We start from the raw sequence: 57671 nt of genomic DNA on the forward strand, positions 1-57671 counted from the left end.
TATTCAAGCAAAAGAAGGAGATGTAAGAGCTCAAGAATACATGATAAATAAATATGAAAATTTTGTTAAATCCAAAGCAAAATCCTATTTTTTAATTGGAGCAGACAAAGAAGATATTTATCAAGAAGGTATGATAGGGCTTTATAAAGCAATAAGGGATTTTAAAACAGATAAATTATCGTCCTTTAAAGCTTTTGCTGAACTCTGTGTGACACGTCAAATAATAACAGCCATAAAAACTGCTACCAGACAAAAGCATATTCCATTGAATACGTATGTTTCTTTAAACAAACCTATATATGATGAAGAATCTGATAGAACCTTATTGGATGTTTTATCGGAAGCTAAAGTTGCAGATCCAGAAGAATTAATAATTAGTAGAGAAGAGTTAAAGCATATACATAATGAAATAGGTGAAGTGCTGTCCAGTTTGGAAATGGAAGTTCTTATGTCTTATTTAGATGGTAAATCTTATCAGGAAATTGCTTGTGATTTGGATAGACATGCTAAATCCATAGATAATGCTTTGCAAAGGGTTAAAAGAAAGTTAGAAAAATGCTTAATTAATAAATAGGCAGGATAAACGCATGTTAAAGAATAAGTGTTGATTTTTTAATATATTTATTAAATTTTAAAATAGTCTAGAATCAAAGGGTAATGAATTTCATGTGTTTGTCCTGAATAAATAGAAAATACATATTGACAAAAAAATATACTTGTATTAAAATTGATAATCGGTATGTAGCGTTTATTAGTATTAAAGACAAAGGTTTTAGGCGGGAGTAGTTCAGTGGTAGAACACCAGCTTCCCAAGCTGGCTGTCGCGGGTTCGAGTCCCGTCTTCCGCTCCAATTAAAATTGCCCATGTAGCTCAGTAGGCAGAGCGTCACCTTGGTAAGGTGGAGGTCACCAGTTCAATCCTGGTCATGGGCTCCAATTTATATGGTAATTTTATGAAGTTCTTACAACACACCAGGATGAGTTTACTTAAATAAAATGTGTAACAAACAAGGAGGAAGAAGTAATGTCAAAAGAAAAGTTTGAGAGAACAAAACCACATGTAAACATAGGAACAATAGGACACGTAGACCACGGTAAGACAACATTGACAGCAGCAATAACAATGGTATTAGCAAAAGAAGGTAAGGCATCAGCAACAAAGTATGATGAAATAGATAAGGCACCGGAAGAAAAAGAAAGAGGAATAACAATAAATACAGCACACGTAGAATATGAGACAGAAAGCAGACATTATGCACATGTAGATTGTCCAGGACATGCAGACTATGTAAAGAACATGATAACAGGGGCAGCACAAATGGACGGAGCAATACTTGTAGTAAGTGCAGCAGATGGTCCAATGCCTCAGACAAGAGAACACATACTGCTGGCAAGTAGGGTAGGGGTACAGTATATAGTAGTGTTTTTAAATAAATCAGACCAGGTAGATGATCCTGAATTAATAGAATTAGTAGAAATGGAAGTAAGAGAACTATTAAGTGAATATGGATTCCCAGGAGACGATGTTCCAATAGTAGTAGGAAGTGCATTGAAGGTAATTGAGAACCCAGATGATGCAGAAGCAACTAAATGTATATATGAATTAATGGAAGCAGTAGATACTTATATACCAACACCAGAGAGACCAGTAGATAAGCCATTCTTAATGCCAATAGAAGATGTATTCACAATAACAGGAAGAGGAACAGTAGCTACAGGAAGAGTAGAAAGTGGAGTGCTTAAGGTAGGAGACGAAGTAGAGATAGTAGGATTAAAGGAAGAGAAGAAGAAGACAGTATGTACGGGAGTAGAAATGTTTAGAAAGCTTCTAGATCAGGCTATGGCAGGAGATAATATAGGAGCATTATTAAGAGGAATACAGAGAGAAGAAATAGAGAGAGGACAGGTATTATCAAAGCCTGGTTCAGTAAAGCCACATAAGAAATTTGTAGGTCAGGTGTATGTATTAAAGAAAGAAGAAGGCGGAAGACACACACCATTTTTTAATGGATATAGACCACAGTTTTATTTTAGAACAACAGATGTAACAGGTTCAATATCATTACCAGAGGGAGTAGAAATGGTAATGCCAGGAGATCATATAGATATGAATGTAGAACTTATAACACCTGTTGCAATGCATGAAGGATTGAGATTTGCAATAAGAGAAGGTGGCAGAACAGTTGGTTCAGGTGTTGTTACTACAGTGTCTGAATAAGTGTGTTAAGGACTGGGTTCTAGACCTAGTCCTTTTGAAAGTGTAGAGTAGTATTTCTTCACCCGAACCCAAGAATCACTTGATAATTTTCAATAGCATTGACATAAAAACTAAGTTGTGATAAATTGTTTAAGTAATGTATTAAGTTAAAGGTGAATTTTTAGTTGAACATAGAGTATATATGAACTTATATTTACACTTTACCTGGGAGGTGTTAAAGAAATGAGAGTAAAAGTGATATTAGCATGTACAGAATGTAAACAGAGGAACTATAACACAATGAAGAATAAAAAGAATAATCCCAATAGATTAGAAATAAAGAAATATTGTCCGTTTTGTAATAAGCATACAGTTCATAAACAGACTAAATAATATTTAAGATGCACAGGTTAAAAATTTTGAGGATGTGAACGAAATGTCTGCACGTGATAACGCCAAAAAAGTTGATAGGCAAGTTACGCCTGAAGGGGGATTCTTTAATTTTTTTAAAGGATTAGTGGTGGAATTTAAAAGGATAACTTGGGCCTCTAAAGAAGATGTAAAGAAAGCAACAATAGCTGTTATTGCATTCTGTAGTATTTATGTAGTGATTGTTGCGGTGATAGATTTTGGATTGAACTCTTTAGTTAAAACTATTTTAAAATAAGAAAGAATAAGGAGGTAAGGGATAAGATACTATTCTGTCCCTAAAGTTATGGCAGATAAAGCTAAGTGGTATGTAGTTCATACATATTCTGGTTATGAAAATAAAGTTAAGATGAATCTTGAGAAAACTATAGAAAACAGAGAACTATATGATTGTATAGACGATGTTCAAGTGCCTATGGAAGAACAAGTTGAAATTAAAGATGGAAAAAAGAAAATAACGTTAAAAAAAATATTTCCAGGATATGTTTTAGTGCACATGATAATGACTGATGATTCTTGGTATGTAGTTAGAAATACTAGGGGAGTTACAGGGTTTGTTGGACCCGGATCTAAACCTGTACCGCTTACTGATGAAGAAGTAAAAGATATGGGCATTAATGAAAAACTTGTAAATGTAGATATATTAGTAGGAGAAAATGTAAAGGTAAGGTCTGGACCACTAGAGAACTTCTTAGCTGTCATTCAAGAGATAAATATTGAAAAAAGAAAAGTTAAAGCTTTAGTTAATATGTTTGGCAGGGAAACTCCTGTTGAGCTTGATTTTAATCAAATAGAAAAAATAGAATAATTTATAAAATTTAAACTTTAAAAATAAGTGGTATAAAATAGATTTCTTATATAACCACATTATAGGAGGTGTATATATTTATGGCTAAAAAAGTAGTGGGAATGATAAAACTTCAGCTTCCAGCAGGAAAAGCGACTCCAGCTCCACCGGTAGGTCCGGCCCTTGGGCAACATGGAGTAAATATTATGGGCTTCTGTAAGGAATTTAATGCTAAAACTGTCAAACAAGAAGGATTAATAATTCCAGTAGTGATTACTGTATATCAAGATAGATCATTTAGTTTTGTATTAAAAACTCCACCTGCAGCAGTATTACTTAAAAAAGCAGCAGGAATAGAAAGTGGTTCTGGTGTACCAAATAAAACTAAGGTTGCTAAGGTTACTGAAGAACAAGTTAAACAAATTGCTGAAACTAAAATGGTAGATTTAAATGCTTCATCTGTTGAAACTGCTATGAAAATGATAGCAGGAACTGCAAGAAGTATGGGAATAACTATAGAAGGATAATTAATTGAAGTGTAGTGGAAGGTGTAATACCGTTATTACCACAAGGGAGGAATTAGAATTGGGAAAAAAATACAAAGAAAGTACTAAGCTTATTGACAGAAAAACACTCTATACACCTTTAGAAGCAATGGAGCTTGCATTAAAAACAGCAAAAGCTAATTTTGATGAAACTATAGAGTTATCGATAAAGCTTGGAGTAGATCCAAGACATGCAGATCAACAGGTGAGAGGAGCCGTAGTTCTTCCTCATGGAACTGGTAAAAAAGTTAGGGTTTTGGTGTTAGCTAAAGGAGATAGAATTAAGGAAGCAGAGGATGCTGGAGCTGACTATGTAGGGGCAGAAGAATATGTTGAAAAGATTCAGAAGGAAAATTGGTTTGATTTTGATGTAGTAGTGGCAACTCCAGACATGATGGGAGTGGTAGGAAGATTAGGTAGAATATTGGGACCTAAAGGATTAATGCCAAATCCAAAATCAGGTACGGTTACTTTTGATGTGGCAAAAGCTATTCAAGAAATTAAAGCTGGTAAGGTTGAATATAGAGTAGATAAAACATCTATTGTTCATGTACCTATAGGGAAAAAATCTTTTGAAGTACAAAAGCTTTTAGATAATTTTCGTGTGCTAATGGAAGCTATAATAAAAGCCAAACCATCAGCTGCTAAGGGACAATATTTAAAGTCTGTGGCAGTTTCAAGTACTATGGGACCTGGCATAAAAATAAATTCAGTTAAGGTTTTGGAATAATATTGACATAAATAGTCAGTTTATATATAATGTTAAAAGTCGAATAAGTATATTTTCCTTAGACAATAGGTGCAAAATGCGTAACGGTAAAACCAACCTATCCAGGATTCCAATATAAAGTAAAGGTGGTCTCTCTGTGTCTATAGGGAGGCTTTTGATTTTTATATATGTTTAAAATTAATATATTCTAGACCGTTAGGAGGTGGGTATAAAGTGAGCAAAAATAAAGAGTTGAAGCAAGCTAAAGTTGAAGAAATTAAAGATAAAATGGAGAAAGCAGAGAGTATAATATTTGCTAAATATCAAGGGTTAACTGTGGAAGAAGACACTAGCCTTAGAAAAGAGTTAAGAGAATCAGGTATAGAGTATAAAGTTTATAAAAATACATTATCTATAAGAGCTGCAAAAGAATTAGGCTTTGATAAACTAGAAGATATTTTTGTGGGGCCAGTGTCAATAGCTTTTGGATATGATGAACCTACTACACCAGCAAGAATTCTTAATGACTTCTCAAAAAAATATAAAGCATTAGAATTAAAGGGTGGAGTTGTACAGGGAGAAATATTTGATGTAGATAAGGTTAAACAACTTGCTACTATACCATCAAAAGAAGTTCTTATTGGAAAATTACTTGGAAGTTTCAAGGCTCCATTGTCAAACTTCGTATACTTATTGAGTGCAATTGAAGAAAAGAAAAAATCAGAAGAAGCTTAATTTTAGAAAAATTTTGGAGGTGTCTATAATATGAGTAAAGAAGAAATCATTCAAGCTATAAAAGGAATGAGTGTTCTAGAGTTAAATGAATTGGTAAAAGCATGTGAGGAAGAATTTGGTGTAAGTGCTGCTGCTCCAGTAGCAGTAGCTGGCGGTGCAGTAGCTGGCGGTGGGGATGCAGCAGAAGAAAAGACAGAATTTGACGTAGTTCTTAAGGCCTCAGGTTCAGAAAAAATAAAAGTTATAAAAGCAGTTAGAGAAGTAACAGGATTAGGATTAAAAGAAGCTAAGGCTTTAGTTGATGGAGCACCTAAACCGTTAAAGGAAGCTGTAAGTAAAGAAGATGCTGAAGCTATAAAGACTAAATTTGAAGAAATTGGCGCTGAAATAGAATTAAAGTAAAAATTAATAACATGTTATAAAGGAGGTGCTTTAATACAAAGTACCTCTTTAATAGTTTTAATAAATTTTGGAATTTTATCATTGACAATACTTTTATACTGTGATAAAATAATAAATCGCATTGATTAGTTATGAATTTAAATTCTAATGCTTTAAAATTTAACATAATTTGAATTAATTATAATAAATAGGGTATAATATTTTGATGGCAGTTAATAAATCCATAAACATACATATGAGAGAAGTATCGGTGTTTTTGGTTATTTTTAGTTTATACGAGGGGTGAAAAATCAATGGTACATCCTGTCCGAGTTGGTAAAAGAACGCGAATGAGTTTTTCTAGGCTTAAGGAAATAGGCCATATGCCTAATCTAATTGAAGTTCAATTAGATTCCTATAACTGGTTTTTGAAAGAGGGACTTCAAGAAGTATTTGAAGACATTAATCCTATTCAAGATTATACGGCAAATCTTAATTTAGAGTTTGTAGGGTATAAGCTGGATATGGATAATATTAAGTATTCTGTGGAAGAATGTAAAGAAAGAGATTCTACTTATGCAGCACCTTTAAAGGTAAAGGTGAGATTACTTAATAAGGAAACTGGTGAAGTTAAAGAACAAGAAGTTTTTATGGGAGATTTTCCTCTTATGACAGAGCAAGGGACTTTTATAATCAATGGGGCTGAAAGGGTTATAGTTAGCCAACTTGTTAGATCACCAGGGGTATATTATGATGTGTCAGTTGATAAAACTGGTAAAAATCTTTTTTCTTCAACTGTAATACCTAATAGGGGCGCCTGGTTAGAATATGAAACTGACTCTAATAATATAATATATGTCAGAATAGATAAAACAAGAAAATTACCTATAACTATTCTTGTTAGAGCCATGGGCTATGGAACGGATACAGAAATTACTAATTTTTTTGGAGAGGATGAAAGATTAAAGGCTACAATTGAGAAGGACAATACTAAAACCCATGAGGAAGCCTTACTTGAAATATACAAAAGATTAAGACCAGGAGAACCGCCTACAGTAGATAGTGCACGTTCACTCATTGAATCTTTATTTTTTGATCCAAAAAGATATGATCTTTCAAGAGTAGGAAGATACAAATTTAACAAGAAACTATCACTTCATCTTAGAATTGTGAATCAAATATCCGCTGAAGATGTGGTGAACCCAGAAACAGGGGAAATACTTGTTCAAAAAGGTGAGAAGATAGATAGAGAGAAGGCAGTTCAGATTCAACAGTGTGGAATAAATTCAGTAGATATTGAAATTGAAGATACCACATTGAGGGTTATAGGTAATAATTTTGTAAATATAAGTAATTTTATTGATTTTAATATAGATGATTTAAACATAAAAGAAAGTGTATACTATCCTGCCCTAAAACAAATTTTAGATAATTACAGCAGCGAAGAAAGCATTAGGGAACAAATAAAGAAAAATATTCATAATTTGATTCCCAAACATATAATTAGAGACGATATATATGCTACTGTCAGTTATGAATTAGGATTGGCTTATGGGGGAGTAGGACACACGGATGATATAGATCATCTTGGAAATAGAAGGCTTAGATCTGTAGGAGAATTACTACAAAATCAATTTAGGATAGGTCTTTCAAGAATGGAAAGAGTAGTTAAAGAGAGGATGACTATACAAGATCAAGAGGTAATAACACCTCAAGCTTTAATAAATATAAGACCAGTAGCTGCATCTATAAAAGAATTTTTTGGCAGTTCTCAACTTTCTCAATTTATGGATCAAACTAATCCCTTATCAGAACTCACACATAAGAGAAGATTATCAGCTCTGGGACCTGGGGGACTTTCCAGGGAAAGGGCTGGCTTTGAAGTTAGGGATGTTCATCACTCTCATTATGGAAGAATGTGTCCTATAGAAACACCAGAAGGACCTAATATAGGACTTATTAATTCTTTGGCTACTTATGCTAAAGTCAACGAATATGGTTTTATAGAGACACCATACAGAAAAGTAAATAAAAAAGAGAAAATAGTTACAAATGAAATTGTATATATGACTGCAGATGAAGAAGATGAGTATTTAATAGGGAGGGCAAATGAACCTATTGACGAAAATGGCAAATTTATAGATAGTAAAATTACAGTTAGAGATAAAGAAGATGTTATTGTAGTACCTGCTGAAGATGTTGATTATATGGATTTATCTCCAAGACAATTGGTTTCTGTTGCTACTGCTATGATACCATTCCTTGAAAATGATGATGCTAGCCGTGCTCTCATGGGATCAAACATGCAAAGGCAAGCAGTTCCACTTTTGAAGCCTCAAGCTCCTGTGGTAGGAACAGGGATTGAATATAAAGCAGCGGTGGACTCAGGAGTGCTTCCTAAAGCTAGAAATGCAGGGGTAGTATCTTATGTGTGTGCCAATGAAATACGAGTTAGAAGGGATTCAGATGGGGAAACTGATATTTACAGGCTTCTTAAATTTCAGAGATCTAACCAGGGTACATGTATAAATCAGAGGCCTATAGTTGAAAAAGGGGAAATAGTTCAACAAGGAACAGTTCTTGCTGATGGACCTTCTACTGATTTAGGAGAAATAGCGCTTGGAAAAAATATCAGAATGGGTTTTACAACATGGGAAGGATATAATTATGAAGATGCCATGCTTATATCAGAGGAACTTGTAAAAAAAGATGTATTTACATCAATTCACATAGAGGAATATGAATCAGAAGCTAGAGATACAAAGTTAGGTCCAGAAGAAATTACAAGGGATATACCTAATGTAGGAGAAGATGCATTAAAAGATATAGATGATAGGGGAATTATAAAAATAGGAGCTGAGGTTAGAGCAGGGGATATACTAGTGGGTAAAGTAACACCTAAGGGAGAAACCGAACTCACAGCAGAAGAGAGGCTTTTAAGAGCTATATTTGGAGAGAAGGCTAGGGAAGTTAGAGATACTTCACTTAGAGTACCTCATGGAGAAGCAGGTATAATTGTAGATGTAAAAGTATTTACAAGAAAAAATGGAGATGAACTTTCACCAGGAGTTAATAAACTAGTTAGATGTTATATAGCTCAAAAAAGAAAAATATCAGTAGGAGATAAAATGGCAGGAAGGCATGGTAACAAAGGTGTTATATCAAGAGTATTGCCAGAGGAAGATATGCCTTTTTTACCAGACGGCAGACCTCTTGAAATATGTTTAAATCCGCTTGGAGTACCTTCCCGTATGAATATAGGTCAAGTACTTGAAGTTCATTTAGGATGGGCTGCTAGTGAATTGGGGTGGCATATAGCAACTCCTGTATTTGATGGAGCCACAGAAGAAGATATTATAGAATGTTTGAAGAAAGCAGGATATAGGGAAGATGGAAAAACCATCCTATATGATGGAAGAACGGGGGAACCTTTTAATAGACCTGTAACAGTAGGATATATGTATATTTTAAAACTAGCTCATTTAGTTGATGATAAAATTCATGCCCGATCTACAGGACCTTACTCTTTAGTAACTCAACAACCACTAGGTGGTAAAGCTCAGTTTGGAGGTCAAAGATTTGGTGAAATGGAAGTTTGGGCATTAGAAGCCTATGGGGCTGCTCACACCCTCCAAGAAATACTAACGGTTAAATCAGATGATGTAGTTGGAAGAGTGAAGACCTATGAAGCAATTGTAAAAGGTGAGAATATACCTGAACCAGGTGTTCCAGAATCTTTTAAAGTACTTATAAAAGAGCTTCAAGCTTTGTGTTTGGATGTGAAGGTATTAAACGATGATAATCAGGAAATTAAATTAAAAGAGTCTGTAGATGAAGAAATAGAAAATTTAGATGTAAATATAGAAGGAAATGAAGACTTTGTTTTATCATCTCAAGATAACGATTATGAAGAGCCAGAAGAAAGTGATGAGGATGATGAATTAAATCTGGATTATGATGATTTGACTTTGGATGATTTGAAAGATGATCTAAAAATAGAAGATTTTAATGATGAACATTAGGAAGGGAGGATGTACCCTTGTTTGAATTAAATAACTTTGATGCACTTCAAATAGGCTTAGCTTCACCAGAAAAAATAAGAGAATGGTCGAGAGGTGAGGTAAAGAAACCTGAAACAATAAATTATAGGACTCTAAAGCCAGAGAGAGATGGTTTATTTTGTGAAAGGATCTTTGGACCTCAAAAGGATTGGGAATGTCACTGTGGCAAGTATAAAAGGATTAGATATAAAGGTATAGTTTGTGATAGGTGCGGAGTAGAAGTAACTAAGGCAAAAGTAAGGCGTGAGAGAATGGGTCATATTGAACTGGCGGCTCCAGTATCTCATATATGGTATTTTAAGGGCATACCATCCCGTATGGGACTTATTTTAGATATGTCTCCAAGGGCTTTAGAAAAGGTGTTGTATTTTGCGTCTTATGTTGTTTTAGATCCAAAGGAAACTCAACTATTAAAAAAGCAATTGCTAACTGAAAAAGAATATAGGGAAGCCGTAGATAAATACGGAGAACAAAACTTTGTAGCTAGTATGGGAGCAGAATCTGTTAAAAAGCTTTTAGAGGAAATAGATCTTGAACAATTATCTTTGACATTAAAGGAAGATTTAAAAAATAGCACAGGACAAAAGAAAATAAGAATAATAAGAAGATTAGAAGTTGTTGAATCTTTTAGAAAATCCGGAAATAGGCCTGAATGGATGGTTATAGATGTAATTCCTGTTATACCACCAGATTTAAGACCTATGGTTCAATTAGACGGAGGAAGATTCGCCACTTCAGATTTAAATGATCTTTATAGAAGAGTTATAAATAGAAATAATAGACTTAAAAAATTATTGGATTTAGGAGCACCAGACATAATAGTAAGAAATGAAAAAAGAATGCTTCAGGAAGCAGTGGATGCTCTTATAGATAATGGGAGAAGGGGAAGGCCAGTAACTGGACCTGGAAATAGGCCATTAAAATCCTTATCAGATATGTTAAAGGGTAAGCAGGGAAGGTTTAGGCAAAATCTACTTGGAAAACGTGTTGACTACTCGGGACGTTCTGTTATAGTAGTTGGTCCTGAGCTCAAAATGTATCAATGTGGATTACCTAAAGAAATGGCACTTGAACTTTTTAAACCTTTTGTGATGAAAAAGTTGGTTGAAAGAGGATTAGCTCATAATATTAAAAGTGCAAAAAGAATGGTAGAACGGGTTCAAGCTCAAGTTTGGGATGTATTAGAGGAAGTAATATCTGATCATCCGGTGCTTTTAAATCGTGCTCCTACACTTCACAGATTGGGGATACAGGCATTTCAACCTGTACTTGTAGAAGGCAGGGCTATAAAACTTCATCCACTATCTTGTACAGCATATAATGCTGATTTTGATGGAGACCAGATGGCAGTTCATGTTCCGCTTTCAGTAGAAGCTCAATCAGAGGCTAGATTTTTAATGCTTGCTGCCCATAATATACTGAAACCTTCAGATGGTAAACCAGTAGTTGTACCAACACAGGATATGGTGTTGGGGTCATATTATCTAACTGTAGAAAGAGAAGGAGCCAAAGGAGAGGGAAGATACTTTTCTTTCCCAGATGAAGTAATAATGGCATATCAATTAAAACAAATTGATATAAATGCTAAAATAAAAGTGAAAATGACAAAAATTACAGATGGAAAATATATAAGTGGTATAATTGATGCTACGGCAGGAAAAATAATATTTAATGAATGTGTACCACAGGATCTGGGATTTGTAGATAGAAGTAAACCTGAGAATGAATTTAAACTAGAGATTGATTTTCTTGTAGCTAAGAAAAATTTAGGCAAAATAATAAATAAATGTTATATGAAACATGGAGCTACAAAAACATCTATAATGCTGGATAAAATAAAAGCACGAGGATATCACTATTCAACTATAAGTGGAATAACAGTTTCTACTTCGGATATGGAAGTACCTGAAGCTAAGAAAAGACTTCTAACTGAATCAGATGCAGCAGTTGATAAAATAGAAAAAATGTATAGAAGAGGTTTTATATCAGAAGATGAAAGATATCAAAGAGTTATAGAAAGATGGACTAAAACTACAGAGGATGTAGCAGATGAACTTATGAACAACCTAAATAAATTTAATCCTATATTTATGATGGCAGATTCAGGAGCTAGAGGTTCTAAAAGTCAAATTAAACAGTTGGCAGGGATGAGAGGACTTATGGCTAATCCATCAGGAAAAATAATAGAACTTCCAATAAGGGCATCTTTTAGGGAAGGATTAGATGTATTAGAATATTTTATATCAACTCATGGAGCAAGAAAAGGAAATGCAGACACTGCCTTAAAAACTGCAGATTCGGGATATCTGACTAGAAGACTTGTTGATGTAAGTCAGGATGTTATAGTTAGAGAAGAGGATTGTGGCACTTATGAAGGATATGATGTTTCAGAAATAAAAGAGGGCAATGAAGTAATAGAGAGTTTGTCAGAAAGGCTCACAGGAAGATATTCTGCAGAAGATATTATAGATCCTAATAATCACGAAATAATAGTACAAAAAGATACTTATATGGATTCAAAATTAGCAGATAGGATAGAAGCTTCAGGAATTAAAAAAGTAAAAATAAGATCTGTTTTTACCTGTAAATCAAGACATGGGGTATGCTCAAAATGTTATGGAATGAATATGGCTACTGCCCAGAAGATTGATATAGGTGAATCCGTAGGTATAATAGCAGCGCAAAGTATAGGAGAGCCTGGCACTCAGCTTACTATGAGGACTTTTCATACTGGAGGAGTTGCAGGGTCAGATATAACACAAGGTCTTCCAAGAGTTGAAGAATTATTTGAAGCTAGGAAACCTAAAGGGCTTGCTATAGTAAGTGAAGTTTCAGGTACTGTAAAAATGGAAGAGACTAAGAAAAAAAGAAGTGTTTCTGTAATTACAGAGGGTGGAGAAGAAGTAACTTATGATATACCGTTTGGATCAAGAATCAAAGTGTCAAATGGAGATTTAATAAGTGCAGGTGATGAAGTAACAGAAGGATCTGTAAATCCACATGATATATTAAGAATAAAAGGGGTTCAAGGAGTTAAAAATTATCTTCTATCTGAAGTTCAGAAAGTTTATAGACTTCAAGGTGTTGATATAAATGATAAACATCTTGAAGTGGTAATAAGACAAATGACAAGAAAAATTAAAATAGAAGAATCAGGAGATACGGAGCTATTGCCAGGAACAATGATTGATATATTTGATTTTGAAGAAGAAAATGCAAGAGTAGAAGCTAGTGGAGGAAGTGCAGCTCAAGGCAGAGTTGCTCTACTTGGAATAACTAAAGCAGCACTTGCCACTGAGTCTTTCCTTTCTGCAGCATCTTTCCAGGAAACTACAAGGGTACTTACAGATGCAGCTATAAAGGGGAAAATAGATCCTCTTCTAGGTTTAAAGGAGAATGTAATTATTGGTAAACTTATACCGGCAGGAACAGGTATGACTAGGTATAGATCAATAAAAATTAATACAGAAAATGAAGTGCAGGAAAATCAATTAGAAGCTTAATGTATAATTATTGACATAGTAATACTAAAATGATAAAATACATCTGTATGTTTTTTAAGAGACAAAGCATTACATACTTTGTCTCTATAGTATTGTAGGAGGGAATAAATAATGATTTATAGACTTACAGGAAATAAAGTTGTTGGTTTGAAGCAAACGGTTAAAGCTATAAAAAATAATAATGCCAAAACTGTTTATATAGCTAAGGATGCCGATGATAAGATAATACAGTCCGTAAAAACATTAATTACTCAGGATTCCCCGGCATTAGTTTATGTAGATACTATGAAAGAATTAGGTAAATTATGTGGTATAGATGTGGGAGCTGCTACAGCTGCTATATTAAAATAGTAATTTTTATCAAGTGATTCTTGGACTCAGGTGAAGTTTGCTATAGAGAAATATTATCTCCGCCTGAACCTCAGAAGAACTTATCCAGGCGCGTTATCTGTGCTTATCTCCTATTTTAAAGAAGATAGGAGTATTAGCTAATTTGGCGTTTGGATAAATTAAATGGCGTTTAACAATAAATTATTATAAATTTTTAAGTTATTATAAATCTATTTTAAAGGAGGTGTGAATATGCCAACAATAAGTCAATTAATAAGAAAAGGCAGGAAGACAGTAGCTTCAAAATCAACAGCACCAGCACTAAAAGAATGTCCTCAAAAAAGGGGAGTTTGTACAGTGGTAAAAACTACTACGCCTAAAAAACCAAATTCAGCTTTAAGAAAAATTGCTAGAGTTAGATTAACAAATGGATATGAGGTTAGTGCATATATTCCAGGTATAGGACATAACTTACAAGAACATAGTGTTGTTCTTATAAGGGGAGGAAGAGTTAAAGACCTCCCAGGTGTTAGATACCATATAGTAAGAGGAGCATTGGATTCAGCAGGAGTTGCTGACAGGCTACAGGGAAGATCAAAATACGGTGCTAAAAGACCTAAGCAGAAATAGTTTGGCTTAAGAAAATGTTGATAAAGGTGCTATGTCTTCAGCGTTTATATATATTTATTTTGCAGAAGTACTAAGCACTTTGCGGCTTTTTAAAAGTCGAGTACCGATGAACTTAAATTAAATTTTGTTAAGGAGGGAAGTAAAGTGGCGAGAAAAGGACATATAGGAAAAAGGGATGTGCTGCCAGATCCAGTATACAACAGTAAAGTTGTTACTAAATTGATAAACAATATAATGAAAGATGGCAAAAAAGGAGTAGCTCAAAAGATTTGTTATGGGGCTTTTGATATAATCGAACAAAAAACAAGTAAAGAACCAATAGAAGTTTTTGAGGAAGCAATGAATAATATAATGCCTCTTCTAGAGGTAAAGGCTAGAAGAATTGGTGGTGCAACATATCAAGTTCCAATAGAAGTTAGACCAGAAAGAAGACAGACATTAGGAATAAGATGGCTCCTTGTGGCATCGAGGAAACGAGGAGAAAAGTATATGAGAGAAAGGCTTGCAGCAGAGCTTATGGATGCAGCAAATAATACAGGTACAGCTGTTAAGAAAAGAGAAGATACTCATAAGATGGCTGAAGCTAATAAAGCCTTTGCACATTATAGGTATTAATATTCGAAACTGTTTTGGTAATTTTACTAAAGCAGTTTTATCAAATTTTAAATTTACACTTGCGAGGAGGAAAATTAAGTGGGAAGAGAATATCCGCTAGAAAAGTTCCGTAACATAGGAATAATGGCACATATTGATGCCGGAAAGACCACTACTACGGAACGTATACTTTTCTATACAGGAAGAACTCATAAAATAGGAGAAGTACATGAGGGGCAGGCTACTATGGACTGGATGGCCCAAGAACAGGAAAGAGGAATAACAATAACTTCAGCTGCCACTTTTTGTAAATGGAAAGGTTATGCTATAAATATAATAGATACACCAGGACACGTGGATTTTACTGTAGAGGTTGAGAGGTCTTTAAGAGTTCTTGATGGAGCTGTTACCGTCCTAGATGCTAAAAGTGGAGTAGAGCCGCAAACAGAAACTGTATGGAGGCAGGCAGACAACTATGGGGTTCCAAGATTGGTTTATGTAAATAAAATGGATTCAACTGGGGCAGACTTTTATATGTGTGTAAATACTTTAAGAGATAGACTTCACTGTAATGCCATACCTATTCAAATTCCAATAGGCTCAGAAAGTGAATTTAAAGGGATAGTTAATCTTGTAAAAAATGAAGCTATAATATATGAAGATGACTTGGGAACTGTTATGGACGAAGTTGAGATACCAGATAATTTAAAAGATGAAGCTGAAAAATATAGAACCGAATTAATTGAAGCAATATCTGAGTTAGATGAAGATATAATGATGAAGTATCTAGAAGGAGAAGAACTTACAGAGGAAGAAATAGTATCTGCAATTAGAAAAGGCGTTATTTCAAACAAGATAGTACCAGTTTTATGTGGCTCTTCTTATAAGAATAAAGGTGTACAGCCAATGATAGATGCAGTAGTTGATTTTATGCCTTCACCACTTGATATACCTCCTATAAAGGGCACTAATCCTGAAACAGGAGAAGAAACTGATAGACCGGCAGATGATAACCAACCATTATCAGCATTAGCGTTTAAAATTGCAACAGATCCATTTGTAGGTAAGTTGGCATTTACAAGAATTTATTCAGGAATTATGAAGAGCGGCACTTATGTGTATAACTCAACAAAGGGGAAAAAGGAAAGAATAGCAAGACTTGTAAAAATGCACTCAAACCGAAGAGAAGAAGTTGATGAACTTCGTGCAGGTGATTTAGGAGCTATAGTAGGATTAAAAGATACTACAACAGGGAATACACTTTGTGATGAGCAGAATGCTGTAGTACTTGAAAGTATGGAATTTCCAGAACCTGTTATACATGTTGCCATAGAACCTAAGACAAAAGCTGGTCAAGAGAAAATGGGTATTGCACTTTCAAAACTCGCAGAAGAAGATCCGACATTTAAGACTCATACAGACCAAGAAACAGGACAGACAATTATATCTGGAATGGGTGAACTTCATTTGGAGATAATTGTAGATAGACTTCAAAGAGAATTTAAGGTGGAGTGCAATGTTGGTAAACCACAGGTTGCTTATAAGGAAACTATTAGAAAAACCGTTAAAGCAGAAGGTAAATTTGTTAGACAGTCTGGTGGACATGGTCAATATGGTCATTGTTGGATAGAGATGTCACCTTCCGAAGAAGGATATTCATTTGAAAATGCTATAGTGGGAGGAACTATTCCAAGGGAATATATTTCACCAATTGATGAAGGAATAAAGCAGGCTTCTGAAACTGGAACAGTAGCGGGGTATCCTGCTATAAACTTCAAGGTAAAATTATATGATGGTTCTTATCATGATGTGGATTCTTCAGAAATGGCATTTAAAATTGCTGCATCTATGGCATTTAAAAATGCTATGTCAAAAGCAGATCCAGTTTTACTTGAACCAATGATGAGAGTTGAAGTTACAGTACCAGAGGAATATATGGGAGATGTAATAGGCGACATAAATTCAAGAAGAGGAAGAATTGAAGGAATGGATCCAAGAGCAGGAGCACAAGTTATAAGATCTTTTGTTCCGCTTTCTGAAATGTTTGGATATGCAACTGTACTTAGATCAAGAACACAAGGTAGAGGAGTATATTCTATGACATTTGATCATTATGAAGAGGTTCCAAAGAGTATTCAAGAAAAGATTACAGGAGAAAAGAAATAATTAATTTTAAATAATATACTGATCTATTTAAGGAGGAAGAAGTAATGTCAAAAGAAAAGTTTGAGAGAACAAAACCACATGTAAACATAGGAACAATAGGACACGTAGACCACGGTAAGACAACATTGACAGCAGCAATAACAATGGTATTAGCAAAAGAAGGTAAGGCATCAGCAACAAAGTATGATGAAATAGATAAGGCACCGGAAGAAAAAGAAAGAGGAATAACAATAAATACAGCACACGTAGAATATGAGACAGAAAGCAGACATTATGCACATGTAGATTGTCCAGGACATGCAGACTATGTAAAGAACATGATAACAGGGGCAGCACAAATGGACGGAGCAATACTTGTAGTAAGTGCAGCAGATGGTCCAATGCCTCAGACAAGAGAACACATACTGCTGGCAAGTAGGGTAGGGGTACAGTATATAGTAGTGTTTTTAAATAAATCAGACCAGGTAGATGATCCTGAATTAATAGAATTAGTAGAAATGGAAGTAAGAGAACTATTAAGTGAATATGGATTCCCAGGAGACGATGTTCCAATAGTAGTAGGAAGTGCATTGAAGGTAATTGAGAACCCAGATGATGCAGAAGCAACTAAATGTATATATGAATTAATGGAAGCAGTAGATACTTATATACCAACACCAGAGAGACCAGTAGATAAGCCATTCTTAATGCCAATAGAAGATGTATTCACAATAACAGGAAGAGGAACAGTAGCTACAGGAAGAGTAGAAAGTGGAGTGCTTAAGGTAGGAGACGAAGTAGAGATAGTAGGATTAAAGGAAGAGAAGAAGAAGACAGTATGTACGGGAGTAGAAATGTTTAGAAAGCTTCTAGATCAGGCTATGGCAGGAGATAATATAGGAGCATTATTAAGAGGAATACAGAGAGAAGAAATAGAGAGAGGACAGGTATTATCAAAGCCTGGTTCAGTAAAGCCACATAAGAAATTTGTAGGTCAGGTGTATGTATTAAAGAAAGAAGAAGGCGGAAGACACACACCATTTTTTAATGGATATAGACCACAGTTTTATTTTAGAACAACAGATGTAACAGGTTCAATATCATTACCAGAGGGAGTAGAAATGGTAATGCCAGGAGATCATATAGATATGAATGTAGAACTTATAACACCTGTTGCAATGCATGAAGGATTGAGATTTGCAATAAGAGAAGGTGGCAGAACAGTTGGTTCAGGTGTTGTTACTACAGTGTCTGAATAAGTGTGTTAAGGGAAATTTCAAGGTAATAGCATTTTGATGAAAAGGAAAGAGGCAGCTCTTTCCTTAATTTAAGCAGTTATTAATGCACCTTATGTTGCTTATTTAAAAGTATAAATTTTTACTTGTCAGAAGTAAGAATTTAGTGTATACTTAAGAGGTTGTGAGGTTATAACAGCGATGAGGCAAGAGGTTGCCGGGCTTCCGGGTAATTCTTGACTGAGTATGCCAAGGTCTTGAACTAGGCGACGGTTATTTTATAAGGTGTTCTTTACGTTAAAATATATGAAACGCCTGGAACAGTTTATAGAATATATCCGCTGTTGTACGTAAGAAGTATAGCGTGCATGAAAAGGAGGGAAAAAATAATGGCAAAACAAAAAATAAGAATAAGGCTGAAAGCTTTCGATCACACCATACTTGATCAATCATCTGAAAAGATAGTAGAAACTGCCAAGTCTACAGGAGCAAAGGTAGCAGGACCTGTACCGTTACCTACAGAAAAAGATGTGGTTACAATTCTAAGAGCCCCACATAAATATAAAGATTCAAGAGAACAATTTGAGATAAGAACTCATAAAAGACTTATAGATATAATAAGTCCATCCCCAAAAACTGTTGATGCTTTAATGAGACTTGATTTACCGGCGGGTGTCGATATTGAGATAAAATTATAAAAATGCGATTGTAATAAAGTATTATTACTAACTATTATGACCGTTTATTTTAAACGATCCGCTAATATGTTTAGGAGGTGTATATAAATGAAAAAAGCCATATTGGGTAAAAAATTAGGTATGACCCAGATATTTAATGAAAATGGTAGAGTAGTTCCTGTTACAGTAATTGAAGCAGGACCTTGTGTAGTTGTACAAAAGAAGACTGAGGAAAAGGACGGTTATAAATCTATACAGATTGGTTTTGGGGATATAAGAGAGAAGCTTGTAAACAAACCATTAAAAGGTCATTTTGCAAAGTCAGGAGTTTCATTAAAAAGATTCTTAAAAGAATTTAAAGTTGATAATATAGATGAATATGAAATAGGGCAAGAAATAAAGGCAGATATTTTTGCAGAAGGAGACAGGATTGATGTATCCGGTGTCTCAAAGGGTAAGGGGTTCCAGGGAGTAATAAGAAGATGGAATGCTCAAAGAGGACCTATGTCTCATGGTTCGAAATTCCATAGGGCTGTTGGTTCAATGGGGGCTTCTTCTGATCCATCCAGGACTTTTAAGAACAAGAAAATGCCAGGACATATGGGAAATAAGAATACTACTGTATTAAATCTACAAGTCGCAAAAGTCATTCCTGAAAAAAATATTATTTTGATAAAAGGTGGAGTACCAGGTCCTAACAAGAGTTTTGTGTCAATAAAAGATACAGTTAAGGCTTAATTTTATTAGAAAGGAGGATGCAGAATGCCTATAGTAGGATTATTTAATAAAGAAGGTCAAAAAATTACGGATTTTGAGTTGTCAGATAAAGTATTTGGAGTTGAAGTAAATCAATACGTTATGCACCAAGTAGTTGTAGCGTTACTTGCCAATAAAAGACAGGGAACACAGTCAGCAAAGACTAGAGCTGAAGTTTCCGGAGGTGGAATTAAGCCTTGGAGACAAAAGGGAACTGGTAGAGCAAGACAGGGTTCTATAAGATCACCTCAATGGATTCATGGTGGTATAGTTTTCGCAGTGAAACCTAGAAGTTATAGAATTTCGGTTCCTAAGTCAGCAAGAAGGTTAGCTATGAAATCTGCTCTATCAAGTAAAGTTGAAGAGAATCAGATAGTGGTACTTGAAAGTTTAGAGATGGATGCTCCAAAAACAAAAGAAGTGATAAAAATGTTAGATGCTTTTGAAGCTAAAAAGACATTAATTGTTACGGCAGAATCAAATCAAAATGTATATAAGTCAGCAAGAAATATACAGGGAGTATCGGTAATTCCTGTTAATAATTTGAATGTATATGACTTGTTAAAGTTTGAGAAGCTTATAATAACTAAGGATGCTGTATCAAAAATTGAGGAGGTGTATGCATAATGAAATATACCAATTATGATATCATAAGAAGGCCTGTTATAACTGAAAAAAGCATGGGCGCTATGAATGAAAAAAAATACACCTTTATAGTTGATATACGTGCTAATAAGTCAATGATAAAGAGAGCTATTGAGGATGTTTTTGGAGTGACCGTTGAAACTGTAAATACATCAAGATATAAAGGAAAGAAAAAAAGAGTAGGTGTCCATATAGGAAAAAGACCAGACTATAAAAAAGCCATTGTTAAACTCACAGAAGAAAGTAAAACAATAGAATTTTTTGAAGGAATACAATAATAGATAAAGCAGTTATTGGAGAAATCCAGATAAGCGAAAAAAGGAGGGAATACCGGTTATGGCAGTTAAGGGATTTAGACCTACCACACCTTCAAGAAGGCATATGACTGTAAACACATTTGAAGAAATAACTACAGATATACCAGAAAAATCACTTCTTGTGGCACTGAAAAGAAGTGGTGGTAGGAATGCTCACGGTAAAATAACAGTTCGTCATATAGGTGGCGGGGCAAAACGGAAATATAGAATAATAGATTTTAAAAGAAACAAAGATGGAATACCAGCAAAGGTATCAACTATAGAATATGATCCTAACAGATCAGCATTTATAGCTCTTGTGACTTATGCAGATGGTGAAAAAAGATATATAATAGCTCCGGTTGGATTAAAAGTTGGTAATGTTATAGTATCAGGTGCAGATTCAGATATAAAGGTAGGAAATTGTCTTCCAATTGTTAACATACCTGTAGGTACAACAATTCATAACATAGAATTGCAGGCAGGAAAAGGAGCACAACTTGTAAGATCAGCAGGAACTTCAGCTCAGCTTATGGCTAAAGAGGGGAAATATGCTACTTTGAGACTTCCAAGTGGTGAGGTAAGATATGTAAGAATAGAATGTAGGGCAACAATAGGTACAGTTTCAAATTTAACACATGAAATAATTAACATAGGTAAAGCAGGTAGAAAAAGACATATGGGAATAAGACCCACAGTTAGAGGTTCTGTAATGAATCCTAATGACCATCCACATGGTGGTGGAGAAGGAAAATCGCCAGTAGGACATCCGGGACCGCTCACTCCATGGGGTAAACCTGCATTAGGATTGAAGACTAGAAAAAACAAGAAATATTCAGATAAATTTATAATTAAAAGAAAGAATAAAAAGTAATTTGAAGAGAATACACATTCTCTTCGTTGATTTAAGTAAAAAGATTGAATTTATAAGATATAATAAAAATAAGTTGTTTTTATATGAATTTAGTAAAGTTTTATTTGGATAGATTGTATGAAGGGAGGCTAAAAAGTGAGCAGATCAGTAAAAAAAGGACCGTTTGTCCAGGAATCACTTTTAAAAAAGATAAATGAATTGAATAAAAAAGGCGAGAAAAAAGTTATAAAAACTTGGTCACGAAGTTCAACTATATTTCCTCAGATGATAGGTCATACTATAGCAGTACATGATGGAAGAAAGCATGTTCCTGTATATATATCAGAAGATATGGTAGGACATAAATTAGGAGAATTTGCATTAACTAGAACATACAGGGGACACGTTAATAAAACTGAAAAAACAACTCGTGTTTCTAGATAGTTTGAAAGGAGGGAATAGGTAAGATGGAAGCTAAGGCTATAGCTAAATATGTAAGAATGTCCTCAATGAAAGTAAGAGTTGTACTTAATTTGGTGAGAGGCAAAAATGTAAATGAAGCTTTTGCCATATTAAAATATACTCCAAGAGATGCGGCTGTAGTGGTTAATAAACTTTTAAAATCAGCAGTTGCTAATGCAGAGAATAATTTAGATTTAAATAGAGATACTTTATATATTTCAGAGGCATATGCTTGTGAAGGGCCTACATTAAAAAGATTTCAACCACATGCTCAAGGAAGGGCTTTTAGAATCAATAAAAGAAGTAGTCATATAACTTTAATAGTTAAGGAAAGAGAGTAAGAAGGAGGGAAACAGATGGGACAAAAAGTACATCCGCACGGCTTAAGGGTTGGTATAATTAAAGAATGGGATGCCAAATGGTATGCAGATAAGAAAAATTTCGCAGATAATCTAGTTGAAGATAATAAAATTAGAAAATTTGTAAAGAAAAAAGGCGCCATAGCAGGAATTTCAAAGATCCAAATTGAAAGAGCAGCTAAAAGAATTAAGTTAAATATATTTACAGCTAAGCCTGGAATGATAATAGGAAAAGGCGGTCAGGGAATTGAAGCTTTGAAAACAGAATTGAAGAAGATAGTTCCAGATAAAGTTATACTTATAAATATAGTTGAGGTAAAGGTAGCGGAGGCTGATGCTCAACTTATGGCGGAAAATATAGCACTGCAGCTTGAAAAAAGAATTTCTTTTAGGAGAGCAATGAAGCAGACAATACAAAGAGCAATGAAATCAGGAGTTAAAGGAGTTAAGACTACATGTTCAGGAAGACTTGGTGGTGCTGAAATAGCAAGATCAGAATCCTATCATGAAGGAACAATTCCATTACAGACTTTAAGGGCCGATATAGGCTATGGGTTTGCAGAAGCAGATACTACATACGGTAAAATAGGAGTAAAGGTATGGGTATATAAAGGAGAAGTGCTTCCTGCTAAAAAACCTATTGAGAACAAGGAAGAAGCTAAAGCATAGGGAAGGAGGAATAACGTATGTTAATGCCTAAGAAAGTGAAGCATCGTAAGGTACAGCGAGGTAGAATGAAAGGCAAAGCTACAAGGGGTAATTCTATAGCATATGGAGATTACGCTATACAGGCTACGGAATGTGCTTGGATAACAAATAATCAGATAGAATCAGCTAGAATAGCTATAAATAGATATATTAGAAGAGGAGGAAAACTTTGGATAAAAATTTTCCCTGATAAACCTGTTACAGAAAAACCTGCAGAAACACGTATGGGTTCTGGTAAGGGTTCACCAGAATACTGGGTAGCAGTTGTTAAACCAGGCAGAATATTGTTTGAATTATCAGGTGTTCCAGAGGAGACAGCCAGAGAAGCAATGAGACTTGCATCACACAAATTACCTATAAAAACTAAATTCGTGACAAAGAGAGATTTTGAAGAAGTGGGTGGTGAAAGCGATGAAGGCTAGAGAATTACAGGAACTAAGACAAGGCAGTAGCCCTCAAGACTTACAGGAAAAGGTACAGGATCTTAAATCAGAATTATTTAATTTAAGGTTTCAATTGGCAACAGGTCAATTGGAGAATCCTATGAGAATAAGGGAAGTTAAAAAATCTATAGCCCAAATTAAGACCATCCTTAGAGAAAAAGAGCTAAGGGCGTTTGAACAATAGGTTGAAAGGAGGTTTATTCGTGGAAAGAGGATATAGAAAAACAAGAATAGGAACAGTTACTTCTGATAAAATGAATAAGACTATAGTGGTGGCAGTTGAGAACAAAGTTCGTCATCCATTATATGGTAAAATAATTAAAAAGACTAGTAAATTTAAAGCTCATGATGAAAATAATGAGGCAAAGAATAATGATAAAGTATTAATAATGGAAACTAGACCTTTATCAAAAGATAAAAGATGGAGGCTTGTAGAAATAGTAGAAAAAGCTAAATAGTATAGCTGAAAGGAGGGTGTTTTTAATGATTCAGCAACAGACATTATTGAAGGTTGCAGATAATTCTGGCGCCAAGGAAATTATGTGCATAAGAGTTTTAGGTGGATCCAAAAGAAAATGGGGAAACATTGGTGATATAATAGTTGCTAGCGTTAAAAGTGCAACACCAGGCGGTGTTGTTAAAAAAGGAGAAGTTGTTAAGGCTGTTATTGTTAGATCTGCAAGAGGCCTAAGGAGAACAGATGGTTCATATATAAAATTTGATGAGAATGCTGCTGTTATAATAAAAGAAGATAAACAACCGAGAGGAACTCGTATCTTTGGACCGGTTGCAAGAGAGCTAAGGGATAAAGATTTTACAAAAATATTATCATTAGCACCTGAAGTTCTATAAAGTAAGGAGGTGGCTGAAATGACAAAAGTACATGTTAGAAAAAAAGATACGGTAATGGTTATTTCTGGAAAAGATAAAGGGAAAACAGGTGAAGTTTTAGCTGTAATGCCTAAAGTAAGTAAAGTCCTTGTTAGTGGTATTAACATAGTTTCAAAACATCAAAAACCTAATAAGCAAAATATGGAAGGCGGCATAATTCGTAAGGAAGCTCCTATATATAGCTCAAAAGTAATGCTGTATTGCGAAAAATGCAAAAGTGTAACTAGAATAAGTCATAAAATATTAGAGGATGGAACAAAAGTTAGGGTATGTAAAAAGTGCGGAGAAACACTATAAATCTTTGAAAGGAGGCCCAAAGCATGAGTTTAAGGTTACAGGAAAAATATAAAAAAGAAGTAGTTCCAGCATTAATGGACAAATTTGGTTATAAAAATATAATGCAGGCACCAAAACTTGAAAAGATAGTTATAAATATGGGTGTGGGAGAAGCTAAAGATAATCCAAAAGTCTTAGAATCAGCAGTTAATGATTTAACTATAATTACGGGACAGAAACCAGTGCTCACCAGGGCAAAAAAATCAATAGCGAATTTTAAATTAAGAGAAAACATGGCCATAGGGTGTAAAGTTACTTTAAGAAAGCAATATATGTATGAATTTGCAGATAAACTGATGAATGTTGCATTACCAAGAGTTAGAGATTTTTCTGGAATATCTGATAAATCTTTTGATGGTAGAGGAAATTATTCATTAGGAATTAAAGAACAATTAATATTTCCAGAGATAGAATATGATAAAATAGACAAAGTTAGAGGTATGGATATAGTTTTTGTTACTACTGCCAATACTGATGAGGAAGCAAAAGAATTATTAAGATTATTTGGAATGCCATTTGCTCAAAAATAAGGAGGGAGAAATGTGGCGCGTAAAGCTTTAATAGAAAAATGGAAAAAGACGCCTAAGTATGCGACTAAAGCTTATACAAGATGTAGAATATGCGGAAGACCTCATGCTGTGTTAAAAAAGTATGGTATATGTCGTATATGTTTTAGAGAATTAGCATATAAAGGTGAAATACCAGGTTGTAAAAAAGCAAGTTGGTAATTATTAGTTATTGATGAAAGGAGGCACAATCAATGGTAATGACTGATCCTATAGCAGATTTACTTACACGTATAAGAAATGCCAATGTTGTTAGACATGAAATAGTGGAAGTACCTTCTTCAACTATTAAAAAGGCAGTATTAAACATAATGCTTCAGGAAGGGTATATAAAAAATTTAGAGGAATATGCAGATGGTTCTGTTAATATGATAAGACTTTCAATGAAATATGGTAAGAATAAAGAGAGAGTTATAACTGGACTCAAGAGGATATCTAAACCGGGATTAAGAGTTTATTGTAGAAAAGAAGAAATTCCTAAAGTTTTAAATGGACTAGGAGTTGCAATAATATCTACTTCTAAAGGAATTGTTACAGATAGAGAGGCAAGAAAATTAGGTGTAGGTGGAGAAGTACTTTGCTACATATGGTAGTTCTGGGTGTAATATAAAATTTGTGAAAGATATAAATGATTATTTATTGCTAAACAAGGAGTACAGGAGGTGTAATTATGTCAAGAATAGGAAAACTTCCAATAGCTATTCCAGCTGGCGTGACTTTTACCGTAACACCAGATAATGTGGTTACGGTAAAAGGAAGTAAAGGCCAACTTGTGAAAGCTATGACAAAAGATATTAATATTACTGTTGAAAATGATTCAGTAGTAGTTACAAGAAATAATGATGAAAAGAAATCGAGATCCCTTCATGGATTAACTAGAGCATTGATAAATAATATGGTTGTGGGCGTAACTGAGGGATATTCAAAAACATTGGAACTAATCGGTGTAGGATATAGAGCTCAATTGCAAGGAAAAAAATTAGTTATGAATTTAGGATTTTCACATCCAGTTGAGATAGAAGCAGTTGAAGGAGTAACTTTTGAAACACCAGCTGCCACAAAAGTTGTAATAAAAGGTATTGATAAAGAACTGGTTGGGAATGTTGCGGCAGACATAAGGTCTTGGAGAAAACCTGAACCTTATAAGGGAAAAGGAATTAAGTATGATAATGAAGTTATAAGACGTAAAGAAGGAAAAACAGGTAAGAAGTAGTAGAAAGGAGTGAGTTTCATGTTTAAAAAATATGATAAGAAAAAGCTGAGAAAAAAACGTCATCTAAGAGTTCGTAAAAAAATTTTTGGAACCAGTGAGGTACCAAGACTTTCAGTATATAGAAGTGAAAAAAATATATATGCTCAAATAATAGATGATATAAAAGGAACAACTCTAGTTTCTGCTTCAAGTGTAGATAAAGATTTCGAAGGTAATGGAAGTAATAAAGAAGCAGCAAAAGTTGTTGGTAAAAGTATAGCTAATAAGGCTATCGAAAAAGGAATTAAAGAAGTAGTTTTTGATAGAGGCGGATATATATATCACGGAAGAGTACAAAATCTTGCAGAAGGAGCAAGAGAAGGTGGATTACAATTTTAAAATAAGGAGGGAAATAAATGAGGATCGATCCTAGCACTTTAAATCTTAAAGAAAAAGTTGTATTCATAAACAGAGTTGCTAAGGTTGTTAAAGGTGGTAGAAATTTTAGATTCAGCGCCCTAGTTGTAGTTGGAGACGAGAATGGTCATGTAGGCGTAGGAACTGGAAAGTCTATAGAAATACCTGAGGCAATTAGAAAAGGAATAGAAGATGCAAAGAAGAATTTGATTGAAGTTCCAATAATTGGGACTACAGTACCACATAATATAACTGGCCAATTTGGAACGGGAAAAGTATTTATAATGACAGCTAGTGAAGGAACAGGAATTATAGCAGGTGGCCCTTCAAGAGCAGTTCTTGAACTTTCAGGATTGAAAGACGTTAGAGCAAAATCTGTTGGTTCCAATAATCCAAGAAATATGGTAAATGCCACTATTGATGGTTTGTCAAAGCTAAAGACAGCAGAACATATAGCTAGTCTTAGAGGTAAAACTGTCGAAGAGATTTTAGGTTAGGAGGGAATATCTTTGGCTAAACTTAAAATAACTTTGAAAAAAAGTTTAATAGGAAGAAAAAAAGATCATATTGCCACTGTTAATGCTCTAGGACTAAAAAAAATAGGAAAAGTTGTAGAACATGAGGATAACCCTCAAATAAAAGGCATGATTAAAAAAGTTAGCTATCTTTTAGAAGTAGAAGAAGTATAGTATAAAGGAGGTGTAAGTTGAATATGAAACTTCATGAGTTAAAACCAGCAGAAGGATCCAGAAAGTCACGTAAGAGAATTGGTAGAGGTACTGGTTCAGGACTTGGAAGAAATGCTGGAAAAGGTGAAAAAGGACAAAAAGCTAGAGCTGGCGGTGGAGTAAGAATAGGATTTGAAGGCGGACAAATGCCACTTTATAGAAGAGTTCCTAAAAGAGGATTTACTAATATATTTGCAAAGCAGTATTCAGAACTAAACGTTGAGAGATTAAATATATTTGAAGATGGAACAGAGATTACACCAGAGCTATTGATAGAGAAAAGAATGATTAGAAAATCTAAAGACGGTTTAAAAATACTTGGAAATGGTGAATTGCAAAAGAAGCTTACAGTAAAGGCAGTTAAATTTACAAAAGCTGCAGCACAAAAAATAGAAGCGGCAGGAGGAAAAGTAGAGGTGATATAATATGCTATCAACCTTGCGTGATGCTTGGAAGGTTCCAGAATTAAGGAAAAGAATACTGTTTACACTACTTATGGTAATAATTTTTAGAGTGGGAAATTTTATTGCTGTTCCAGGGATAGACACTTCCAAGTTAACAGAATTAACTGGCAGTGGCTCATTATTAGGATTTTATGATCTCTTATCAGGAGGTGCATTTAGTAGATTCAGTATATTTGCTATGGGAGTTATTCCGTTTATTAATTCTTCCATTATAATGCAGCTTCTCACCGTTGCAGTACCTCGTTTAGAGCAGTTATCTAAAGAAGGAGAAGAGGGAAGAAAGAAAATACAAGAATACACTAGATATGCCTCAATACCTCTTGGAGTAATTCAAGGATTTAGTATATATGCTCTAATAAGTAGAGCAGGTGCTCTTGTAGAGCCGGGAAATAAATTAAGTATATTTATGATAATATTTACAGTAACTACAGCATCAACTTTTCTTATGTGGCTTGGAGATAAAATTACAGAACATGGTATAGGCAATGGAATTTCTCTCATAATATTTGTGAATATTATTTCTAGATTTCCATCTGCAGTATCAGGAATGTTAAAACTTCAAGAAGTGGAAATAGTTAATTTCGTAGAGACAATAGGATTTATAGCAGTGATAATTTTATTATTGGTGGCAGTAGTGGTCATGAGTTTGTCGGAAAGAAGAATTCCCATACAGTATGCAGGTAAAACCAATGCAGGAAGAATGTATAAAGGTCAATCAACACATATTCCTATTAATGTAAATGGTGCAGCTGTTATTGGAATTATATTTGCTATATCTGTCATGCAATTTCCAATGACTATAGGTCAATTCTGGCCAAATTCTGCTTTTGCCCAATTTGTAACAGCAAGTGCATTCAGTCCATTTAAAGAAAGTAATTGGCAATATCCTGTGCTTTATTTTCTACTGACAATTTTCTTTACATGGTTTTATACAGAGGTAACCCTTAAGCCAGAAGAAATGGCTGAGAATATGAATAAGTCTTCCGGATTTATTCCAGGAATAAGACCAGGAGAACCTACAGCTATATATATAGAACGAGTTTTAGCACGAGTAGCAGTTTTAGGAGGAGCTTTTGCTGGAATAATAGCAATATCTCCTATATTAGCAGAGACGTATACTAATTTTAAGGGTATATATTTTGGTGGAACAGGATTGCTTATTATAGTAAATGTTGCTATTGAAACGGTAAGACAATTGCAGTCACAATTACTGGTACGTCATTATCATGGATTTTTGAATTAAAAAAGTTTGGGGATGGTATAGATGAAAATAATTTTATTAGGTCCTCCAGGAGCAGGAAAAGGAACTCAAGCCAAATTTATTAGTGAAGAGTACTCCATACCTCATATATCTACAGGGGATATTTTTAGAAAAAACATCTCAGATAAGACTCCTCTTGGAATTGAAGCTAAAGAATATTTAGATAAAGGTCAGTTGGTACCTGATGAAGTTACTATAAACATAGTTAAAGACAGATTGAGTGAGGATGATTGTGAAAGTGGATTTTTATTAGATGGATTTCCTAGAACTGTGTATCAGGCTGAAGCTTTAGATTCTTTTTTAAATGCAAATGATAATAAAATAGATATGGTCTTGCTTATAGATGTTCCTAGAGAATTGATTTTTGATAGAATGACAGGTAGGAGAATCTGCCCATCTTGTGGTGCAAGTTATCACGTAAAGTTTAATCCTCCTAAGCTGAAAGATAAGTGTGATATATGTAATAATGATATCATACAGAGAAAAGATGATACAGAATCTACTGTGAAGGATAGATTAGATGTATATGAAAAACAGACAGAACCTTTAATTAATTATTATAAAGAACAAGGTGTGATTTCGGCCATAGAAGGCAGTGGAGAAATAAATCAGGTTTTTCAAAGAGCAAAAAATGCTCTAGGGGCTATTTGTAAATGATAATAATTAAAACAGATAGGGAAATTGAACTTATGAGACGTGCGGGTAGACTTGTAGGTGAAGCATTGTTAGAAATTAAAAATGCAGTAAAGCCAGGAATAACTACTAAAGAATTGGACAGAATTGCAGAGAAGTATATAATAAAACATAAGGCAAAACCATCATTTAAAGGATATTATGGTTTTCCAGCTTCTATATGTACTTCTGTCAATGAAGAAGTAGTTCATGGAATTCCATCTAAAAATAAAGTTTTACGAGAGGGCGATATAATAAGTGTCGATTGTGGAGCAGTACTGGATGGATATCATGGAGATGCGGCAAGGACCTTTGCGGTTGGTAAAGTTTCCCCTGAGGCAGAAAAGTTAATTGAAGTAACAAAAGAAAGCTTTTTTAAGGGTATCGAAAAAGCAGTATTAGGAAATAGATTGACTGATATATCTGCTGCTGTTCAAGAATATGTAGAGGGGTTTGGTTTTTCTGTAGTTAGAGATTATGTGGGCCATGGTATCGGAAGTAATATGCATGAAAAACCTGAAATACCTAATTATGGGAGATCAGGCAGGGGACCTAAACTTGTAAAAGGCATGGCATTGGCTATAGAACCTATGGTAAATATGGGAAGGTATAATGTGAAAACACAATCTAATAATTGGACTGTTGTTACTATGGACGGAAATTTATCAGCCCATTATGAAAATACCATTGCTATTTTGGAAAATGGTCCAGAAATATTGACTTTAATATAAAATGTTAACTTTAATTAAAGTGTTAATATGCTGTTGGTTGATGTTAAATTTGAAGTAAAAAGTTTTTATGGCCAACAATAATAAGGAGGTTTGATTACCTTATGTCAAAAGACGACGTTATTGAAATGCAAGGTACAGTTTTAGAAGCTTTACCTAATGCAATGTTTGAAGTAGAATTAGAAAGCGGACATAAAATATTAGCACATATATCTGGCAAATTAAGAATGAATTTTATAAGGATATTACCGGGTGATAAGGTTACAGTAGAACTTTCTCCTTATGATTTAACTCGTGGGAGAATAACCTGGAGAGCAAAGTAATTTAAGGAGGGTTAGCTATGAAAGTGAGGCCGTCAGTTAAGCCTATATGTGAGAAATGTAAGATCATAAAAAGAAAAGGAAGAGTAATGGTTATCTGTGAAAATCCTAGACATAAACAGAAACAAGGATAGACTATTATAAATTTTAGATAGATGTTCGATGATTTTTAAGTAAAATTATGTTTTCATGATTTATGAAGTAATTATGTTTTAAAGTGCGGCTGTAACAGAATAATAAGTATTTTGTTGGCTTTAAAACTTTATATAATAAACAAACTTAATGCTACAGATTATATAACCAGGAGGTGTAAATTTTAATGGCAAGAATAGCAGGTATTGACCTACCAAAAGAAAAAAGAGTTGAAATAGGTTTAACTTATATATATGGCATAGGATTACCTACTTCTCAAAAAATTTTGAAAGAAACAGGAGTAAATTCAGATACGAGAGTTAGAGATTTGACAGAAGAAGAAGTTAACTTATTAAGAAATTATATAAAGAATCTCAAAATTGAAGGTGACTTAAGAAGAGAAGTAGCACTTAATATAAAGAGATTGATAGAGATAGGTTCATATAGAGGTATAAGGCATAGAAAAGGTCTTCCAGTTAGAGGACAAAAAACAAAAACTAATGCGAGAACTAGAAAAGGACCTAAGAAACTTGTAGGAGCTAAGAAAAAATCTAAATAATTTAAGGAGGGAAAAAGATGGCAGCTGGAAGAGTTAAAAGAACAACTAGAAGAAAAAAGGAAAGAAAAAATGTTGAGCATGGCTGTGCGCACATTAGATCAACATTTAATAACTCAATAGTTACAATTACAGATGCTGCTGGAAATACTTTATCCTGGGCTAGTGCAGGCGGCTTAGGATTTAGAGGTTCTAGAAAAAGTACTCCATTTGCGGCACAGATGGCAGCTGAAACGTCAGCTAAGGCGGCTATGGAACATGGTTTAAAAAGTATTGAAGTATATGTTAAAGGACCGGGATCTGGCAGAGAAGCAGCAATAAGATCACTTCAAGCAGCAGGACTTGAGGTTACTTTAATTAAAGATGTTACTCCAATACCACACAATGGATGCAGACCACCAAAGAGAAGAAGAGTTTAGTTAATAGGAGGTGTAAAATTTAATGGCAAAATATACTGGAGCGGTATGTAGACTCTGCAGGAGAGAAGGTTTAAAATTATTCCTTAAAGGGGATAGATGTTATACAGATAAATGTGGATTTTCAAGGAGAGGCTATGCGCCGGGACAACATGGACAGGGAAGAAAAAAAGTATCCAATTATGGTTTACAGTTAAGAGAAAAACAAAAGTCTAAGAGAATATATGGTTTATTAGAAAAGCAATTTAGAAAATATTATGATAAGGCCGACAGAAAAAAAGGTATAACAGGTGAAAATTTGTTAGTGTTATTAGAAACAAGACTTGATAATGTAGTCTATAAATTGGGTTATGGTCAGTCAAGAACAGAAGCTAGACAATTGGTGACTCATGGACATTTTAAGGTTAATGGAAGAAAGGTGAATATTCCATCTTTCAAAGTGTCAGTGAATGATACTATAGCTGTGAAAGATGGCAGCAAATCGTCAGAAAAATTTAAAACTTTTGCAGAAAACCCAAAGACTTTACCAACTTGGTTAGAAGGAAATATCGAAAATTTTGAAGGAAGGGTTATTAGAGAACCTATGAGAGAAGAAATAGATGTTCCTGTTAACGAAACATTAATTGTAGAGTTGTATAGTAAGTAATTAATTATGGAATCAGTTGCCCTCAGGAGATACATTATTAGATAAATAGAAGGAGGGTTATATTCATGTTAGAAATAGAAAAACCCAAAATAGAATGTGTTGAAACTAGTGAAGATGGTAATTATGGCAAGTTCGTAGTAGAGCCTTTGGAGAGAGGTTATGGTACTACTCTTGGGAATGCTCTTAGAAGAATTCTCCTTTCTTCCCTTCCAGGAGTTGCTGCCAGCCATGTTAAGATAGATGGTGTGCTTCATGAATTTTCGACTGTTCGTGGAGTAAAAGAAGATGTTTCAGAGTTAATTCTAAATATAAAAGAACTGGCCTTAAAAATGAATGGTGATGGTACTAAAACTATATATATAGATGCACAGGGACCTGGAGAGGTTGTTGCAGGGGATATAAAGACTGACGGTGATGTTGAGATAGTTAATGGAGAGCTACATATAGCTACTTTAGATGAAAATAGCAGGCTTTACATGGAAATAACTGTTAATGGAGGTAGAGGATATGTTTCTCAAAGAAGAAATAAGTTTGAGGATATGCCTATAGGTACAATTCCTGTAGATTCCATTTATACTCCTATTAAGAGAGTTAATTTCAATGTGGAGAATACAAGAGTTGGTCAAATAACTGATTATGATAAGTTATCTCTGGAGGTTTGGACTAATGGTACTATATTGCCAGATGAAGCTGTAAGTCTATCGGCTAAGATTCTTATAGAGCATTTTAAATTATTTATGACTCTTACAGATCATGCTAATAATGTTGAAATAATGGTAGAAAAAGAAGAAGACAAAAAAGAAAAAGTTCTTGAAATGGCCATAGAAGAATTAGATCTTTCTGTAAGAAGTTATAATTGTTTAAAGAGAGCTGGAATAAATACAGTACAAGAATTAACTGAGAGAACCATGGATGATATGATGAAAGTTAGAAATTTGGGTAAAAAGTCTCTAGAAGAAGTTGAACAAAAGCTTGATACATTAGGATTATCATTAAAGCAAAATGAAGACTAAAAATTACTAAAATGAACGGATATATATATGTAGTAAGGAGGGATATAAATGGCACAGCATCGTAAGTTAGGACTTCCATCTGATCATAGAAGGGCGATGTTAAGAAATCTAGTTACTAGTTTTTTAAAGCACGGAAAAATACAGACAACAGTAACTAGGGCGAAGGAAGCTAGAAGTTTAGCTGAAAAGATGATTACTCTTGCAAAAAGAGGAGATCTTCATGCTAGAAGACAGGTACTTTCTTTTGTAACTGAGGAGGAAGTTGTAAAAAATTTATTTACTGATATAGCTCCTAAATATGCAGAAAGAAATGGTGGTTATACTAGAATGTATAAGATAGGACCAAGAAGAGGAGACGGAGCAGAGTTAGTTATATTGGAGTTAGTATAAAATTTAAGGGTTAAGTAAAGCTAGCTTAACCCTGTTTTTATATGGAACAAAAGCAAGTTTACCGGGGAATTGGAATCTAAGTAAAAACGAAGATTTGATTTTATCTTATCAAATTAGAGAGGTGTTTTCTGTGGATAAAAATATGATATTATGTAAGGATGTAAGTTATAATTATGAAGATACTGATAAAGAAAATTCAAAATTAGCTGTAGATCATGTTACTTTTGAAGTAAAAAAAGGAGAATTTCTTGTGATCCTTGGAAGGAATGGCTCAGGAAAATCTACTATAGCTAAACACATGAATGCTCTCTTAATTCCCACTGGTGGAAAAGTTTATGTAGAAGATTTTGATACATGTGATGAAAAGAATATATGGAATATAAGAAATAAAGCAGGAATGGTTTTTCAAAATCCAGATAATCAAATAGTTGCCACTATTGTAGAAGAAGATGTAGCTTTTGGACCAGAAAATTTAGGAGTGCTTCCTGAAGAAATAAGATTAAGGGTTGATGATTGTTTAAAGAGAGTAAATATGCAAGAATATAAAAGATATGCACCTCATTTACTTTCAGGTGGCCAAAAGCAGAGGGTAGCTATAGCAGGAGTACTTGCTATGAGGCCGGATTGTATAATATTCGACGAATCTACTGCTATGCTGGATCCTTCAGGACGACGGGAAGTAATGAATACTATAAAAGAAATAAATGGTAAGTATAATATGACAGTAATTTTGATTACACATTATATGGAAGAAGCAGTAGAAGCAAATAGAATAATTGTTATGGATGAGGGAAAAATTATAATGGAGGGTACTCCAAGAAGCATATTTAGTCAGGTGCGCAAGATGAAAGATATGGGACTTGATGTGCCGCAGATGACGGAATTGGCTTATGAACTTAAAGCTAATGGAGTAGATATAAGATCGGATATATTAACTATAGATGAGATGGTGAGTGAATTATGTCGATTAAAATAGAAAATCTAACTCATATATATATGAAAAATTCGCCTTTTGAAAAGAAAGCATTGGATGATGTGAATATTGAAATTATGGATGGGGAGTTTGTTGCTTTAATAGGACATACGGGTTCAGGAAAATCAACATTAATACAGCATATAAATGGATTATTAAAACCAAATTCAGGAAAAATAATAGTAGACGGAGTAGACATAACTGAAAAGAAAATTAATTTAAGTTTTATAAGAAAAAAAATAGGACTTGTATTTCAATATCCTGAATATCAATTATTTGAAGAAACTATAGAAAAAGACATTGCTTTCGGTCCTAAAAATTTGGGATTAAGTGATGATGATATAAATAATAGAGTAAAAAGGGCTATGAATATAGTTGGTCTAAAATATGAGGAATATAAAGATAGATCCCCTTTTGATTTAAGTGGAGGACAAAAAAGAAGAGTTGCTATAGCAGGCGTAGTTGCTATGGAACCTAGAGTTCTTATATTAGATGAGCCTACGGCAGGCCTTGATCCTAAGGGAAGAGATGATATCCTGGGAGAAATAAAAAGTCTGCAAAGAGAATATAAATTGACCATAATATTAGTATCTCATAGTATGGAAGATGTAGCTAAACTTGCAGATAGAATAATTGTAATGCACAATGGAAAGTGTATACTTGATGGGGCTCCGGTACAAGTTTTTAAGGAAATTGATACTTTGGAAAGTGTAGGACTTGCAGTACCTCAGGTGACCTATATGGTAAGAAAGCTTAAAAATGAAGGAATAAATATATCAGAAGACATATTTACTATAGAACAGGCAAAAGAAGAAATACTCAGATTACTAAATAAAGGTTAGGAGAGCTATGAAATGATTAAAGATATTACAATAGGCCAATATGTACCTGGTGATTCTTTTATACATAAATTAGATCCAAGAGTTAAGATATTAATATCTTTAATATACATCGTGGATTTATTTATAGTAAATAGTTTTAAAGGATACATATTTATAGTAGTATTTACCCTGATTTCAATACTTGTGTCCAAAGTGCAATTTACATATATATATAAAGGTCTTAAACCTATATTTATATTGGTTCTTATAACTGCAGTATTAAATATATTTATGACTGGAGGGGCTAATCCGCCCTTGTTTAAATGGAGATTTTTAGTAGTGTATAGAGAAGGTCTTATTATGGCTGCATTTATGGCATTAAGGCTTGTGTTTTTAATTATAGGAACATCGTTACTGACTTTGACTACTTCTCCTATTGAATTGACTGATGGAATAGAGAAACTTTTAAAGCCGGTAAGTAGAATAGGAGTACCTTCTCATGAATTAGCTATGATGATGACTATAGCATTAAGGTTTATACCTACTTTAATGGATGAGACAGATAAAATAATGAAAGCACAAATCGCAAGAGGAGCCGATTTAGAGTCGGGAAATCTTATACAGAAAGCTAAAAATTTAGTTCCTATTTTAGTTCCGCTTTTCATAAGTTCTTTTAGGAGAGCTGATGAATTAGCTATGGCCATGGAAGCCAGATGTTACAGAGGAGGAGAGGGCAGAACTAGAATGAAAGAGCTTAAATTAAGCAATAAGGACTTTATAGCTTCCTTATGCACCTTAGTGTTAGTCTGCATTTCCATATTGAGTAGAATATGGTGGGGCAAGTGAAAAATATAAAATTGGTTATAGAATATGATGGTACAAATTATTCTGGATGGCAGAGACAGTATAATGCTATTACTATTCAACAGAGATTAGAAGAGGCAATTGAAAAAGCTACAGGTGAATTTTCACCAGTTATCGGTTCTAGTAGAACAGATGCAGGTGTACATGCCAGGGGATTTGTATGTAATTTCTTTACTGCCAGTAAAATACCTATCTCAAATATTAAAATGGTGTTAAATACATTATTACCTGAAGATATAGCTGTATTGGATTCAAAAGAGGTAGATAGTAGTTTCCATTCTAGATATTTTACAACAGGCAAAGAGTATAGTTATACCATAGTAACAGGAGACAGACCACCAGTTATTGGACGGCAATATGTGTACTATTTTAGAAGAAAATTGGATATAGAAAAAATAAAGAATTCATGTGAGTATTTTATAGGGACTCATGATTTTTCTGCATTTAAAAAAAAAGGAAGTTCAGCCAGATCTTCTGTTAGAACTATAAAAAAACTGACTGTTTTAAAAGAAAAAAATTTAATTAAATTTAATATTGTTGGAGATGGATTTTTATATAATATGGTGAGAATAATAGTGGGTACTCTTTTAGAAGTAGGATTAGGAAGGTTTAGTGTAGAATATGTGGAAGATATTTTAGAATCTAAGGACAGATCAAAGGCAGGAAAGCCTGTACCAGCTAGAGGGCTCTGCTTGGAAAAAGTATTTTATTAGATTGACACGCCAGGAGCATTGTATTATAATATAAATGTTTGTATTTTGAGTATAAAGGATTCATTAGCCCCGGATCTTTATATAGAGAATAAGTATATTCAAGTTTTATAAATTTCATTTTTGTAAGATTAGAGATAAGAGAGGAGTTGAAAACCGTTAATCACATAACGGGAAAGCCATGAAATCATATATAGCAAAAGCTGAACAGATTGAAAGAAAATGGTATATTGTTGATGCTGCCGGAAGGCCCCTCGGAAGAGTGGCAAGTCAGGTTGCTTCAGTGTTAAGAGGTAAACACAAGCCTATATTTACACCACATGTGGATACAGGTGATTTTGTAATAGTAATAAATTCTGAAAAAGTACTTTTGACTGGTAAAAAATTAGATCAAAAGATGATGAGGCATCATTCATTATATCCAGGTGGATTAAAAGAAACTCCATATAGAGAAGCTTTAAATAAGAAACCAGAATTTGTATTTGAAGAAGCTGTAAGAAGAATGCTTCCAAAGGGAGTATTGGGAAGAAAGATGTTGAAAAAATTAAAAGTATATAGAGGTGCTGAGCATAATAATGAAGCTCAAAAACCAGAAGTATTGGAATTAAAATATTAGGGTAAAGCTGGAAGGAGGATGAAAAATGGCTAAAGTTCAATATTTTGGTACGGGAAGAAGAAAAAAGTCAATAGCAAGAGTTAGGCTTGTTCCAGGCGAAGGCAAGGTAACTGTAAATAAGAGAAGCATAGAAGAATATTTTGGATTAGAAACTTTAAGGGTTATAGTTAACCAACCATTGGTTTTAACTTCAACAAATGGAAAGTTTGATGTATTGGTAAATGTTCATGGAGGAGGATTTACCGGTCAGGCTGGAGCTATAAGACATGGAATATCAAGAGCTCTTTTAAAAGCAGATGAAAATTTGAGATTAGAACTTAAAAAAGCTGGATTTTTAACAAGAGACCCAAGAATGAAGGAAAGAAAGAAGTATGGATTGAAAAAAGCAAGAAGAGCGCCTCAGTTCTCAAAGAGATAAAGAAGATACATATGAATTATATGATTTATATCATACAATTCATTATCTTAGGTTCACAATATAAGAAATTAAAATTAAGAGGTTGTAATTTAGATTTTAATGATCTAAATTACAGCCTCTATTTTTTTGCGACATTGTAAATGAATTATATATGGAATTTCTTAATATATAAATTTAAATTGTTATTTAATTATAAAAATATATTAATAACTTTTAAATCCTTAGGTAAAAATATATATGTTGAAATAATTATAGGGAGTGAGTTTTTTGAGGGGAAAAAATATAGGCTTTGTATTTACTGTAACTTTAACGCTAATATTTATTTTTATATTAAATAATATATATACACCTTTGGGATTAAGTGGTAATAATATTGTTGAAGCTGTAGAGAAGGAGAGTATTACAGTACTCTTAGATCCTGGGCATGGGGGAATAGACAGTGGGGGTGTATCAAAAGATGGTATAATGGAAAAAGATATAAATTTAAAAATAAGTAATAAACTCAAGGACAAGTTATTGCAAAGAGGATATAAAGTGGTTATGACACGATATGAGGATAAAGGCCTTTATACAGATTGTGGAAGGATAAGGAAGAAGAAGATAGAGGATTTGGATAATAGGTGCAAGTTGAAAGAGGATTCTAAATGTAATATATTTATAAGTATACATTTAAATATGTTTCCTCAGTCTAAATATTATGGTGCTCAAGTGTGGTATTCTAAAAATGAAAATAGCAAAAGATTTGCTGGTATTCTTCAGAAGAATTTAGTTAATGATTTAGATAATAGTAATAATAGAAAAGAAAAAGCAGCTTTTGATTCCTATAAAGTATTAAGGTGCAAAGACAGTATGCCTTCAGTATTAGTAGAATGTGGCTTTCTATCTAACACTGAAGAAAAAAATAAATTGTTAAAGGATGAATATCAGGATAAAATAGCAGAATGTATAAAAAAATCTATTGATGAATATTATTCCTTAAATTAAGGACTAAGAATATTTGATTTGTGATTTAGGAAAAGTAAGACTGCAGTACTTAAATATAGGTAACTGCAGTTATTGAATTATATGCGAAAAGGATACTTACCAGGTCATATAGTGTAATTTAGCTTGTATTATTATGTTCCATATAATATTAAAAATAAAATATTTTATTCACAAATCCTCTTGATTGTAATAGTATTTAAAGAATATTGATATTTATCTTGCACTATGCTAACATTTAGGTAAAGAAATGGGTTTATACAATAGTAATAGTTCAGTAGTTTTGAGGTGAGTACCATAGACATTAAAATAAATAAGGACAGCAGTGTCCCGCTCTATTTACAAATTAAAAAACAAATAATAAATTTATTAAAAAGAAATATTTTAAAAGTAGGTGATAAGATGCCTACAGAAAGGGAATTATCTGACAAGCTTAAGGTAAGTAGAAATACCATAAGTACAGCTTATAATGAATTAGAACAGGAAGGCATCTTGAGATCCTATCAAGGAAGAGGAACTTTCGTTGAAGGAGAATTGAATGTTTGGAAAATTCAGAATATAAAACAAAAAATAATAAAATTTATAGATCTTGGATTTGAAGAAGCAGTAAGAATAGGAATGGATGTGGATGAATTTTTAGAAGTTATCACTCAAAGAGTAAGAGAAAAAAGAGATTTTATGAGTAAGGTGACTGCTATATATGTGGAGTGTAATATTGAACAAGCTGAAATATTTGGAAAACAACTTATGGAAAATACAGATATGAATATAATTTCTATTACACTTGAGGATATAAGTAAAGGTAGTAATGAAATTAATAAAGCTATAGAAAAAAGTCAGGTTATAATAACTACATTTAATCATGTCAGTGAAGTAACTATGTTAGCTAAAAAGTTTCAGAAAGAAATAATAGGAGTGTCAATAAATGTAGACTTAGAGACTATAGTTAAGATTGCAAGGTATCCTGAAGAAACCAAATTTGCATTTATTTGTATATCAAATGAATTCATGTTTAAGGCTAGGGGGGCACTTGAAAAGGCTGGACTTCACAATATAAATATGCAATTTACCAATACTATGAATAAGCAGGAGCTTTTAAAGATAATAAATAGTTCGGATGTATTAGTAGTATCCCCAGGGAGATATAAAGATGTTAAGTCATATGATGTAAATCATAAACATATAATGAAATTTTTATATAATGTAGATGATAATTCTATAAGGGATTTAAAATCAAAAATAATTGAGCTTAAATACAATAAATGATAATTTTAAGGATACTTTTATGTATTAAGCAAATATAATTATAATGTAATAGATTTATTAAGTTTAAAAGGTCATAGAGTGTAATAAGTTAAAATATAGAGGGGAATAGGTATGAAATTAAAAAATGAAAAATGGCCGGAAGAATATTTTTTTAAAACTAGAAATAAAATATTAAGTTATAATATTAAAAGTGCTGTGGATTATTTAAGAAAGGTGCCAGATCATAAAAATTTTTCGAAGAGACTTATGGCAGCAAAAGAGGATTTCATAACTTTAATACAACCAGGAATGGCTAACATACCAGAGGAACAGCTTGGAGCATTAAAATATTTACAAGATGAAGGCAGACCAGACCTACTTTTGGTCAGTATGCACAATAGCACAGCGCAAAATGAAAATGATAGCTCTTCAAATTTAAAATACTTTATTGAAGAATGTAAAGAAATATGTGAATCCGTTGATTTGCCTATTCAAGGTATATATAATACTTTTGATTGTAAGCTCCTAGCAGAAATAATTTGTTTATGTGGTTTTACATCTAGTCAAGGAGGAGCAATATCTCATAATATGCTTAATGCAGCAAATATACCTATAGAAAAATCTATTCTAGACTGGCAATATTGCGATAGATTAGTCGGATTTTATGAAGAACAGGGTATATCCATAAATAAGGAGACTTTTGGAGTGGCTAACTATCATGCTTTGATTCCTCCGAGTATTTCAAATGCAGTATCTATAATAGAAGGACTGCTTGCAGCAGAACAAGGTGTTAAGAATATAACCGTAGGAATAACACAAGGGGGAAATTTGATTCAGGATATAGCATCTATAAAAGCCTTAGAAGAACAGATAGAGGAATATATGAAAGATTATGGATATAAAGATGTTTATATAACTACATCATTTCATCAAAGTATGTTGAAATCTTCAAAGGATGAAGGGAAGAACTTTGGAATTACATCTGTAGGAACAGTTACAGCAGTTTTAGCAGGAGCTACAAAGGTTGTAATAAAGACCTCTAAATTAACTAAAGAAGTTAATAGTGCCATAATACGTGCTGCAAAAATGCCAGTAGATATTTTAGGTGGACAAAGGCTTGCCATGTCCAAGGAATTAGAAACAGAGGTAGTTATAATTAAAGCGGAAGTAAAGTGTATATTAGACAAGGTTTTAGAATTGGGAAGGGGAGATCTAGCTGTAGGAGTGGTAAAAGCTTTTGAAAATGGGGTCATAGATATTCCTGTGGCTTCTGATAGACATTATAATAAAGATGGAAGAATGACTTCTGCCAGAGATAACACAGGAGCAATAAGGTATATGAGATTTGGTAATATACCTTTTACACAAGAACTAAAAAATTTTAATAAGAGAAAGATGGAAGGTAAAAATAAATTTTAAAATAATCTGATCAACATATTAAGGGGGAACAGTGTTAAATTATGAGAGAGATACATATATCTGATATAGTAAAAGCTGTAAGGAAACTTTGCATAGATGCCAACTATTATCTTCCAGATGATGTTAAAGAAGAAATAAAAAAGTATGCAGAAGAAGAAAATTGGCCTATGGCAAAAGATATTCTGTATAAGATACTTAAGAATGTAAATATATGCAATAATGAAAATGTACCTATGTGTCAGGATACAGGAATGGCCTGTGTGTTTATAAAAATTGGGCAGGATGTTCACGTAGTGGGTGGAAGTATAGAAGATGCTGTAAATGAAGGAGTCAGGCAGGGATATATAGAAGGGTACTTAAGAAAGTCCATAGTTTGCGATCCTTTAAATAGGATAAATACTAGAGATAATACTCCAGCAGTAATATGTTATGAAATAGTTGCAGGAGATAAATTTAATATAACAGTGGCTCCCAAAGGATTTGGCTCGGAAAATATGAGTCAGATTAAAATGTTAAAACCAGCAGATGGAATAGAGGGAGTCAAGGATTTTATAGTAGATGTGGTGAAAGAGGCGGGAGCCAACCCCTGTCCCCCTATAGTGGTTGGCGTAGGTATAGGAGGTACCTTTGACAAGGCTGCCAATCTTGCTAAAAAAGCACTTGTAAGACCTTTGTCTTTAAGAAATAAAAATAAATTTTATAAAGATTTAGAAGAAGAGCTTTTAGTTAAAATAAATTCTCTTGGAATAGGTCCTCAGGGATTTGGAGGTAAAACTACAGCTCTTGCAGTAAATATAGAAACTTATCCCACACATATAGCGGGATTACCTGTGGCAGTAAATATAAATTGTCATGTTACAAGACATAAAGAAATGGAATTATAATATTTAGTGATGATAGGAGTTGAAAAAGTCGTTCAGTTGACGATGGGTATAGATGGAAAAAAATATTACATGTCCTTTAACAGAGGAAAAAGTTAAAAATTTGAAAGTGGGAGACAGTGTGTTAATATCTGGAACTATATATACTGCTAGGGATGCTGCCCATAAAAGATTGATAAAATTAATAGAGGAAGGTAAAGAGCTTCCTATAAATATAAAAGATTCCATAATATATTATGCAGGACCTACTCCTGAAAAACCAGGTAATATTATAGGGTCTGTAGGTCCAACCACTAGTTATAGGATGGATTCTTTTACACCTATGTTATTAGACAAAGGGTTAAGGGGAATGATAGGAAAAGGTCTTAGGTCAAAAGAGGTTATAGAATCTATAAAAAAGAATAGAGGCATTTATTTTGCTGCTATAGGAGGTGCGGCAGCAATTATAGCAAAATGTGTAAAAAAAGTGGAGATAGTAGCCTATGAAGATTTGGATTCAGAAGCTATAAGAAAATTGGAAGTAAAAGATTTTCCTGTAATTGTAGTGATAGATTCAGAAGGAAATAATTTATATGAGATAGGGAAAAAAAATTACTTAAACTTTAGTAGTTCTGAAATTTAAAATTTCAACATACGTAAAAAATACAATGGAATCTTAAAAAAATTCTGCCTATTTACGACATAAAGCTTGTAGAGATCCAACGAAAAAAGTATAATTATGAGTATACTACTAAGTCTTAAAATTTAGAAAAGGAGGTTAAGAATATATAAGAATTAACAATTCTTATTGGTGTATTATGGGTATTGATTTAACTGTAAATGATTTTAATGCTAAAGGTGGCATAAATAAAGGGCAAAATGATGATAATATAAATAAAAATGAAGTTGATAGTGATGTAGAGGGAGAACTTATTAAATCCATATATGTAAATTGTATTTCAGAAAATTATAATGGAATAGATGCAATTATAGATAAAGAATATACTAGAGATGATATTATTAAAGATAAAAAAGAAAGAGAATGTAGGAGAAAATGGCTTATAAAGGATTATTTGGCACCTCTGCTCTCTATGAAAGTTAACTATCCAGGAATTTGTAAGAATAATTGTGTAAGCTTTGGAATAATGAAGATATTTTGCAGTTTGATAATTGATGAATTTAAAGATAGAATAATGTATAAAGATTTACAAGTAACAAGTGAAGGTCCTATACTAACCCTAGTTATTAATGGGGATGTCTGTAGTATAAAGAGAAGGGTTATTGGTATAGAAGAAAATCACATCTTGGGAAAATATATTGATATAGAAGTATATAATAGTGATGGAACTAAGGTTAGCAGAAAGAATCTTGGATTTAAACCTAAGAAATGCTATATGTGTGATGAAGAACTTTCAGATTGCATAAATGATAAAAGGCATGATGTAAATGAAATGAAACAGTGTATAAAAAATGAACTTGATAAGTATTTAAGGAACAATGAATTTAAAAATTAAGTCATGTGGAAAATTTAATTTTTAAGTAAATGATTTAGTCTTTCAGGCAGATTTTTCTGAAGGGCTAAATTAAAGCTGTTTAGGAGGAAATATAAATGGCTTTTAATAGAAAAAAAACTATAAATTCCAATCCACCTAGTAAAAATACATTGAAGATAAAAGGTATAATATTTTGTATTTTGTGTATTATGGCGGGAGTTTTAATAATCAAAGTTTATTACGATAATAGATATAAGAACAGCAATAAAGATTCACAAAATATCACCACAGAGAATTCAGTCATAAAAAAAGCAGATACCAGTCAGACTGAAAGTGAAAATAACAGAAAATTGGAACAAAAATATAAAGAAGTGGAAAAGTCTTTTAGTAATAAACAGTATGTAGATACTATAGCTAAAGCAGATGAAATAATCCGTGAAGATAATACATTTTATAAGGCTTATAATATAAAAGGAATAGCATTATGTTATAGCAACAATTATGAAGAAGGAATGAATAATATAGATAAATCTCTTAATTTAAATCCTGATTTTGGATATGCAAGGTTTAATAAAGCTCTTGCCTATGAACTTTATGGAAAATATGAAGAAGCCCTTAATTGGTATGATAAAGCCTTAGAAGTAGAAAATTATATATGGAGTTATTATGGCAAAGCAAGTATATATGGAAGGCGTGGAGATGTTTCAGATACAGTAAAATTTCTAAAAATAGCTATAGATATGTCCCCGGATATTAAGGAAATAGCCAGAGAAGAAGAAGATTTTAATCCTGTGAAAGATTCACAAGAATTTCAGGATTTAGTAGAATAGCATATCTGTTTTATATAACATAATCTCAGGAGGAAAATAAATGAAGAAAGGTATACCAGCTTCTAAAGGTTATGCAATAGGTAGGATAGTTATAAAAGAAGAAAGTGGATTAAAAATTGAAAATACATATGTGTCAAATGTATCAGAAGAAAAAGCAAGATTTGAACGAGCATTGATTTTATCTAAAAAACAGCTTGAAAAAATAAAAACAAAAACTAAACATCAGTTGGGAAAGGGTAAAGCAGAAGTGTTTGAGAGTCACATTATGCTTTTAGAGGATATAGAATTTGCAGGGGCAATAGAATTAAAAATAGAAAAAGAACATATAAATGCAGAAAAAGCCGTTTATGATATAGTAAATTTGTATATGGAAACTTTCAAACTTATGAAAGATGAATATATAAGAGAGAGAGCAATGGATATAAAAGATGTAGGTGATAGAATACTTTCCAATCTAACAGGAAATATAACATCCTTAGGAAATTTGAGTAGTAATACAGTAATTGCAGCTCACGATCTAACACCATCAGATACAGTTCAGTTGGACAAAAATAAAGTAATAGCTTTTATTACGGATCTTGGTGGAAAGACTTCTCATAGTGTTATTATGGCGAAAGCCTTCCAAATACCAGCGGTAGTAGGTATGAAGGATATAACAAGTTATGTTAAAAATGGAGATTTGGTTATTGTAGATGGTGTAGAAGGGATAGTCATGGTAAACCCCAGCAAAGAATTAGTGGAAAAGTATAAAATTAAAATAGAAGAATATGGTATAGAAAAAGAAAAACTTAAAAGTATAATAAATTTAAAGACAGTTACAAAATCAGGAAAGCAGATAAAACTTTTAGGAAATATAGAGAGATGTGAGGATGTAGAGCAGGTCATAAAAAATGGTGGAGATGGTATAGGACTTTTTAGAACTGAATTTTTATATATGGATAGAGATGCTATGCCGCAGGAAGATGAGCAGTTTGAAGCATATAAGTATGTGCTTGAGAAGATGAAAAATAAGCCTGTAGTTATAAGAACGTTGGATATAGGTGGAGATAAAAAATTACCATACTTTCCTATGGAGGAAGAATGCAATCCTTTTTTGGGTTACAGATCCATTAGAATATGTCTTGATAGAAAGGATATATTTAAAGTTCAACTTAGAGCTCTTTTAAGGGCGTCAGTTTTTGGGAATTTAAAAATAATGTTTCCTATGATAAGTTCTGTAGGAGAATTTTTACAAGCTAAAGAAGTATTAAAAGAATGCATGGAAGAACTTGCTTTAGAAAAAAGGGAATTTAATAGGGAACTACAAGTTGGAATAATGGTGGAAGTACCTGCTGCGGCCATAAATGCAGATGAAATGGCCAAATATGCAGATTTTTTTAGTATTGGAACTAATGATTTAATACAATATACTCTAGCTGTAGACAGAGTAAATGAAAAGGTAGCCTATCTCTATGATCCAATGCACCCAGCAGTGTTATCTCTTATAAAGACCACCATAGAAGCTGCACATAAAAATAAAAAATTATGCAGTATGTGTGGAGAAATGGCATCAGATGAGAATGCAATTAAATATTTAGTAGAATGTGAATTAGATGAATTTTCCATGAGCCCTCAATCTATATTAAAAATAAAGCAATTTATTAAAAGTTATTGTTAAAAGTAGAGTTGGCATAGTTTTTAGCAGGAAAATATTATGATATAATTTAGTTAAGATATATGATAGGAATAATACCAGAGATTATATAAAAGGGGGATTACACGATGAAATTTAAAAAAGTGAATTTTCTAATATGCTTGTCTTTGATGGTTTTAGCTTTATCATTTACAGCTTGTTCTTCTGATAAAAATACTTCTTCTAATAAGGTAAATACTAATACTTCTTCTAATAACAATGATAAAAAGGTAAACTCAGATACCGCAGCTGTTGATACTAAGGATAAAGATAATGAACAAACAACACAAAATAATGGTTCTTCCTCAAGTGGTACTAAAAATACAAGTGGAATAAATTTTATAAAAAAACAATTGGATAGTAGTACGGAAATAACCTTTAATACTGATTGGAAAAATTCAGAAGATGGAAGTTATAGTGCTTGTATAGAGGGTAAGGGCAGTGAAGCCTTAGAAGAAGGTGTAGGAAAAATAATAATAAAAAGCGGACAAAATCTTTATAGTTATGAAATAGAGAATAATACTCAAATATCACCTAAATATGTAGAATGGGCTGATGGAAAAAACCTATTTGTAGTCGTAGCATCTTCCCATGGAACACTAGCAAAAGGGGGAGATTTGTATATGCTTAATGTAAATACAGGAGAAGTTTCACTTTTAATAAAGGATTCAAGTAAAAAACAACAGATAATGTCTGTACAAAAAGATGGAAATAATATAAATTTGAAAGTGAATATCTATGATGATGATGCATATAATGAATCTCATGTAGAAGATTGGGTTATTACTTCCTTTAATACAAGCTTAAGCGGTAAGATAGAAGTTAAAAATTCTGATGGGAAAGTAGTATATAAGATAAATGAATAAATCACAGAAAATATATAATAGGGCCTTAAATAAATATAATAACGGATATATAAATGCTGCCATAAAGTTATGTGAGGAAAGTATATCTATAGATATAAAAAATAAAGCATCAATTAATCTTAAAGGGCTTTTGTTATATTTAAAAGGTGATTTGGATAAGGCACAGAAGCTCTGGAAAATGAATTATCAGGTTAATGGGGATGAAGTTGCCCAAAAATATCTTGAGAGTTCAAAGAAAGATAATGAGAAAATTCAATTCTATAAAAAAGCTCTAGGATTGATTGAGAAATTTAAAATAGATGAGGCCTTAGTATTATTAGAAGAATGTACTGAAAGTGATTTTAATTACATCAATGTAAATAACTACAGTGCATTGTGCTATATGAAAAAAGGTCAATATGCTAAAGCTTTGGAGAAGATAAACAATGTACTTAAGCTGGATGTTAAAAATATTGAGGCTAAAGAAAATATAAAATTGCTTGAAAACATAGATATAATAAGCAAAAAAAATAATATTAAAAAAGTATGTTGTATTTCTTTTATTGGTATTTTAATAGCTTGTGGTATATTTCTAATTGTGAATAAGGGCAATAAATCAATTGTAGGGTTTATAAAATTTTTTAATATAGGAACCATGAAAGCACAAAATATAAATTATGAAAATAATAAAAAGATTGAAAATGTCAATGGAAAAATTGATAAAAATATAAAGAAAACTTTTCCTCTTGAGGATATGGGAAATTATATAAAAAATAAAGATTATGATTCTATGTATGTACAGGTTATGAACTGGAGGAGTGATAAACTGAACTCTAATGAGGAGAATTTGCTATCTGAGGCATATAAGCTTTTAACTACAGAAGGATGTGTTTATTTTTATAATTTAGGGTGTAACTATTTAAAAAATAAAGATTATAATAATGCAAAGACTTATTTAAAAAAATCCTATGAATTTGGAACAGGAAATGAATTATATCCTCATATAATTTATATGCTTGGAACTTCTTTCGATTTATCGGGAGATTTAAAAGGATCTATAAAATATTATGAAGAATATGATGGTAATTTTTCTGATGGAAGTTATGAAGAAACGGTGTTATATAGGCTTGCTGTCATATATAAAGATTTAAATATGGAACAATCTAAAAGCTATGCTAAAAAATTAGTAAACACTTATCCTGAATCTATTTATAATAATTCACAAATAAATAATTTAATAAATTAAGGACTAAAAAAAGTTGACGTGAGAAATAATATAATATACAATATAATTAAAAGACATACCCCTATGGGGTATAAGGAGGGTGAAAAATGGTAGAGGAAATAAAAGATATAAATTTTTCAGAATCTGTTAAGGAATCATCAACTCCAGTGGTAGTTGATTTTTGGGCTTCATGGTGTGGTCCTTGCAAAATGCTTTCACCTGTTATGGAAGAGGTTGCTAGTGAACTACAAGGAAAAGCTAAATTTTTCAAGATAAATGTAGATGAAAATCCCGTTACAGCAGCTCAATTTAAAATTGGAAGTATTCCAACTGTAATGGTGTTCAAAGATGGAAGTATAGTGGAACAATTTATTGGTTTTAGGCCTAAAGATACAATAAAAGATGTTTTAGAAAAACACATATAAAATGAGTGTTTTATAATTGGAATAAAAATGCATTAGGGGGTGAGGTTAATTGGAACATAGATATGATATCGCCATAATAGGCAGTGGCCCTGCCGGAATTTCTGCTGCTATTAATGCTAAGATAAGGAATAAAGATATCATTATTTTTGGCAATGAAGAACTTAGTGATAAATTGATTAAGGCTCCTAAGATTAGCAATTATATTGGATTCCCAGATATAACAGGATTGGAGTTAAAAAGTAAATTCCAAAATCATTTAGATATCATGGGAATAAACATAACATTTGAAAAAATAAATTCCATATATGCTATGGGACAATATTTTGCTCTTGCAGTTAATGAAAAGATGTATGAGGCAAAGGCAGTCGTACTGGCTACAGGTGTAGAATATACAAAACCTTTAAAAGGGGAACAAGAATTTCTAGGCAGAGGAGTAGGCTATTGTGCAACCTGTGATGCACCTCTTTATAAAGATAAAACGGTCACTGTTATTGGCTACAATAAAGAAGCGGAAAAAGAAGCCAACTATGTAAGTGAACTTGCAAGTAAAGTATATTATATACCTGTATATAGGGAAAGTCCTAATTTAAAAGATAATGTGGAAGTGATACAAGATAAAGTCTTAGAGATATATGGTACAGATAAAGTAGAAAGAGTCGTTCTAAAGTATAAATCAATAAGTACAGATGGGGTTTTTGTATTAAAAAGCAGTATTGCACCAGATCAGCTTATGCCAGGACTTATTTTAGAAGCAGGGCATATAAAAGTAGATGTAAACATGAGAACAAATATAGAGGGCTGTTTTGCAGCAGGAGATTGTACAGGAAAACCATATCAGTATATGAAAGCTGTGGGTCAGGGACAGATAGCTGCACTTAATGCTGTTTCATATCTGGATAAATCAAGTTATTCTTAGGTTCATATAAAATATTGGTTTAAGATTTGGCTATTGAAAAGAGGCAGGTGCATCTTTCCAATAATCAAATCTTAAATTTGTGTATGGTTAAATAAATTTGTAAAAATTATAATAATTCATGTTTTAGAATTTCTCTATAGGTATTTTTTAATGCTATAAATTGACCACCGATATAATATCCCTTATCACTTAAATTAATATGATTAACTTTAATTGTAGCGGGAATAGTTATATTTTTATACTTAAAAATAGCTTCAACTAAATCATTTTTTTCCATTATATGTTCTGATAGAAAGCCTATGCCAGAAATTGATATATCTATTCCTAATACTTTATGATTGCATTTCTTATAGTTTATACTGATAATTTTAAAGTTATCCATATATTTGAGACGTTCATTTGTTCTTAAATTTTTTTTGATTTTTACTTTTCTATTAAGTAAATTACTATAACTGTATATCATAAATAAGACTCCCCCTTTATATGTTTATAAATTTTATGTAAAATATTCATCTGATTAAACTCCATAGTTATGCAATTCCTGAATGTTAAAGAAGAGTTGTGTAAAGCAATCTTTAAATTACTCTACACAACCCTTTTTTTAATTTACTATAAAAAACACATGGTTTCCTATATATTTAATATTTTTCTTATTAATATTTTTCATCCACTCTGATGTAGCTATCTCTGGATTATAAAAGAAAGTAGATCTTCCTGTAGGATCCACTCCTTTTAATGCCTGTGCTACTGCAGTGTAGCTATTTTGGTTTGGAGTTACATTTATATCTCCATTTTTTACACAAGAAAAAGCTCCTTTTTGTTTTATGACGCCCTGTATTGTCTTTGGAAATTCAGGATATTGCACTCTGTTTAATATTACAGATGCCACAGCTACCTGGCCTTCAAAAGGTTCAGAATTACTTTCAGCATAAACCACTTTAGCCATTAAGTCCACGTCATCCTGAGTTATGTATATCTTTTGGTTAGAGTAATTAAATACCTGCACAATCTCGTCTTGCTGATTAAATAACGTAGAATTATCATTGTTAGCTTCCTCTGCACTTACTTTTACAGAGAATGTTAGTAGTAATAACGAAAAAATTATAAAACAAAAAAATTTTTTCAAAATATATCCTCCTTATTACCGACGGGGTTAGCTGACGGGTTCGGAAAAGGCATAACCTACGTAATAAATTACGATTCACCCCAAAATAGTACTGGTTTCCCCGTGTTTTTTATAAAACTTAGGCTAATGATATTGTACCCACTTAGTAAAATAAAATACTAAAAAATATACTTTATTAAAAATTTATTAAAATAAGTACTGCAGACATATAAACAATGCTAAATGGTATATAATTAATATAGATGTCAATAACAACAGGATGGTGAAATTAGTGGAGCTATTGCAGCTAACGGTTAATTCAGTAAAAAATATAAGTATAACATCTATTATGGATATACTGGTAGTAGCATATATACTCTATAAAGTATATATGCTTATAAAGGAGACTAGGGCAGAGCAACTTTTAAAGGGAATTATGCTTATAATATTTCTTATACCTATAAGTAGTTTTTTCAATTTAGTGATGCTTAATTGGATACTTACAAAAACTTTAACTATAGGAGTTTTGTCTATTGTAATTATATTTCAGCCGGAAATTCGCAGGGCGCTTGAACATTTAGGAAGAACGGCTTTTAACGATAAGCATATATTGGCGGATGAGGAGATAATGGAAAAGGTTGTAACAGAAATTGTAACTTCTGTAGAAAGTTTATCGCAGAGTAAAACTGGAGCTATTATTGTCATAGAGCAGGTAACAGGCCTTGGTGATGTAATAAATACAGGAACAAAGTTAGATGCAGTAGTATCTTCTTCACTTTTAGAGAACATATTTGTGGTAAATACTCCTCTACATGATGGGGCAACTATAATAAGAAATGATAGAATAGTGTCAGCAGGCTGTTTTTTGCCCCTTACAAATAATAACCAATTAAATAAAAAATTAGGAACAAGACACAGAGCAGCAATTGGAATATCGGAAAACTCTGATGCTTTGGTTATAGTGGTATCAGAAGAAACTGGTATAATTTCTTTTGTGGCCAATGGAAAGCTTATGAGAAATTATACAAAAGATAGATTAAAAAAAGTTCTTACTGCTATAATGAAAAAAAGATTTCAAAGCAAAGCTACATGGAGAGAGAAGGTGATTGAGTGGAAGGAAAAATTAAAGAAAATCAAATTTTAATAAAAATATGTTGTGTTGTTGCAGCATTTATTTTATGGCTATATATATACAATATAGAAAATCCTACAGTGGAAAGAAAAATTACAGTGCCTGTAACCGTGGTTAACAAAGGTATACTTGCTCAATCAAAACTTGTACAAGTTGGAAAAAAAGAATTTAGTGTATCTCTTCTTGTAAAAGGAAATGCTTCCGACTTATATTCTATCAAGGCTGCTGATTTTGAATTGCAGTTGGATTTGAATTCTTATGTTATGAAAAAAGGGGAAAATACTGTACCCGTATCAGTGAAGAAAAGTCCTGATGATATAACTATTATTAATAATGAAAATCTATGGATAAAACTTCAATTAGATGAATTAAAACAAAAAACTTTTTCTATAAAAGCAGTGTCCCAGGGTAAAGTTAAAGAAGGATATTATGCACTAGAACCTATATTGGCAATACAACAGGTAGAAATTAGTGGGGCGGAAGATGTAATAAATAAAGTAAAAACGGTTGTAGGAAGTTATGATTTAAAATCTGCCTCCTCAAATATAAACACTTCATTAGCATTACAAGCACAGGATGTATCAGCCAATGTATTAGGGGATGTAGTTATTAAGCCATCTTCTGTTAAGGTTACTATACCTGTTGTTAAAATTAAAACTGTTCCAATAAATATCAAATTGCAGAATGATGCTTCAGATATCAGTAAATCAATAACTGTAGAACCGGAAAAAGTGGATATAGCAGGAGAGGAAAAGGTTATTAAAGATATAAATGGAATAGATACGGAATCTATTGATTTAAGTAAAATTCAAGGTGAAGAAAACATTCAGGCAAAGTTGATAGTGCCGCAAGGTGTAAAACTGGTTACTGGTACTGGAATAGTGAAATTAAAAATAAATTCAAGTGAATTAAATAATTCTAATAAAACTTCTCAGAAGGAAATGAATCTAAATATACAGATTAAAAATTTAAATGATGCTTATACAGCCCAATTGAGTTCTAATAGTGTATCTGTAGTAGTTTCTGGCTCTGAAAGTATTATAAATAATTTAAGTGAAAATAGCATATCCTGTTATGTAGATGCTAGTTCTTTAACAGAAGGAGAACAAACTGCAGGAGTAGTTATATCTCTTCCAGAGGGGGTATCCTTAGTATCTCAGGATGTACAAAATGTTAAGTTACAAGTTAGTAAAAAAACATCGGAGGAACAAAATGCCAATAGTAATCAATAATTTAAATATAAGTCTGGATCAAAGTCATGATGAGTTAAAAGCAAAAGCTGCTAAAAAGCTGAAGATAAGTAGTAGATATATTAAAGACTTTAAAATACTTAAAGAGTCTATAGATGCCAGGAAAAAAAATGATATAAAATTTAACTATTCAGTGAAAATAGTTTGTGAGAATGAAAAAAAAATAGTATCGAAGTTAAAGAATAGAGATATAAAAATAGAAGAGGAAGGTTTAAAGGATAAATTGATTTGTGGTACAAAAAAAATGGAAACCAGGCCCATAATTGTGGGAATAGGACCTGCAGGTATGTTTGCAGGTCTTTTACTGGCGGAAAATGGATATAAACCTTTGATAATAGAAAGGGGAGAAAAAATTGAGGAAAGGACGTTAACTGTAAATAAATTTTGGAATACTGGAGAATTAAATCTTGAATCTAATGTACAATTCGGAGAAGGGGGAGCGGGCACTTTTTCTGATGGAAAGCTCACTACCAGGATAAAGGATAAAAAGTGTCATTTTATTCTGGATATTTTTGTGAAATATGGGGCTCCGGAGGAAATAATATATAGTGGCAAGCCGCATATAGGAACGGATAACTTAAAAATAGTAGTTAAAAATATAAGAAATAGAATATTGGAATTAGGAGGAGAAATATTATTTAAAAGTAAATTAGAAGATTTGATTGTAGCACATAAAAAGTTAAGAGCTGTGGTGGTAAATGGCAGTGAAATCTCTTGTGATAATTTAATATTGGCTATTGGACACAGTTCTAGGGATACATATAAAATGCTCTACGAAAGAGATGTATTTATGGAACCTAAAGCATTTGCCATAGGGGTTAGAGTAGAGCATTCTCAATACATGATAGATATAAATCAATATGGAAAATCTGCAGGCCATCCAAAATTAAAAGCCTCAGATTATAGATTAGTATATAAAAGTAAAGAAGGAAGAGGTGTCTACAGTTTTTGCATGTGTCCTGGAGGAGAAGTAGTAGCTGCAGCCTCTGAGGAGGGCAGGCTTGTAACTAACGGTATGAGCTATTATAATAGGGCATCAAATAATGCAAATTCTGCTATAGTTGCAACTGTGGGAGAAAAAGATTTTCCGGGAAGCTCTCCACTTAAAGGCATAGAATTTCAAAGGTATTATGAGAATTTGGCCTATAATACTGGAGGAGGAAATTACATTGCTCCAGTACAGTTAATTAGAGATTTTTTAGAAGACAAAGTAACTTATAAACTGGGAGATGTAAAATCAACTTATAAGCTAGGATATGAATTTAGGGATTTAAATTTGTGTCTTCCCGAAAAGGTAGCTTCGTCATTGAAAGAAGGATTTAATGATTTTGAGAGAAAGATAAAAGGGTTTTCAGAAGGGGACGGGATTATGATAGGAGTTGAAACTAGAACATCTGCACCGGTTAAAATAGTTAGAAATACTAATTTGGAGAGTATTTCAGTAGAAGGATTATATCCCTGCGGTGAGGGGGCAGGATTTGCAGGAGGTATAGTATCTGCTGCAGTGGATGGATTAAAAGTGGCTGAAAATATAATGAAAATTTATAGCAGTCTTGATAAATAATATATAAGAGCCTCTTTACAAGAAGGGTACACAGTCAAATACATAATAAATATAAATTTTCAAGTTCAAAATTAAAAAAATTGTTTTAATAATGTTATTTTGTATTCCATTTATTTATAAAACGTGATATACTAAAGAAAATAGATTGTTTACATATTAACAATATGAATAATTCATAATACCAATATAAGTATAGTGTATTGAAAATTATAAAAAATAAATTACAAATAAATGTAACTTATTTTAAAACATGGAAAAATTTTTGTAATTTAAGGTTATATATGGGTTGTATTTTTTAGCTGTGATATGTTGATTTAAAATAGATTGTTTATATATTAACAATTTGTATAATGTAATTTTAATTCTATAACTGTAAAGAATTTGTGAATTTTCAATAGATTTTTTAATTAATATGCTATCTATATAATAAAAATTTTAATAAATAAGTCTTGCATAAGAATCCCATCAAATTGTTCTATTTTACCCTGTGATAATAATAGGACAGTCTGATGGGATTTTTATATTACTATAAATCAATAGATTTAAATTACATTGTAGAAATATTTTTAATATAATATAATATAATATGGATATTTTAATTAAAGAAAATTAACTTTTAATAAGCGAGGTTATTAATATGCATAGAATGTTTGGGACCGATGGGGTAAGAGGAATTGCCAATAAGGAGTTAACTCCAGAATTAGCATATAAATTAGGAAAGGCAGGAGCATATGTACTGACAGGTAGGTGTCATAGACCTAAAATACTTGTAGGAATGGATACTAGAATATCTGGAGATATGCTTGAGAATGCATTAGTTTCGGGCATCCTTTCTATAGGAGCAGAAGCTATTTGTGTTGGAATAATACCTACTCCGGCAGTTGCCTATTTAACTAGAAAGTATAATGCAGATGCAGGAGTTGTTATATCAGCATCCCATAATCCTGTGGAATATAATGGAATAAAATTTTTTAATGGTAAAGGATATAAACTATCAGATGAGTTAGAAGACAAAATACAATATGTTATTGAAAGTAATTTTAAGGATGTATCTATCCCCATAGGATCGAAAGTGGGAAGAAAAATCATGGAGACAGGAGAAGCCAGAAAAGCCTATATAGAATTTGCTAAGTCTACTATAGATACAGATTTGAAAGATTTAAAGGTAGTATTGGATTGTGCAAATGGAGCATCTTATGTAACTTCTGTAAAAGCTTTTGAAGAATTAGGAGCAAAAGTAAAGGTTATAAATAGTGAACCCGATGGAATAAATATAAATCACAATTGTGGTTCAACACATCCAGAAAATCTCATGGAAACTGTAGTAGAAGAAGGCTATGATATGGGACTTGCCTTTGATGGAGATGCAGATAGATGTTTGGCGGTAGATGAAAAAGGAAATCTTATAAATGGAGATTTTATTATGGCTATAATAGCAAAACATCTAAAGAATCAGGGAAAGTTATATAAGAATGTAGTGGTATCCACTGTGATGAGTAATATTGGTTTTGATATAGCATTGAAAGAAGAAGGAATAAATACAATAAAAACTCAGGTGGGAGACAGATATGTACTAGAAGAGATGAAAAAAGAGGGATACAAATTAGGGGGAGAACAGTCTGGACATATAATTATGCTGGATTACAATACAACGGGAGATGGATTAATTACTGCCCTTCAAATAGCTTGTATAGTTAAAAAAAGTGGTAGAAAACTATCTGATATTGCTTCTATGATGAAAAATCTTCCCCAAACTCTTGTAAATGCCAAGGTTCCTGATGATAAGAAAAAGATATATATGGAAGATGAAGAAATAGTATTAAAGATTAAGGAAATAGAAAGAAAACTGCATGGATGTGGAAGAGTATTAATAAGGGCTTCAGGAACGGAACCTTTGGTTAGAGTTATGTTAGAAGGAGAAGAACAAGGTGAAATAGATAAAATGGCTCATAATTTAGCGGAGTTAATTGAAGTTAAATTAAATTAGTAATGTTAAGATAATAAAATACATTGTCATAAAATTTGACAGTGTGTTTTTTTATTTGTGTACATTTTATGAATTAAAAAGATTTATAAAGTGTAAATTATTAGTTGACAAA

The 57671-nt window shown here is 32.6% G+C and carries 71 protein-coding genes, 2 tRNA genes, 1 riboswitch and 1 other annotated feature (1 of these 75 running past the window's edge); of the genes, 71 read left to right on the top strand and 2 right to left on the bottom strand.

The genetic code is table 11. The annotated features are described in order from the left end of the window. The 67 genes from sigH to BS101_RS01975 all read left to right on the top strand — a co-directional run. A protein-coding gene (sigH, locus tag BS101_RS01645) for an RNA polymerase sporulation sigma factor SigH (RefSeq protein ID WP_041700891.1) crosses the window boundary here: on the top strand, positions 1-574 show its 3' portion. It extends 59 nt beyond the left edge of the window; 574 of the gene's 633 nt are visible here — the last part of the coding sequence; its start codon lies beyond the left edge, outside the window; it ends in the stop codon at positions 572-574. Between the two features lie 202 nt (positions 575-776). Beyond that, positions 777-851 (top strand) — tRNA-Gly (locus BS101_RS01650). A gap of 9 nt (positions 852-860) precedes the next feature. Then, positions 861-936: transfer RNA gene (locus BS101_RS01655), tRNA-Thr, on the top strand. Between the two features lie 88 nt (positions 937-1024). Further along, positions 1025-2218 carry an elongation factor Tu gene (tuf, locus tag BS101_RS01660; protein WP_073537247.1) on the top strand — a complete coding sequence of 398 codons (1194 nt, stop codon included), beginning with the start codon at positions 1025-1027 and terminating at the stop codon, positions 2216-2218. 222 nt (positions 2219-2440) lie between these two features. After that, entirely contained in the window at positions 2441-2590 is a 150-nt protein-coding gene (gene rpmG / locus BS101_RS01665; protein WP_011988789.1) for a 50S ribosomal protein L33, read from the top strand. A gap of 43 nt (positions 2591-2633) precedes the next feature. Then, positions 2634-2864, top strand: coding sequence for a preprotein translocase subunit SecE (secE, locus tag BS101_RS01670; RefSeq protein ID WP_073537248.1), 231 nt, complete (start codon positions 2634-2636; stop codon positions 2862-2864). Positions 2865-2912: 48 nt separating this feature from the next. Then, positions 2913-3434 (top strand): transcription termination/antitermination protein NusG, encoded by a 522-nt coding sequence (gene nusG, locus BS101_RS01675; RefSeq protein ID WP_011988791.1) that lies wholly within the window; start codon positions 2913-2915, stop codon positions 3432-3434. A gap of 80 nt (positions 3435-3514) precedes the next feature. Then, the gene (gene rplK, locus BS101_RS01680) at positions 3515-3940 is read left to right on the top strand and encodes a 50S ribosomal protein L11 (RefSeq protein ID WP_011988792.1); all 426 of its coding nucleotides are present in this window, start codon (positions 3515-3517) and stop codon (positions 3938-3940) included. 58 nt (positions 3941-3998) lie between these two features. After that, complete coding sequence (gene rplA, locus BS101_RS01685) at positions 3999-4688, top strand: 50S ribosomal protein L1 (protein WP_011988793.1); 690 nt, start codon at positions 3999-4001, stop codon at positions 4686-4688. Positions 4689-4726: 38 nt separating this feature from the next. Then, positions 4727-4855, top strand: a sequence feature (ribosomal protein L10 leader region). Positions 4856-4901: 46 nt separating this feature from the next. After that, positions 4902-5402, top strand: a complete 501-nt coding sequence (rplJ, locus tag BS101_RS01690; RefSeq protein ID WP_073537249.1) for a 50S ribosomal protein L10 — start codon at positions 4902-4904, stop codon at positions 5400-5402. 30 nt (positions 5403-5432) lie between these two features. Continuing rightward, on the top strand, positions 5433-5804 hold the full coding sequence (gene rplL, locus BS101_RS01695) for a 50S ribosomal protein L7/L12 (protein ID WP_073537250.1): 372 nt from the start codon (positions 5433-5435) through the stop codon (positions 5802-5804). A 293-nt stretch (positions 5805-6097) separates the two neighbouring features. Next, entirely contained in the window at positions 6098-9805 is a 3708-nt protein-coding gene (gene rpoB, locus BS101_RS01700; RefSeq protein ID WP_073537251.1) for a DNA-directed RNA polymerase subunit beta, read from the top strand. Positions 9806-9822: 17 nt separating this feature from the next. Then, the gene (rpoC, locus tag BS101_RS01705; protein ID WP_073537252.1) at positions 9823-13347 is read left to right on the top strand and encodes a DNA-directed RNA polymerase subunit beta'; all 3525 of its coding nucleotides are present in this window, start codon (positions 9823-9825) and stop codon (positions 13345-13347) included. Positions 13348-13458: 111 nt separating this feature from the next. Then, a complete protein-coding gene (locus tag BS101_RS01710) occupies positions 13459-13698 on the top strand; it encodes a ribosomal L7Ae/L30e/S12e/Gadd45 family protein (RefSeq protein WP_011988798.1) in 240 nt (79 codons plus the stop codon). 231 nt (positions 13699-13929) lie between these two features. Further along, positions 13930-14307 (top strand): 30S ribosomal protein S12, encoded by a 378-nt coding sequence (rpsL, locus tag BS101_RS01715; RefSeq protein ID WP_011988799.1) that lies wholly within the window; start codon positions 13930-13932, stop codon positions 14305-14307. Positions 14308-14451: 144 nt separating this feature from the next. Continuing rightward, positions 14452-14922 (top strand): 30S ribosomal protein S7, encoded by a 471-nt coding sequence (rpsG, locus tag BS101_RS01720; RefSeq protein ID WP_073537253.1) that lies wholly within the window; start codon positions 14452-14454, stop codon positions 14920-14922. Between the two features lie 78 nt (positions 14923-15000). Further along, positions 15001-17067 carry an elongation factor G gene (gene fusA, locus BS101_RS01725; RefSeq protein WP_073537254.1) on the top strand — a complete coding sequence of 689 codons (2067 nt, stop codon included), beginning with the start codon at positions 15001-15003 and terminating at the stop codon, positions 17065-17067. A gap of 44 nt (positions 17068-17111) precedes the next feature. Continuing rightward, the gene (gene tuf, locus BS101_RS01730; RefSeq protein ID WP_073537247.1) at positions 17112-18305 is read left to right on the top strand and encodes an elongation factor Tu; all 1194 of its coding nucleotides are present in this window, start codon (positions 17112-17114) and stop codon (positions 18303-18305) included. Between the two features lie 362 nt (positions 18306-18667). Further along, on the top strand, positions 18668-18979 hold the full coding sequence (rpsJ, locus tag BS101_RS01735; RefSeq protein ID WP_431732549.1) for a 30S ribosomal protein S10: 312 nt from the start codon (positions 18668-18670) through the stop codon (positions 18977-18979). 87 nt (positions 18980-19066) lie between these two features. Then, positions 19067-19696 (top strand): 50S ribosomal protein L3, encoded by a 630-nt coding sequence (rplC, locus tag BS101_RS01740; protein WP_073537255.1) that lies wholly within the window; start codon positions 19067-19069, stop codon positions 19694-19696. Between the two features lie 24 nt (positions 19697-19720). Continuing rightward, positions 19721-20341 (top strand): 50S ribosomal protein L4, encoded by a 621-nt coding sequence (rplD, locus tag BS101_RS01745; protein WP_073537256.1) that lies wholly within the window; start codon positions 19721-19723, stop codon positions 20339-20341. Then, positions 20341-20637 (top strand): 50S ribosomal protein L23, encoded by a 297-nt coding sequence (gene rplW / locus BS101_RS01750; RefSeq protein WP_011988805.1) that lies wholly within the window; start codon positions 20341-20343, stop codon positions 20635-20637. The genes rplD and rplW overlap by 1 nt, the downstream gene beginning before the upstream one ends. 58 nt (positions 20638-20695) lie before the next feature. Beyond that, positions 20696-21529 (top strand): 50S ribosomal protein L2, encoded by an 834-nt coding sequence (rplB, locus tag BS101_RS01755; RefSeq protein ID WP_073537257.1) that lies wholly within the window; start codon positions 20696-20698, stop codon positions 21527-21529. 135 nt (positions 21530-21664) lie between these two features. Next, positions 21665-21952 (top strand): 30S ribosomal protein S19, encoded by a 288-nt coding sequence (rpsS, locus tag BS101_RS01760; RefSeq protein ID WP_073537258.1) that lies wholly within the window; start codon positions 21665-21667, stop codon positions 21950-21952. Positions 21953-21975: 23 nt separating this feature from the next. Next, a complete protein-coding gene (rplV, locus tag BS101_RS01765; RefSeq protein ID WP_011988808.1) occupies positions 21976-22311 on the top strand; it encodes a 50S ribosomal protein L22 in 336 nt (111 codons plus the stop codon). Positions 22312-22326: 15 nt separating this feature from the next. Beyond that, entirely contained in the window at positions 22327-22998 is a 672-nt protein-coding gene (rpsC, locus tag BS101_RS01770; protein ID WP_073537259.1) for a 30S ribosomal protein S3, read from the top strand. A gap of 17 nt (positions 22999-23015) precedes the next feature. After that, entirely contained in the window at positions 23016-23459 is a 444-nt protein-coding gene (gene rplP, locus BS101_RS01775; protein ID WP_011988810.1) for a 50S ribosomal protein L16, read from the top strand. After that, a complete protein-coding gene (rpmC, locus tag BS101_RS01780) occupies positions 23449-23664 on the top strand; it encodes a 50S ribosomal protein L29 (protein WP_011988811.1) in 216 nt (71 codons plus the stop codon). The genes rplP and rpmC overlap by 11 nt, the downstream gene beginning before the upstream one ends. A gap of 19 nt (positions 23665-23683) precedes the next feature. Further along, on the top strand, positions 23684-23938 hold the full coding sequence (gene rpsQ, locus BS101_RS01785; protein WP_073537260.1) for a 30S ribosomal protein S17: 255 nt from the start codon (positions 23684-23686) through the stop codon (positions 23936-23938). 25 nt (positions 23939-23963) lie between these two features. Next, positions 23964-24332 carry a 50S ribosomal protein L14 gene (rplN, locus tag BS101_RS01790; protein ID WP_011988813.1) on the top strand — a complete coding sequence of 123 codons (369 nt, stop codon included), beginning with the start codon at positions 23964-23966 and terminating at the stop codon, positions 24330-24332. Positions 24333-24350: 18 nt separating this feature from the next. Further along, entirely contained in the window at positions 24351-24668 is a 318-nt protein-coding gene (rplX, locus tag BS101_RS01795; RefSeq protein WP_073537261.1) for a 50S ribosomal protein L24, read from the top strand. Positions 24669-24691: 23 nt separating this feature from the next. Then, positions 24692-25237 carry a 50S ribosomal protein L5 gene (rplE, locus tag BS101_RS01800; protein ID WP_073537262.1) on the top strand — a complete coding sequence of 182 codons (546 nt, stop codon included), beginning with the start codon at positions 24692-24694 and terminating at the stop codon, positions 25235-25237. A 12-nt stretch (positions 25238-25249) separates the two neighbouring features. Next, complete coding sequence (locus BS101_RS01805) at positions 25250-25435, top strand: type Z 30S ribosomal protein S14 (RefSeq protein ID WP_011988816.1); 186 nt, start codon at positions 25250-25252, stop codon at positions 25433-25435. A gap of 32 nt (positions 25436-25467) precedes the next feature. Further along, positions 25468-25866 carry a 30S ribosomal protein S8 gene (gene rpsH, locus BS101_RS01810; protein ID WP_073537263.1) on the top strand — a complete coding sequence of 133 codons (399 nt, stop codon included), beginning with the start codon at positions 25468-25470 and terminating at the stop codon, positions 25864-25866. A 77-nt stretch (positions 25867-25943) separates the two neighbouring features. Further along, positions 25944-26486, top strand: a complete 543-nt coding sequence (rplF, locus tag BS101_RS01815; RefSeq protein ID WP_073537264.1) for a 50S ribosomal protein L6 — start codon at positions 25944-25946, stop codon at positions 26484-26486. An 18-nt stretch (positions 26487-26504) separates the two neighbouring features. Further along, positions 26505-26864 (top strand): 50S ribosomal protein L18, encoded by a 360-nt coding sequence (gene rplR, locus BS101_RS01820; RefSeq protein WP_073537265.1) that lies wholly within the window; start codon positions 26505-26507, stop codon positions 26862-26864. A 17-nt stretch (positions 26865-26881) separates the two neighbouring features. Continuing rightward, positions 26882-27379, top strand: a complete 498-nt coding sequence (gene rpsE / locus BS101_RS01825) for a 30S ribosomal protein S5 (RefSeq protein WP_011988820.1) — start codon at positions 26882-26884, stop codon at positions 27377-27379. A 12-nt stretch (positions 27380-27391) separates the two neighbouring features. Beyond that, a complete protein-coding gene (gene rpmD / locus BS101_RS01830; protein ID WP_011988821.1) occupies positions 27392-27571 on the top strand; it encodes a 50S ribosomal protein L30 in 180 nt (59 codons plus the stop codon). A gap of 23 nt (positions 27572-27594) precedes the next feature. Beyond that, positions 27595-28035: a 50S ribosomal protein L15 gene (gene rplO / locus BS101_RS01835; protein ID WP_011988822.1), complete on the top strand. Its 441-nt coding sequence runs from the start codon at positions 27595-27597 to the stop codon at positions 28033-28035. A 1-nt stretch (position 28036) separates the two neighbouring features. Continuing rightward, positions 28037-29317: a preprotein translocase subunit SecY gene (secY, locus tag BS101_RS01840; protein ID WP_073537266.1), complete on the top strand. Its 1281-nt coding sequence runs from the start codon at positions 28037-28039 to the stop codon at positions 29315-29317. A 21-nt stretch (positions 29318-29338) separates the two neighbouring features. Beyond that, on the top strand, positions 29339-29992 hold the full coding sequence (locus BS101_RS01845; protein WP_073537267.1) for an adenylate kinase: 654 nt from the start codon (positions 29339-29341) through the stop codon (positions 29990-29992). Beyond that, the gene (gene map, locus BS101_RS01850) at positions 29989-30738 is read left to right on the top strand and encodes a type I methionyl aminopeptidase (protein ID WP_073537268.1); all 750 of its coding nucleotides are present in this window, start codon (positions 29989-29991) and stop codon (positions 30736-30738) included. Before BS101_RS01845 ends, map begins: the two co-directional genes overlap by 4 nt. Positions 30739-30839: 101 nt before the next feature. Beyond that, positions 30840-31058 carry a translation initiation factor IF-1 gene (infA, locus tag BS101_RS01855; RefSeq protein WP_011988826.1) on the top strand — a complete coding sequence of 73 codons (219 nt, stop codon included), beginning with the start codon at positions 30840-30842 and terminating at the stop codon, positions 31056-31058. 17 nt (positions 31059-31075) lie between these two features. Further along, the gene (gene rpmJ, locus BS101_RS01860; protein ID WP_011988827.1) at positions 31076-31189 is read left to right on the top strand and encodes a 50S ribosomal protein L36; all 114 of its coding nucleotides are present in this window, start codon (positions 31076-31078) and stop codon (positions 31187-31189) included. 185 nt (positions 31190-31374) lie between these two features. Beyond that, positions 31375-31746 carry a 30S ribosomal protein S13 gene (rpsM, locus tag BS101_RS01865; RefSeq protein WP_073537269.1) on the top strand — a complete coding sequence of 124 codons (372 nt, stop codon included), beginning with the start codon at positions 31375-31377 and terminating at the stop codon, positions 31744-31746. A 17-nt stretch (positions 31747-31763) separates the two neighbouring features. Continuing rightward, positions 31764-32162 carry a 30S ribosomal protein S11 gene (gene rpsK, locus BS101_RS01870; protein WP_011988829.1) on the top strand — a complete coding sequence of 133 codons (399 nt, stop codon included), beginning with the start codon at positions 31764-31766 and terminating at the stop codon, positions 32160-32162. A 22-nt stretch (positions 32163-32184) separates the two neighbouring features. After that, complete coding sequence (gene rpsD, locus BS101_RS01875) at positions 32185-32805, top strand: 30S ribosomal protein S4 (RefSeq protein ID WP_073537270.1); 621 nt, start codon at positions 32185-32187, stop codon at positions 32803-32805. 65 nt (positions 32806-32870) lie between these two features. After that, positions 32871-33818 carry a DNA-directed RNA polymerase subunit alpha gene (locus tag BS101_RS01880; RefSeq protein WP_073537271.1) on the top strand — a complete coding sequence of 316 codons (948 nt, stop codon included), beginning with the start codon at positions 32871-32873 and terminating at the stop codon, positions 33816-33818. Between the two features lie 48 nt (positions 33819-33866). Next, on the top strand, positions 33867-34208 hold the full coding sequence (gene rplQ / locus BS101_RS01885) for a 50S ribosomal protein L17 (RefSeq protein ID WP_073537272.1): 342 nt from the start codon (positions 33867-33869) through the stop codon (positions 34206-34208). Positions 34209-34338: 130 nt separating this feature from the next. Then, positions 34339-35184, top strand: coding sequence for an energy-coupling factor transporter ATPase (locus tag BS101_RS01890; protein ID WP_073537273.1), 846 nt, complete (start codon positions 34339-34341; stop codon positions 35182-35184). Beyond that, the gene (locus tag BS101_RS01895; RefSeq protein ID WP_073537274.1) at positions 35169-36023 is read left to right on the top strand and encodes an energy-coupling factor transporter ATPase; all 855 of its coding nucleotides are present in this window, start codon (positions 35169-35171) and stop codon (positions 36021-36023) included. Before BS101_RS01890 ends, BS101_RS01895 begins: the two co-directional genes overlap by 16 nt. Before the next feature lie 12 nt (positions 36024-36035). Further along, positions 36036-36848, top strand: a complete 813-nt coding sequence (locus tag BS101_RS01900) for an energy-coupling factor transporter transmembrane component T family protein (RefSeq protein ID WP_073537275.1) — start codon at positions 36036-36038, stop codon at positions 36846-36848. Beyond that, complete coding sequence (gene truA / locus BS101_RS01905) at positions 36845-37579, top strand: tRNA pseudouridine(38-40) synthase TruA (protein ID WP_073537276.1); 735 nt, start codon at positions 36845-36847, stop codon at positions 37577-37579. Before BS101_RS01900 ends, truA begins: the two co-directional genes overlap by 4 nt. A 178-nt stretch (positions 37580-37757) precedes the next feature. Beyond that, positions 37758-38192, top strand: a complete 435-nt coding sequence (gene rplM, locus BS101_RS01910) for a 50S ribosomal protein L13 (RefSeq protein ID WP_073537277.1) — start codon at positions 37758-37760, stop codon at positions 38190-38192. Between the two features lie 25 nt (positions 38193-38217). Next, positions 38218-38610 carry a 30S ribosomal protein S9 gene (gene rpsI / locus BS101_RS01915; protein ID WP_073537278.1) on the top strand — a complete coding sequence of 131 codons (393 nt, stop codon included), beginning with the start codon at positions 38218-38220 and terminating at the stop codon, positions 38608-38610. A 258-nt stretch (positions 38611-38868) separates the two neighbouring features. Next, entirely contained in the window at positions 38869-39594 is a 726-nt protein-coding gene (gene cwlD / locus BS101_RS01920) for an N-acetylmuramoyl-L-alanine amidase CwlD (RefSeq protein WP_156875985.1), read from the top strand. A 285-nt stretch (positions 39595-39879) separates the two neighbouring features. Beyond that, positions 39880-40857 (top strand): GntR family transcriptional regulator, encoded by a 978-nt coding sequence (locus BS101_RS01925; protein WP_073537280.1) that lies wholly within the window; start codon positions 39880-39882, stop codon positions 40855-40857. Positions 40858-40968: 111 nt separating this feature from the next. Continuing rightward, positions 40969-42255, top strand: a complete 1287-nt coding sequence (locus BS101_RS01930; RefSeq protein WP_073537281.1) for a methylaspartate mutase subunit E — start codon at positions 40969-40971, stop codon at positions 42253-42255. 41 nt (positions 42256-42296) lie between these two features. Beyond that, positions 42297-43139 carry a fumarate hydratase gene (locus tag BS101_RS01935; protein ID WP_073537282.1) on the top strand — a complete coding sequence of 281 codons (843 nt, stop codon included), beginning with the start codon at positions 42297-42299 and terminating at the stop codon, positions 43137-43139. A gap of 52 nt (positions 43140-43191) precedes the next feature. Next, positions 43192-43758: a Fe-S-containing hydro-lyase gene (locus tag BS101_RS01940; protein WP_073537283.1), complete on the top strand. Its 567-nt coding sequence runs from the start codon at positions 43192-43194 to the stop codon at positions 43756-43758. A 175-nt stretch (positions 43759-43933) separates the two neighbouring features. Next, complete coding sequence (gene citX / locus BS101_RS01945; RefSeq protein ID WP_073537284.1) at positions 43934-44629, top strand: citrate lyase holo-[acyl-carrier protein] synthase; 696 nt, start codon at positions 43934-43936, stop codon at positions 44627-44629. 95 nt (positions 44630-44724) lie between these two features. Beyond that, entirely contained in the window at positions 44725-45438 is a 714-nt protein-coding gene (locus BS101_RS01950; protein WP_073537285.1) for a tetratricopeptide repeat protein, read from the top strand. Between the two features lie 40 nt (positions 45439-45478). Continuing rightward, positions 45479-47095, top strand: a complete 1617-nt coding sequence (gene ptsP, locus BS101_RS01955) for a phosphoenolpyruvate--protein phosphotransferase (protein ID WP_073537286.1) — start codon at positions 45479-45481, stop codon at positions 47093-47095. A gap of 104 nt (positions 47096-47199) precedes the next feature. Then, positions 47200-47976, top strand: coding sequence for a DUF4652 domain-containing protein (locus tag BS101_RS01960; RefSeq protein WP_073537287.1), 777 nt, complete (start codon positions 47200-47202; stop codon positions 47974-47976). Continuing rightward, positions 47969-49201: a tetratricopeptide repeat protein gene (locus BS101_RS01965; protein ID WP_073537288.1), complete on the top strand. Its 1233-nt coding sequence runs from the start codon at positions 47969-47971 to the stop codon at positions 49199-49201. The genes BS101_RS01960 and BS101_RS01965 overlap by 8 nt, the downstream gene beginning before the upstream one ends. A gap of 86 nt (positions 49202-49287) precedes the next feature. Next, a complete protein-coding gene (gene trxA / locus BS101_RS01970) occupies positions 49288-49605 on the top strand; it encodes a thioredoxin (RefSeq protein WP_073537289.1) in 318 nt (105 codons plus the stop codon). 49 nt (positions 49606-49654) lie between these two features. Continuing rightward, the gene (locus BS101_RS01975) at positions 49655-50521 is read left to right on the top strand and encodes an NAD(P)/FAD-dependent oxidoreductase (RefSeq protein WP_073537290.1); all 867 of its coding nucleotides are present in this window, start codon (positions 49655-49657) and stop codon (positions 50519-50521) included. Between the two features lie 106 nt (positions 50522-50627). Here BS101_RS01975 and BS101_RS01980 read toward each other — a convergent pair whose 3' ends face one another. Then, a complete protein-coding gene (locus BS101_RS01980; RefSeq protein ID WP_073537291.1) occupies positions 50628-50984 on the bottom strand; it encodes a PilZ domain-containing protein in 357 nt (118 codons plus the stop codon). Between the two features lie 138 nt (positions 50985-51122). Beyond that, positions 51123-51647 carry a cell wall hydrolase gene (locus BS101_RS01985; RefSeq protein WP_073537292.1) on the bottom strand — a complete coding sequence of 175 codons (525 nt, stop codon included), beginning with the start codon at positions 51645-51647 and terminating at the stop codon, positions 51123-51125. A 1-nt stretch (position 51648) separates the two neighbouring features. After that, positions 51649-51782: riboswitch (cyclic di-AMP (ydaO/yuaA leader) on the bottom strand. A gap of 136 nt (positions 51783-51918) precedes the next feature. Here BS101_RS01985 and cdaA point away from each other — a divergent pair. From cdaA to glmM, 4 genes are all read left to right on the top strand, one after another. Next, entirely contained in the window at positions 51919-52770 is an 852-nt protein-coding gene (cdaA, locus tag BS101_RS01990; RefSeq protein ID WP_073537293.1) for a diadenylate cyclase CdaA, read from the top strand. After that, entirely contained in the window at positions 52737-53990 is a 1254-nt protein-coding gene (locus tag BS101_RS01995; RefSeq protein ID WP_073537294.1) for a CdaR family protein, read from the top strand. Before cdaA ends, BS101_RS01995 begins: the two co-directional genes overlap by 34 nt. Beyond that, a complete protein-coding gene (locus BS101_RS02000; protein WP_073537295.1) occupies positions 53971-55572 on the top strand; it encodes an NAD(P)/FAD-dependent oxidoreductase in 1602 nt (533 codons plus the stop codon). Before BS101_RS01995 ends, BS101_RS02000 begins: the two co-directional genes overlap by 20 nt. A gap of 637 nt (positions 55573-56209) precedes the next feature. Next, a complete protein-coding gene (glmM, locus tag BS101_RS02005) occupies positions 56210-57559 on the top strand; it encodes a phosphoglucosamine mutase (RefSeq protein ID WP_073537296.1) in 1350 nt (449 codons plus the stop codon). Positions 57560-57671 lie beyond the last annotated feature (112 nt).

This window comes from Clostridium kluyveri (assembly GCF_001902295.1).
GTDB lineage: Bacteria > Bacillota > Clostridia > Clostridiales > Clostridiaceae > Clostridium_B > Clostridium_B kluyveri_B.

Bases quoted from the DNA above. Each gene is read 5' to 3' on its own strand.
- tuf (WP_073537247.1), top strand. From the start codon at position 1,025: ATGTCAAAAGAAAAGTTTGAGAGAACAAAACCACATGTAAACATAGGA.
- rpmG (WP_011988789.1), top strand. From the start codon at position 2,441: ATGAGAGTAAAAGTGATATTAGCATGTACAGAATGTAAACAGAGGAAC.
- secE (WP_073537248.1), top strand. From the start codon at position 2,634: ATGTCTGCACGTGATAACGCCAAAAAAGTTGATAGGCAAGTTACGCCT.
- nusG (WP_011988791.1), top strand. From the start codon at position 2,913: ATGGCAGATAAAGCTAAGTGGTATGTAGTTCATACATATTCTGGTTAT.
- rplK (WP_011988792.1), top strand. From the start codon at position 3,515: ATGGCTAAAAAAGTAGTGGGAATGATAAAACTTCAGCTTCCAGCAGGA.
- rplL (WP_073537250.1), top strand. From the start codon at position 5,433: ATGAGTAAAGAAGAAATCATTCAAGCTATAAAAGGAATGAGTGTTCTA.
- rpoB (WP_073537251.1), top strand. From the start codon at position 6,098: ATGGTACATCCTGTCCGAGTTGGTAAAAGAACGCGAATGAGTTTTTCT.
- BS101_RS01710 (WP_011988798.1), top strand. From the start codon at position 13,459: ATGATTTATAGACTTACAGGAAATAAAGTTGTTGGTTTGAAGCAAACG.
- rpsL (WP_011988799.1), top strand. From the start codon at position 13,930: ATGCCAACAATAAGTCAATTAATAAGAAAAGGCAGGAAGACAGTAGCT.
- tuf (WP_073537247.1), top strand. From the start codon at position 17,112: ATGTCAAAAGAAAAGTTTGAGAGAACAAAACCACATGTAAACATAGGA.
- rplC (WP_073537255.1), top strand. From the start codon at position 19,067: ATGAAAAAAGCCATATTGGGTAAAAAATTAGGTATGACCCAGATATTT.
- rplD (WP_073537256.1), top strand. From the start codon at position 19,721: ATGCCTATAGTAGGATTATTTAATAAAGAAGGTCAAAAAATTACGGAT.
- rplW (WP_011988805.1), top strand. From the start codon at position 20,341: ATGAAATATACCAATTATGATATCATAAGAAGGCCTGTTATAACTGAA.
- rplB (WP_073537257.1), top strand. From the start codon at position 20,696: ATGGCAGTTAAGGGATTTAGACCTACCACACCTTCAAGAAGGCATATG.
- rplV (WP_011988808.1), top strand. From the start codon at position 21,976: ATGGAAGCTAAGGCTATAGCTAAATATGTAAGAATGTCCTCAATGAAA.
- rpsC (WP_073537259.1), top strand. From the start codon at position 22,327: ATGGGACAAAAAGTACATCCGCACGGCTTAAGGGTTGGTATAATTAAA.
- rplP (WP_011988810.1), top strand. From the start codon at position 23,016: ATGTTAATGCCTAAGAAAGTGAAGCATCGTAAGGTACAGCGAGGTAGA.
- rpmC (WP_011988811.1), top strand. From the start codon at position 23,449: ATGAAGGCTAGAGAATTACAGGAACTAAGACAAGGCAGTAGCCCTCAA.
- rplN (WP_011988813.1), top strand. From the start codon at position 23,964: ATGATTCAGCAACAGACATTATTGAAGGTTGCAGATAATTCTGGCGCC.
- rplX (WP_073537261.1), top strand. From the start codon at position 24,351: ATGACAAAAGTACATGTTAGAAAAAAAGATACGGTAATGGTTATTTCT.
- rplE (WP_073537262.1), top strand. From the start codon at position 24,692: ATGAGTTTAAGGTTACAGGAAAAATATAAAAAAGAAGTAGTTCCAGCA.
- rpsH (WP_073537263.1), top strand. From the start codon at position 25,468: ATGGTAATGACTGATCCTATAGCAGATTTACTTACACGTATAAGAAAT.
- rplF (WP_073537264.1), top strand. From the start codon at position 25,944: ATGTCAAGAATAGGAAAACTTCCAATAGCTATTCCAGCTGGCGTGACT.
- rplR (WP_073537265.1), top strand. From the start codon at position 26,505: ATGTTTAAAAAATATGATAAGAAAAAGCTGAGAAAAAAACGTCATCTA.
- rpsE (WP_011988820.1), top strand. From the start codon at position 26,882: ATGAGGATCGATCCTAGCACTTTAAATCTTAAAGAAAAAGTTGTATTC.
- rplO (WP_011988822.1), top strand. From the start codon at position 27,595: ATGAAACTTCATGAGTTAAAACCAGCAGAAGGATCCAGAAAGTCACGT.
- secY (WP_073537266.1), top strand. From the start codon at position 28,037: ATGCTATCAACCTTGCGTGATGCTTGGAAGGTTCCAGAATTAAGGAAA.
- BS101_RS01845 (WP_073537267.1), top strand. From the start codon at position 29,339: ATGAAAATAATTTTATTAGGTCCTCCAGGAGCAGGAAAAGGAACTCAA.
- map (WP_073537268.1), top strand. From the start codon at position 29,989: ATGATAATAATTAAAACAGATAGGGAAATTGAACTTATGAGACGTGCG.
- infA (WP_011988826.1), top strand. From the start codon at position 30,840: ATGTCAAAAGACGACGTTATTGAAATGCAAGGTACAGTTTTAGAAGCT.
- rpmJ (WP_011988827.1), top strand. From the start codon at position 31,076: ATGAAAGTGAGGCCGTCAGTTAAGCCTATATGTGAGAAATGTAAGATC.
- rpsM (WP_073537269.1), top strand. From the start codon at position 31,375: ATGGCAAGAATAGCAGGTATTGACCTACCAAAAGAAAAAAGAGTTGAA.
- rpsK (WP_011988829.1), top strand. From the start codon at position 31,764: ATGGCAGCTGGAAGAGTTAAAAGAACAACTAGAAGAAAAAAGGAAAGA.
- rpsD (WP_073537270.1), top strand. From the start codon at position 32,185: ATGGCAAAATATACTGGAGCGGTATGTAGACTCTGCAGGAGAGAAGGT.
- BS101_RS01880 (WP_073537271.1), top strand. From the start codon at position 32,871: ATGTTAGAAATAGAAAAACCCAAAATAGAATGTGTTGAAACTAGTGAA.
- rplQ (WP_073537272.1), top strand. From the start codon at position 33,867: ATGGCACAGCATCGTAAGTTAGGACTTCCATCTGATCATAGAAGGGCG.
- BS101_RS01895 (WP_073537274.1), top strand. From the start codon at position 35,169: ATGTCGATTAAAATAGAAAATCTAACTCATATATATATGAAAAATTCG.
- BS101_RS01900 (WP_073537275.1), top strand. From the start codon at position 36,036: ATGATTAAAGATATTACAATAGGCCAATATGTACCTGGTGATTCTTTT.
- rplM (WP_073537277.1), top strand. From the start codon at position 37,758: ATGAAATCATATATAGCAAAAGCTGAACAGATTGAAAGAAAATGGTAT.
- rpsI (WP_073537278.1), top strand. From the start codon at position 38,218: ATGGCTAAAGTTCAATATTTTGGTACGGGAAGAAGAAAAAAGTCAATA.
- BS101_RS01930 (WP_073537281.1), top strand. From the start codon at position 40,969: ATGAAATTAAAAAATGAAAAATGGCCGGAAGAATATTTTTTTAAAACT.
- BS101_RS01935 (WP_073537282.1), top strand. From the start codon at position 42,297: ATGAGAGAGATACATATATCTGATATAGTAAAAGCTGTAAGGAAACTT.
- BS101_RS01940 (WP_073537283.1), top strand. From the start codon at position 43,192: ATGGAAAAAAATATTACATGTCCTTTAACAGAGGAAAAAGTTAAAAAT.
- citX (WP_073537284.1), top strand. From the start codon at position 43,934: ATGGGTATTGATTTAACTGTAAATGATTTTAATGCTAAAGGTGGCATA.
- BS101_RS01950 (WP_073537285.1), top strand. From the start codon at position 44,725: ATGGCTTTTAATAGAAAAAAAACTATAAATTCCAATCCACCTAGTAAA.
- ptsP (WP_073537286.1), top strand. From the start codon at position 45,479: ATGAAGAAAGGTATACCAGCTTCTAAAGGTTATGCAATAGGTAGGATA.
- BS101_RS01960 (WP_073537287.1), top strand. From the start codon at position 47,200: ATGAAATTTAAAAAAGTGAATTTTCTAATATGCTTGTCTTTGATGGTT.
- BS101_RS01965 (WP_073537288.1), top strand. From the start codon at position 47,969: ATGAATAAATCACAGAAAATATATAATAGGGCCTTAAATAAATATAAT.
- trxA (WP_073537289.1), top strand. From the start codon at position 49,288: ATGGTAGAGGAAATAAAAGATATAAATTTTTCAGAATCTGTTAAGGAA.
- BS101_RS01980 (WP_073537291.1), bottom strand. From the start codon at position 50,984: ATGATATACAGTTATAGTAATTTACTTAATAGAAAAGTAAAAATCAAA.
- BS101_RS02000 (WP_073537295.1), top strand. From the start codon at position 53,971: ATGCCAATAGTAATCAATAATTTAAATATAAGTCTGGATCAAAGTCAT.
- glmM (WP_073537296.1), top strand. From the start codon at position 56,210: ATGCATAGAATGTTTGGGACCGATGGGGTAAGAGGAATTGCCAATAAG.